Raw genomic sequence first — 57671 nt, 5'->3', positions numbered from 1 at the left:
AGGCGCTATTGAGAACTTTGTCGCAACCTTCATTTCCCCCAGGACAAGTGAGAGATCCAATCCATCCCCAGCGATTCAGAGTGATTGAACCTGTATCGATCAACCCAACGGTGGCAAGCACCGCCATCGCAATCCGAGGCCACTTCAACCCCTGATCCTGACGGCGGCGGCTAGTGAGGCGAGACGAACCCATTTCGGCTACACAGATCTAAGAATTGTGGCAGCCCTGGAAGAAGCCAGCCTCTCTTTAGGGTGGCGCCTAGCAGGAACTGCCTAGGCAGCTCAGAAATCAACCCTTTCCATGACCAAGCCTGCGTTGCGATCCGACATACCAATGAAGCCCACAGCCCACAAACAAGAAAAACCATCGGTGGCCTTTGCCCATTTGGGCTGTGAGAAAAATCGCGTTGACACCGAGCACATGCTGGGACTGCTTACAGAAGCGGGCTATAGCGTCAGCAGCGATGAAAACGATGCCGCCGTCGTGGTGGTCAACACCTGCAGCTTCATCCAGGACGCGCGGGAGGAATCGGTGCGGACGTTGATTGGACTAGCAGAACAGGGCAAGGAACTGATCATCGCCGGATGCCTTGCACAGCATTTTCAGGAGGAACTGCTCGAGTCAATCCCGGAGGCAAAAGCAATCGTCGGAACTGGTGACTATCAGCACATCGTGGATGTGCTGAAGCGAGTAGAAGCGGGTGAACGGGTGAACCGTGTCAGCGCATTCCCCACGTTTGTTGGCGATGAGACTCTCCCCCGGCAGCGAACCACTGATCAGGCTGTGGCTTATCTGAAAGTTGCTGAGGGATGTGATTACCGCTGTGCCTTCTGCATCATCCCAAAGCTGCGTGGCGACCAGCGCAGCCGACCGGTGGAGTCGATTGTGGCAGAGGCGCACCAGCTGGCTGAGCAGGGGGTGCAGGAACTAATCCTGATCAGCCAAATCACAACCAACTATGGCCTTGACCTCTATGGCAAGCCCAAATTTGCAGAGCTGCTACAGGCGCTGGGGGAGGTAGACATCCCCTGGGTGAGGGTGCATTACGCCTACCCCACTGGCCTCACTCCAGAGGTGCTGGCGGCCTATCGGGAGGTACCAAATGTGCTTCGCTATCTCGACCTTCCACTGCAGCACAGCCATCCAGAGGTGCTACGGGCTATGAACCGTCCCTGGCAAACGGATGTGAACGAACGGCTATTGGATCGGATTCGTGAGCAGCTACCAGACGCAGTCCTGCGTACCACTCTCATCGTCGGCTTCCCCGGGGAAACTGAAGATCACTTCAATCACCTCGCCGCCTTCATCGAACGGCAGCGTTTTGATCACGTTGGCGTGTTCACCTTTTCTCCAGAAGATGGAACCGCCGCAGCCGATCTGCCAGACAGGGTAGACCCGTCAATCGCCGCAGCCCGCAAGGATCGATTGATGGCGCTTCAGCAACCCATCTCAGCGGAAAGGAACCAACGATGGGTTGGACGCACCATCGATGTACTGATCGAGCAGCACAACCCCGAAACCGGAGCGATGATTGGCCGCTGCGATCGTTTCGCTCCGGAGGTCGATGGCGAGGTGTTGGTACTGCCTAGTGAGAAAGGTCTGCAGGCCAGTCCAGGAACGATGGTTCCTGTCTTCATTACCGGCTCTGATGTCTATGACCTCACCGGCCAGCTGGTAGACACCAACGCCATGGCGGTCACAGCCCAGACGTCTAAGTGAGTCCATTCCCCTGTTTGCGAGCCCATCAACGCAACATCTTTCTGACAGCCTCTGGCATCAGTACAGCAGGCTCGTTCGCTGGAATGACTGCAAAAGGCTGGATCCTCATGGACGGCACCAACAATCCAATGTTGCTTGCCGCCCACTTCGCCGCCCTTTCCCTGCCAACCCTGCTGGTCAGTGGAGCAGCCGGTACCTGCACAGACCGATTCGGCTGTGAACGGGTTCTTGTGCAAGCCCAGTGGGCCCTTTTAGCAGCTGCGTTACTGGGAGCACTGGCCATTCCTCTGATGACAGGAACCGCGCTAGTGACAATGCTATTAACCAGCACGTTGCTTGTCGGGATAGCGAGTGCTTACGAACTCACTGCCCGCAATAAATACTGCGCCCTATTGATCGACGAGCCCAATCAACTGGCCCCCTATCTCTCTAGTTTTGCGGTTGTGTTCAACGTCGGCAAACTCCTTGGGCCGCCCATAGGAGGATGGTTGCTGGTTATCACAGGACCTGCTGCTGCTCTCAGCATTGATGCCGCAAGTTACTTACTACCGATCGCCAGTCTCCTCTGGTTACTAGATCCAAACCGCAGCCAAGAACAACGCAGCGTTCCTGGTAAGCAATCAACAATGCTCTATGCATGGCACAACAGCGGCTCTTCGCTTCGACATGTGCTGGGCTTCACCGCAACACTCTGCTTGGTAGGTTTTTTCCACCCTGGTCTAGCCCCTCTAATTGCCGACCAGGTATTAGGTTCAGATCCAAGAGATCTTGGAGTGTTCACCAGCGTGCTTGCAGCAGGGAGCATTGCTGGAGGGGTGGTACTACAACGCAATAGCCACCGATTCTGTAGACGCCCATTTCTGACTCTGAGTGGGTTCGCTCTCATCACTGCCATCGCCCAATTGGGAATGGCTCAAACTGAAAACACGCCACTAGCATTCAGCCTCACAATGACCCTGCTGATTGGAGCTGGGACTGCAGGCCTATTGAGCAGCTGCAACATGATCACCCAAGTGGGGTCCCCTCAGGTCTTGCGTGGGCGCATGGCAGGGCTAAGTCAAATCGCCTTCCTTGGGGGAGGAGGGCTAAGTGGCCTTCTTGCCGCTCAGATGGTGATTTCAACGGGCTTATCCACGACCTTCGCCACCGCAGGTGGAATCGGACTTGGCCTAGCCCTCTGGGGGTTCTGGCAAAAAGGCAGAACCGTCCTAGAGGAGGTCAGATCAGCTTGATGCCTTTAAGAACCTTGGTTAGTGCGAATGCCGCCACCAAACCAACTGCGACGAACACCAAATAAAAAACGACGCCCATGTGCAACAAATCAGGTGAACACCATTAGATCAGAAATCGGGCCGGCACTTCCTCAAAGCGCCTAAGGTTTCAGCAATTCCCTATCCAACACTCGGAGAGGTTTCAGCCCCGAGTCGACCTTCCCCATCTCTTCTCTGTCGCATAGATCTGCATGCGCACTCTCTTTATCTACCCAAAGTTCCCCAAAACATTCTGGAGCTACGAGAAGATCCTCGAGCTGGTGAACCGCAAGGTGCTACTTCCACCTCTCGGACTAGTCACCGTGGCAGCCCTGCTGCCTCAAGAATGGGAGATGAAGCTCGTTGATCTCAACGTCCGAGAACTCAGCGAAGCCGAGTGGCAATGGGCCGAGCTTGTTGTGATCTCCGGGATGATCGTTCAAAAAGACGACATGCAGCGGCAAATCGCTGAGGCCAAACGACGTGGTCTTTCGGTTGCTGTGGGAGGTCCATTCGCCAGCTCTACGCCAGAAGCTCCTGAAATCGGTCTAGCAGATTTCAAGGTGCTGGATGAAGGAGAGATCACCCTGCCAATGTTTGTAGAGGCCATTCAACGCGGTGATACCAGCGGCCGCTTCAGTGCTGAAGGGGACAAGCCGGATGTGACCTCAACTCCCATCCCCCGCTTCGACCTTCTAGAGCTGGATGCCTACGACTCCATGTCCGTTCAGTTCTCAAGGGGTTGTCCATTCAATTGCGAGTTCTGCGACATCATCGTGCTGTATGGGCGCAAACCACGTACGAAAACACCAGAGCAATTAATTGCCGAGCTTCAGTCGATTTACGACTTGGGCTGGCGACGCTCGATCTTTCTTGTGGATGACAACTTCATCGGCAATAAACGCAATGCCAAGTTGTTACTACCAGCCATTCGACAATGGCAGGAAGAAAAAGGCTATCCCTTTAGTTTCGCTACTGAAGCTTCTGTAGATCTCGCCGATGACGATGAGATGATGCGAATGATGCACGAAGCGCGTTTCGAAAGTGTTTTCTTGGGGATTGAAACACCTGATGAGGCCAGTCTAGAAACAGCTAGAAAAATTCAAAACACACGTCATCCTCTCGATGAAGCTGTCGACAAGATCACCGCAAATGGGATCCGAGTGATGGCAGGCTTCATCATCGGATTTGATGGTGAAAAAGATGGAGCAGGAGCTCGGATTGTTGATTTCGTAACCCGCACTGGCATCCCCGCCGCAATGATGGGAATGCTCCAGGCCTTGCCAAACACAGCCCTATGGCATCGACTAGAGAAAGAGGGTCGCCTGATTGAGGACAAGGATGCTGCCAAAGGAGTCAATCAAACCAATCTGCTGAACTTCCAGCCCACCAGACCCATCCGAGACATCGCCAACGAATACGTCGAGGCCTTCTGTGCTCTTTATGAGCCCAACGCCTATATGGATCGCGTCTACTCCTACTACCTAAAAATGGGAGCTCCTCGTTGGCAAGGGACAGCAACATTACCCAGCTGGATCGATCTTCGCGCTCTAGCCATTGTCATCTGGAGACAAGGCCTCAAACGCAACACCCGCAGCCGTTTCTGGCGCTACATGCTGGGCATGGCACGAAACAATCCAGCCATGCTTGAACAGTTCTTAGTTGTACTGGCCCACAACGAACATTTCATGGAATACCGATCAATTGTGCAGCGAGAGATTCGCGAACAACTTGAATCAATTCCACCAGAGGAGCCCAGCCCCCAAAAAACTTTGCAACCTGTCTGAATTGAACCTCAAAGCTCAATCTTGAACATAAGGCGTACCGCTGAGAAGACAGCTCTCAGCGCGTTGCAGTTCCCGCCCCAAATAAAGAGCATGATCAAGCTTGCTCAAGGGATATGGACCCTGCCCTTCTGTGAGCTGAATCCCTAGCTGCTTGGCAGTTCTTCCCCTGTATACAGTCGCCGGGGAGAGTGTGCCTCCACGACAAGCAAGGACCTCACCAGTCACAGGGTCGATGGCTCGGCCCAGTTCATCAACATCGTTCAGGTAATGCTCCACGACCAGCTCTGCAGCTGAAGCATCCACCCGTATCAAGAAATAGCCACTTGGATCAAGCGCAATAAAGCGCTGCGAAAGCTGATCATCTATGGCACTGATGGCATCAGACATCACTGTGAGGTCAATGGTTCTCTGGACTATTTCTTAAGCCTACAAATCAGAGCCTTGGATTACAAGCTAGAAGCATGGAATCTGCTCCTGACAATCCTTAAGAAGCCAAAGATAACAATCAATCCACGCTCCTCTTCACCATTGGCCTCCTCATGCGCAAATCGAAATGCAAGCCTTCCAAGATCAGTTAGAACATCACCGCATAGGATCATTCATCAACACCTCCGAAGTAGAGGCAAATTCATCAAAGCCTTAACGTTGGCGGCGAACCCAAGATCATGATACTGAATAATGCAGGAACAAAGGCATCATCATTCCTGCTACAAGGCAGTAATAACTACATTTTTGGTAAACATAAAGACCAGCCAATAATCACAGACTTGGCAGCCCAAATTTACATTGTGGATATCTCTTTGCAGTTCGCTCAATAACCCATGCATACATATCAGCCCCATGCTCTTTTTCGATTTCTTCTGTGATCACCGAAATACTTGTCTTGGTATTCTCAAGACTAAGATGACCCCATCCAAACCAGGAACAAGTTGCATCTATCCAACCAATATCTCGTCCTATATTAATCATCTCAGTGTCTCTCGTGATCTCAGTTGAGTTTTCTTTACTCTCCTCGACTCGAAGCTCAGGCCTAGCATCCACAGGCAGAGAAGTGAGAATCAGTTGCAACAAGAACAGCGAACGTATCATCGAACAGAAGACCATCGTAGGCGCTCTTAGTATTCTAGCTTAACAACATCTGTGATAATCGATTAACAAGAATTGGGCTCAAGCAATCGCAATGAGGGCTGGGCCAGATGCATGGAGCATGAGTGAAAGTTATTCCACAATTAACTGAGGGGCAGGCTCAACCCGAAACGGCAAATCAGCATTCACCGACTCAATCTCCTCGAGCATTAGAGGATTGACCTTCCTCAACCATCCACGGATCAAAGCATCCATACGCGGTTCATACCAACGATGCAAGCTGGCATGGGGCTTCGCCACAAAGCCCCTACGGCGCTTGTGTTGACCGCCTGCGCCAGGATCAAAATTCTCTAAACCATGTTCCAACGCCCAGGCAATCGGCGCGTAATAACAAACCTCGAAATGAAGGCAATCGATCTCCTCCTTGCTACCCCAATAACGCCCCCACAACATTTGTCCATCCTGTATACAAAGAGACATCGCTACAGGCTCTCTAGGACTCTCACGATGGGCACTAAACAACACCACCTGATCTCTAAGAGACGAATCTGCCAAAGCCTCAAAAAACGCTTCAGAGAGATACTTGCTTCCCCAAGGTCCCCAACGAGCGCAATGCTGCTCATAAAAGCCATGCATGCACCTCAATAGCTGCACATCAAGTTCTTCTCCTGTCAACGCTGAAACCGTGAGCCCCGCCTGCTGGACGGCCTTGCGTTCACGCTTGATATTGCGTCGCTGATTGGCATTGAAGCTATTGAGATAGGCAGAGAAATCAGACTGCCCATCTGCTGACCAAAGGCTCTGCTGGTTCAACCAAGTGGCACAGCCCGCAGCTTCCGCCAAAGGCCGCCAATGCGGATCAACATAAAGAAAGTTACAGCTGAGAATCTGGTTGCGACGCGCAAAAGCATCGATGGTTTCCAGCATCAAAACTGTCAACTCTGCCTCGTCCTCCCCTGGCGCCACATAGAAGCGATAGCCCTGCACAGGGCTCACAGGACTCATCCCCAGCAGTTTTGGGTAATACCCCAAACCAAGATCACCTGCCAGGCGAGCAAAGGCCTGATCAAAAACAAATTCGCCATAGCTATGCCCCTTGAGATAAAGAGGGGCAACCGCTACAGGCGTGTCGTCTCGCCACAGGGCTAAGTGCAGTGGCTGCCAACCATGTTTGGCAGAAATGCTGCTTGAGTCTTCAAGAGCAGCAAGCCACCGCCAGCGAAAGAAAGGAATCGCCTGCTCACCAACCAGGCTTTCCCAGTGATGCAATGGGATCTCGTGAATGGAGCGGTGCCAGCGGGCTGAGAGGTTGGCGATGTGAAGCGCGCCTTAAGCAAAGACTCAAACGACCATAACCAGCGGCCGCAAAAAGATGAAGCATGTGGCTTCGGCGTTGTTAACCATTAATGATCGACTCTGTGCATCAAAAGTTTTTATTCATAAGACTGAGAAACATAATTACTGATGTTGCACTGACATCCACGCTAAAGACATCCCATAGGGAGGATTAAAGCCATTGCAGGAACAAGAGGAGGTGCAAAAAGTTAGGGTATTACATCACCAGTCGAGGTAGAGAAACAACCATAAGCCTGCCAAATAGGCAAAGAGATAGGCCCTATAGCAGTACCAAAAGATACAGGCAAGGGTTGACATAAGAGGTGTCTAACCTATGTTTCATTACAAACAATCCTAAACTGACTTACCCTTGAATAAGCCTGTACAGAGAATGAAATACCTGACGGCATCATTCATCTAATCCTTCCAGCTAACCTTGCTGCATTTGATTAAAAAATGAAGACAATTTGACAAATTCTCATACAATTACTAATCCTATAAAGGGCAAAATAATTTCTCGGCCAGCCGAAGACTCGTAAGCATTGAAGCTACCCAGAACTAAAAGCAGGCATGAAAAAGCCCTGCCGAAGCAAGGCAAAGCATGGTTCACGCTAACTCAGAAAAGATGTGTTGTTGCCTGCTGAACTCCTACGAACATTGGCATTTGATGGGCTGAAACATCAATTTCTTCGATGTGATTGGTAGCCAGTGTCTCTGGAACTAGGTCATCAACATACGCATAAATTCGCCCCATTCCCTTCCCAGCTTCTGATTCATGAGTGATTCCATTTGTATCATCATCACCTCCAGTCAACCAATCCCATACTTTACCCCAGAAACCGCCGCCGCCATCATCATCATCACTGGAATTTGAACTTCCATAGCTAGGAGTATAATATTCTCCATTATCATCTGCTGCTTTTGCGGCCTTATATTCTTCCTCGGTAGTTTCTTCTCCATTATGAGTCCAATAAGTGTCGAAACCTTCTCCTTCCCACTGTGACCAACTATCGCCTGCCTGAGTCTCACCCGTAAAAGGGCCATCCCAAGTCGTGCCGTGATTGCCTTCCCAACCAGCTCCAGCCGTACTCATGGCCATATCTTTAATTTCATTCATCATATTGATCATATCTTTTGCATCAAAAAGCATGCTCTGATCAAACTCAGTCAACAAATCATGCTCACGGATTGGCGGCTGAAGGTTCTCTAATGGCGAGATATCAATCATATCAAGATTAACGTTGATATCATCAGCATTAAAGCCAATGTCAACAAACAAGTTATCTTGAAGCTGATCAAGCAATGGCTGGTTTTGTTCAAATGTGTTTACGAGTGGATCCTTGAGCTTGAGATCAGAAAAGGCTGCTTCAACTTTTGGAGAAACTTCCTGACTCTCAATACTTGGCGAGGTCAAAAAAGCATTGTCAGACTCAAGAAGAGTGGCGCGAGTACTTGCCTGGTTCGTAAGTTTCATTTGAATAATGGTGAAAATGGATAAGTAAAGAGGCTAGTTGTGATCTCCTTACCTCCAAATCATGACTTACAAAAGTCTTCTAACAGTAATCTCGGGCAAGCAAATCAGTGACTTTGATCACAGACCTTCAAGCAGAAGGGACAAATCATGAGGAGCCTTAACCTCTCAGCAACTTCATCGGAAATCACACCAAACTTAAAGCTATATGGTGTGATTCAAATCACAGGCTTTAGTGATCTTCGCTGACGTGATCAAAAAGTAGAGAAAGCCAAAAAAGCAGACTCACCATTCTTCATTAAGACGAAAAAATGCATCTCAAATCATCAATGCAATCAAGGCCAATGAATGCTTGAAACTGTATGCCCACATTAATTATGTTTGCGAAAATTTCACGGCTGTTGCACATGCACCTCTGTCTTAGTGACTTCATTAGGCTGCTCTCACCAGCAGACGCCACTGCGGATCAAGATAAAGAAAGTTACAGCTGAGAGTCTGGTTGCGACGCGCAAAAGCATCGATGATCTCCAGCATCAGAACTGTCAACTCTGTCTCATCCTCCCCTGGCCCAACCTAGAAGCGATAGCCCTGCATAGGGCTCATAGAACTCATCCCCAGCAGTTTTGGGTAATACCCCAAACCAAGATCACATACTAAACGAGCAAAGGCCTGATCAAAAACAAATGCGCCATAGCTATGCCCCTTGAGATATAGAGGGGCCATCGTGAGCCAGCTCCACTGAATTAAACAGGCCGGTCCGCACGGGAACCTTCAACGCGCTTGCGCTCGTAACGCAGCAGTAGTTCATTGTCAGTTAAGGGCTCAACGGTTTGCAAATGCCAAGCCTCAGCGTCGCCAAGATCATCTGGCAAACCACCGCCTTCAAAGGGAACCCATGCATGCATGCCACCAAGCAATTTTGGTGTAAGCGTGAGTTGCAACTCATCGACAACATCCGCTTGCAATAGCGATGCCGCCAGCTGAGCTCCACCCAACAAAACAAGTCGAAACAGCCCAAGCTCAGCCAAACGATTGAGCGCCTGAGGCCAATCTTGCTCAAACAACACCTGACGCTCGTAACCAACAGGAAGCAAAGGATCTTTCGATCCCTTTGCTTTAGCGAAATGGGGGCTCAACAACCAACGCTCAATCGGCTGTTGAAAGAAAGGCACCTCTGCTGCATACCACTGCTGACGACTAACAACCACCGCCGTGGGCTGCGCACTATGCCCGGCAGACTTGCGCTGGTTCAGCAAGTCCTGATCACGAATCAAACATGTGCTGCGATGGGTACGCAACGTTCCCGCTCCGAGCAAGGCCCCATCAGCCCAAGCCAAAGCCTCTTCTAAAACCCGTCGATCCCCAACTCCACCCAATTGGGCCGGCCCGCCGATCGCAGGTGCCAGCCGGCCATCCAAGCTGATTGCTAGGACAAGACGAAGCCAAAACTGCTTTTGCAAATGCTTGGCTAGTGAGCCGCCATAGCATGCAATACCTCAGGGATGGCTTCAAGCCTTGGGGTTTCCGCATAGACCTCAGCTGCATTATTCGGGCTTTCCTGCAACCGCACCTTGTGGAGATGGGCTCCGATCGCTCGGATCGGTTTCGCTAAACAATCAGAAATGTACAAGGCAATATTCTCTGCCGTTGGCACACAGTTAGCGAAATGGGGAATGTCTTTATTTAAGAAGGTGTGGTCAAAAGGTTCCACAACAATGCCATTCACAAGGCTTTGCAAAGCACCTAGATCACAGACCATGCCTGTTCGGGGATCAATTTCTCCGCGCACGGTGACATCCACAAAATAATTATGACCATGCCCATGAGGCCGCGCGCATTTGCCATAAATACGTTCGTTTTCCTCCTGACTCAGTTCGACCCTGGCAAGCCGATGGGCAGCCGCAAAATGGGTACGGATCGTTAGATAGGCGTCCATGGCATCTCCGTGATAATCAGCCCAGAGGTTTTCTTGTTCGTAAAGCCGAATGGCCACGATTGGAAGATGAGCAATTAAACGAGTCCAGATGATTCTTAGCAGAGCCTCCGTGGTCGGCAGGCAGCCCTCTGGCCTGGAAAGATCAAATTCCGGCCAAACATCGTTAAGGAAGCGAAAGTCAAGCTGATCGGTTACCTCAGAACTGATGGCGTGCTTCACCTCAGAGAGGTTCAACACCATGCCATCGACATTAAGCCCGCCAGCCATGGCGACGATCAGCTCATAATTATGACCATGCCCAGCAGGCAAAGCACAGAGTCCAAAACGAGCCGCATTGTCAACGCTTGACAGTTCCGGTAAGTAATAGCGATGGCTAGCACTGAACCTAGCTTTGCGAGTGATCACACAGCCGCGGCCATGACCATGGCGTTCCAAATCGGGGACGTCAGTCATCGCTCTCTCGGACTAGAAGTCATCCTAGAGATCTATAGACATTTACGAACCAATGAACGAAAGCCCAGCCCCTCATCCTCTCAAGCAAAGGCTTGGCGGTCGCAACCTCTATTTGGTGGGAATGATGGCCAGTGGCAAGAGCAGCACAGGCAGGCCTCTAGCCGAACAACTCAGCTATGGGTTTGTGGATACAGATGCCGTCATCGAACAACTTGCTGGCCAACCAATCCCGAAGATCTTTAACGAAGAAGGAGAAGAAGGATTTCGAGCAATGGAGTCTCAAGTACTCAATGCCATTGGCCAACGCCATTCCCTTGTTGTTGCTACTGGCGGGGGGATGGTGAGTAAGCCAGAAAACTGGGGGATCTTGCATCAGGGCATCGTGATCTGGCTAAACCCTGGCCGAGAAGAACTACTCAGACGTTTACGTGCTGATAGCGGCAATAGGCCATTACTACAAACAGAAGATCCAGAAGCAGCCTTCGACTGTTTATTTGCCGAACGCTTACCGCTTTATGCCGAAGCAGACTTGCATGTGGAAGTGGGAGTAGAGGAACCAGACGGGATTGCACTAAAGATTATTGAGTTCCTGCCCCAGCTGTTATCGCCCCCTTTACAAAGGAATGGTTAAAGCAACTATTTTGTCAATACTGAAAGAATAGACCATTTAAGTCCAGAGGGTTGGCCTGATAGCCAATACCAATCAAAACAGACGATCCATTAATGACTTGATAATAAACTAAAAGCCTAAGTGACTGATAGATAGTATATTTCAAGCATCTTATATGGATTCATTTTGCTAACACATCTAAATCAGTTGGCCAGGCAGACATTACTCTCTTTTCTAGTTGCCAAAAAACAACCGTAAAACAAGCAAAGAACTATAACTAGGTGCTCATCCCTATCGGAGATCTAGTCAATACAAATAGGCAAAATAATGAAATCTAATCAAAGCAGAATAGGCCAGATTGAAAGACTCAAGCATTGCAGCTAAAAAGAATCATCAAGAAGATAGACGACTATTTTCGAGGAAAGATAGAGATATCAAACTATAGATCGCGTATTCAGATTGAATGAGCCTCAGGCCTATCAGGGTGAGAATCAGCTTCCGTTCTCAAGCTAAATACACAAGGCCCAATAAATGCAACCAAACCAAAGGCCGTCAACAATACAACCAGCAGAAGGAATGAGGAAATCAACCTGTCAGATTCAATGAACAACTACTAGTGGTTCATTAGAGGTTATGGCTCATCAAGATGCGATAGATAACAAATAGCGTTTTCTAAATGACAAGAGGCAGCTAGAAGAAGTGCGATCTCTAAATAGAGGCGATTCTGCGACAAATTCAGCCTACTGAATTGAAACATAAACTCTATTGCAGCGAAGCTGATCTACTACAGGAACAAGCCAAGAAGGCCACCAGAAGCTTTATCGGATTTCAAAGAAAGTTTATTCAAGCAAGAAAATAGCAGCCCGAGAGGCAGTACATCAGCATCCAGGACAACCCAGCAAGGCTAGCGTCTAGGTATAATTACCTAGACGCTAGCCTTGCTGGGTTGGGTCTCCAAAAAACAACTGGCGCGAATTAGTGCCAAGCTAAGAAAAGACAAAAAGTACTCGAAAGGGAAGGCAACATACACAACATGAGAAATAGTCAAATAATAACTAGCAATATCTTATTAAGAAGAATACTACTGAACTGGAGATCCTCCTAAAGCAAGGCCTAAAATGAAAAGCCCAAACAGGAGTGGCATTTGATATGCATATATAACATTAGCGCTAGGCATACTAAATATAATTAAAAGCTAATTTCGAGCAAAGAAGGGATTTAGATAAATAAGATAAGATCTATAGCAAAATTCAACTAAATATACACAGCATCCTAAAGCATAAAGCAAATAGATTGAGCTTCTCTATATTGAAATTATCCCATAATGTCGATATAGAGTGATATATCAATCAAAAAATTCCATTGAGGACCTTGCCTGGAAACCATAAAGGAAGACTTCAATAAGTTGGCCCAAGGAAAGCAAATCTAGGCATTCTCAGATGTCTCTTCCAGCGAATAAACTCTGGAGGCGGACGAATGATGGCCTGGCGAAGTAGTTCAAAAATACTCCATTTGAACGACTCGTTCAAATGCGCTAGGGTCCGGATAGCGGAGTGTCTCAATGACTGATTCAGCGATCGACTTCAAAGTCATCTCGCCAGATAGGCACAGTGCCGGATCTGAGTCAATCGTCCTTCCCGAGACGCTTACGGAAGGGTTGAATGATGTCCAGATAGGTATCATGAGAGATACGGTTCATGCTGTCAATATCAATTCAAGGATTGCGGCAGAGCTAGTTCGAAGCACTGCGGCTGAGCTCCACCGGCTTAAATGTGTTCTTAAAAAACAACAGCAATGGACAAGGTTCAGGGAATCTGGTGTCATCCCAATGACTGCAGGCCAGATTAGAGACCTAACCTCGGCATGGGAGTCATGGCTCAAGAATACCGATGTTACCGACCAAGAACTGGTTGGAACTAGCATGAGAACGCTAGCAGCAATTGGAAAAGCTGATCCTGGAACTCGAAAAGATGCAGTAGGTAAAATGAAACGAGGCGAAAAGGTTACAGAGAAAGAAGTCAGCGATAAAGCCATTGAGGAATTGGTTAAAGGCAATAAGGAGTGGGAAATAACCACATCAATGAAAAGGACAGACCTAATGAAAGTATGTACAGCTCTAAGAGATGAGAATAAAAAGCTAAAAGTTAAGATCAAAGAAATGCAAACCGTTACAATTTAAGGAAAACATGATGCCAAATACTCCTACGATTCAAGCTGCTCTTCACGAACTAAACAAGCAGATGAACGATCATTGCTTAAAGGATATTATAATAAATGGGAACATTGGACTATTGAGAGATGGCAATCCAATGCAATATACAGAGAAGGAATGGAATGCAATCATGGACTATCTAAAGGAAAATATCAATATTGAGATTATCGCTCGGGTCAATTAGTTGGCAACAAATGCGAGATTCTATACTGATGCATAGCAAGAGATTGGATTGATGTTTACAAGAAACGTACGCCCAAACAAAATTAAAATAATTTCACCACTAAAATAACTAATCAAGGGGGAATCTGTAGATATAAATGATACATTATCTCCCAATACAACCAGTAATTTTTCCCTTTAAATTAAACTAGAAAGCTGACATTAGTCAAATAGTCCTTATTGGCTAAATATGTTATTTGATTCTATTTATAATCTTAGCAACTCGTTGCTTGATTCTCTAAAAGGTGTTCGGCTGACTAACAAATTAAGAATTATATGACTAAATCCATGAAAGGATCTGTTATAGTTATTTCAGAACACTCAATGAAGATTGAGTCAGCAAAAGCTCCTAAGACCAGACTATACTTATTGTTTTTCTACTATTCATTCAGATAAATATATTTGAAAAAGCAAGTATTTTACAGCTATCGAAAGCTATAATAGTCAATGGATAAGACAAAAAGGTTTGCATGCCTTGTCTGTTTTTTCCACAGGGCTGCCTAAATTACAGTCTTTTATTGATAACCTGAACAATACTATGCTCAGACTATAATAGATCATGTATATTTATTATGCTTTTTATTTCTACACCATCAAGATAGGCATGTGTCATTGCTTAATTATAGAAAAAGCTATAGAAATATAGTTGCAAAGATTGTAAAAAGATATCAGATCTATAAACATTTCACCTGTCTGATGGTGCTATCTTAAATATTCATAAGCCCTGATGAATAAGGCTATAATTCTTATAAAGGCTAGAGATCATGCTACCACTGCCCATCTTTTTTGATCTGCCTCCTATCTATCTTCAATATCTATTAGCAGCCTCAGTTATAGCTTTAGGGATGCTGATTTCCAGTATATTATATGTGAAGACTAAAGATCGACTATGAGCAGTAATCTATCAAGAAACCCTTCTATAAAACCAGTCTCTAATGTGAATATAGATAGAAAAACTATGTATCAATGTGTGAAAGAAGTTGACAAAAGGGAATTAGTGTGGATTGCTGAAGATATTTATACAAATATCAAAGATTTAGGCAATCCCATTATATCTCTTATGAGCCTTGGACAGTCATCGCCCAAAATCTGATGGTTAATCAATATATAATGCTCTCTGATTTTCATAAGACTTGAGAAGTATATATTCAACTTGTATAGAATAGCGCGCGAAAGATCAATCACTATTGATTTTGATATTATTGATCATTTAACATCACGAAATACATGAACATTCATTTCGATTAAAAGCGTGAGCTAGGCTTTACACACGAATCAATCGATATGATAAATTTATAAGTGATGATGTACGAGCCGATCTCTATAGGAATACATCAATCTCTTCTTAATCATCAACTCACATCTAACTGGAACAACTAATGGTCTTAACAAAGGATGGTACTCTTTCAAGTTGTGTGATCCCTACCAACTGTGTGCTTATCGAATGGAATTTTGATAACGTAAAGAAGTCATACGACAAGCTTATTGACATTGCAGAATCCCTACCAAGGGTAAAAGTAGTAGAAAGAACAGAAAGTTATTGGCATGGTATTGTACGTAGCCTAATCTTTAGGTTTCCAGATGATCTTGAGATTCTAAAAATACCAACGAAAGGAATTATTCAAGTGAGGTCTGCTTCTAGACTAGGACTTGGAGATCTAGGTGTTAATAGAAACAGAATTGAAAACCTTTACTCGCAATTATAAATGGTTAAAGGCTTAAATTACAACTCCAATTAACTCTTACATGAAAAGTCTAGATCCTGAAAGCCATATATAATCATCTCAACCTTCTAGTAGTTTATCCATAATAGCCGTCACATACTCATGCCATTATTAGGGACTAATAATGGCATTATAGCCTTCATGGGAAGCACTTAACATCTACTGTTTATCGAGAAGAACCTTGTGTATGTCAAGCAGGCCTTAGCACTTAAATTTAAAGATTCACTAGAATCTGGTTCTGATTTTACCAAATTCCTTCACCATTTCTTTTCTCCCACTCCTTCATCGATAATCCTGAGCCAGAGAGTTGTGCATCCTTAAGTGATTTACATCTTTCCTGGCATTCAGACAAAGTCCATTCTCGTGTAGCCTCATTTCGATCTTCACTTGAAAACTCCTTGCTCATTTCATCTGACGAATTGTCAATATCTGAGTTGGGTTCTTCTGGCTTAGGCATAGGTCTACTTAATCTTTTTATAATCTAACCAGACTATAAAAATTCAGGGTAACTACTACATCCTATCAGCTTGCCTATATATAATGTAGAAATTACTTATTTACAATCACATCGCTTCTATGCCAATTTTCTACTATGCATTAGCAAAACATACTTGGATATAAGGAGCACAGATATTGTCGGACATCGGCAAAATGTAATCAATATAAAAATCACGTGATACATGTATTTCTTCAATTATTCTTCAAAATATCCTGAGTGGCGGCTTATATAAAAGATTTTCTAATTTTACAATAAAATTAGTAATTAAAGCAATGAGTAAATTCAATATACAATCATTATTAAAGTTATTTTGAAAAGTAACGTAGAGATATATCTTTTTTATTTCAGCTTGCCAGTGAATCCCTCACCCACTCAGTGTATGCTATGCGCAGATCATCAGTCGTAATCGAAAAACCAGCTGCCTTAGCGATATGCACTAGGTCAGCATTTTCTATCTTAACTTGATCTTGCAGAGTTTTGTCTTGTTTGACTTTAGCCACAAATGCTTTCAGTTGCTCATAAGACATTGAATCTGGGCAAGTTTCAATAAACTAGCAGCTCAGCAAGTATAAAGATACATTCTTAATTAATCAAGATGATCAGTGAATATGTATTCAAAAAAGCTAGACTTAGCGAGCATATTCTTGTTTCACAGGTTTAGTACCTTTGTTCCAGTCGAAAGGCTGTTCATGCTATTGCCTTGCTCTTTTTTTAAATCCTTCAACCTCATGCCCTGAGCTACAGCTTATTGTTTTGAAGAAAATACTTACTGGTCAGAACTTGCAGTTTTAGATCGATTCTGACCAGTTTTCTAAAAGTAAGCTCGTAAAAGTTCAATCATCAAATGCTATTTGCTAGCCATCTTATTCTCTTGAACCGGGATCTCAAGACTTAGTTATTCTGAAGTTAGCTTATGCATAGTTTTGCTAATGATAATCTAGCCATATTACCAATAAAATTCCAAGTAATGATAGAAATCCTTCGAACCATGGTACCATAAGTAGATTTTTCTATTGAATGGCATGCAACCCTTGACTGAGGCATAGAATAGATAAGAACAAGCCTACCTACGATGTTCTCAGATTTTTTTAGTCAGGCGAATCTTATGACGATGGCTTGCAATGCACTTCTAACGCTCATCATAGGATTTATGATCATCACAGGTCAACAAAAGGCACACTAGCTATTCAAAGTCAAATTTGAAATCAGAGTAATGAGCAGAGTATTCGACTAAACTGATCAAATAAATGCACACATGGCTAGATGACTTAATTATTAACTAGAAGGTTGATCGATAATGTCAGTCACAAGCGTAATGAAGACAAGTTGTTATGAAGACATGCTGAAAAATAGAGTTGGTCATTTGAACCAGATGTAGCTATCCCAAGATAAGTTTTGATTCTTGAATAACCACCCGTCTCAAGATTTCGAATAGTAAAACTAAAAAGCTCAACTTGTAGGCATACGGTTGCAATAGATCATTATTAGCGCATTATATCTCTCCATCACTAGCAAGATTTACACTTTTATCCTAAAAACCAAACCCTAAATCAGTTTTTGAAGGAGTATTGTTAGAAATAAGTGGTGGCTTTACTGATTCAGGAAAGCATAAAACTGCTTGTGAACCTGCCAAGCAACCGATCAAAAAGATGCCGAAAACCTGTAAAAGCTTCATAGCTTAAGGATTGAGCTTCCCAATAATAAACACTATCCAATGCATTGCCAATATCATCAAGCAAAAATGTCTAAATCCAATTATTACTAGGATTAGATACCCTAATCTATCCATTGAAATTGCCCTAGACTACATATCTTTCATCTCTAAAGTGATTATGAATCAGCTTAACGTCCCATATTTCTAATCATCTCAGCTCTCACTGTGACTCTTTCTCTTAAATACGGTATTTTTTTAGCAGTTAAGATTGCCTAGGCTAATTATTTACCACCTTTAATAAAGTTCTTGCCCTGAGAGTTAAAATATTTAACACTTTAAGCCTTCAGTAGATGTCCTAGAACACTGATGAGTGATTGATTTGACAAAAAATCATAATCTAAACAATCAATTCGCTAGCCCATACAACAGCCCTAGCGCAAACAATAGGTATAAATACTTGCCAGTAGAGCTATCTTGCCGCCATGCCCTAGGCGTCGGCACCCCTCTTCTAGGGTTTTGCGCAAGTCCTTGCGTGGCTGAGGCTATAGCGATAAAAGCAACTTACTGAGAGGCAGGATCCCATCAGCAGTCAATTAAGCATCGTCAAATTAAAAATCAGGCCCGGCAAGGATACATAGCGCTTCGCCAACGTTGAAAATGATCACAACAATTAGCGAATGAGTTGGCAGCTAAAAGATAAGTCTCAGATTAATTCCTGCAGCGGAAATCAATCCGCCAGATGTGTTGACCAGAAAATTCTCAATAAAAGTAAAATTACTGGGCTATAGTTTTTGCAAGAGTCAAATCTAAATACCCAGTCATGCAAAATATATAGCACCAAGCGAGAAGCGATCAGACCTTAAAGCAGATCGCTATTGCCTTTTTAAAGGTTGGCAATAGGAATGGCTTTAACGCAAAAATCGTTGACCATCTATTCATGCTTGCCTATAAAAGAAAAACCTTATAAAGGCGAATATTCTAGAATTCTAATGTTTTTTCATTGCATCATGGCCAATTGCATTCTCTATGCAGATTCACATAAGAGTCAAGCAAGTGATAATTTGATTATTTCACCCTTCTAAGCTGGCAACTCAGCTTTCCCTTTACTTTTTAGAGATTTTTCGAGACCTTCGAGATCCTCATCCGTAATTTTGGTCTGCATTGGACAATGCTTTGGACCACACATTGAACAAAACTCAGCTTGCTTGTAAATGTCAGCTGGCAAAGTTTCATCGTGATACTGCTTGGCTCGCTCTGGATCAAGTGAAAGCTCAAACTGTTTGTTCCAATCAAAGTTGTACCTTGCTCGGCTTAATTCATCATCGCGATCTCGAGCACCCGGACGGTGACGAGCGATGTCAGCGGCATGTGCTGCAATTTTGTAGGCAATCAAGCCCTCACGAACATCCTCAGGGTTTGGCAGACCCAAATGCTCCTTCGGGGTCACATAACAAAGCATGGCTGTTCCATACCAGCCTGCCATCGCCGCACCGATGGCACTCGTGATGTGGTCATAACCCGGTGCGATGTCTGTCACCAAAGGGCCAAGCACATAAAAGGGTGCCTCATTGCACTCTTCCATCTGCTTGCGCACATTGAATTCGATCTGATCCATTGGTACATGACCAGGACCCTCGACCATCACCTGCACGTCATGTGCCCAAGCTCTCTTAGTCAATTCTCCAAGGGTCTTCAACTCGGCAAGTTGAGCTGCATCAGAAGCATCGTGCTGACAACCAGGGCGGAGAGAATCACCAAGTGAAAAACTGCAGTCGTAGCGCTTGAAGATCTCGCAGATGTCGTCAAAGCGGGTGAAAAGAGGGTTCTGTCTGTGGTGATAAAGCATCCACTGAGCAAGAATTCCACCCCCGCGACTGACGATGCCTGTCAGGCGTCCCTTCACCAGCGGAAGGTGCTCAATCAACAAACCGGCGTGAATGGTTTGATAGTCGACACCCTGCTGGCAATGCTTCTCAATGATGTGTAGGAAGTCATCTTCGTCGAGCTTCTCAATCGAGCCATGCACGCTTTCCAACGCCTGATAGACAGGCACAGTGCCGATCGGCACGGGTGAAGCATTAATGATCGCCGTGCGCACCTCATCAAGATTGACCCCTCCAGTGGACAGATCCATCACAGTGTCTGCGCCATATTTAACTGCCAGCTCGAGCTTCTTGAGCTCTTCAGCTACATCACTGGCGTTAGGTGAGGCGCCAATGTTTGCATTCACCTTGCAGCTGGAGGCGATACCAATCGCCATCGGCTCTAAATTTGCATGATTGATGTTGGCAGGAATAATCATCCTGCCCCGGGCCACCTCCTCCATGACAAGCGATTCAGGCAAGTTTTCACGCTTGGCCACGTAGTCCATTTCTTGAGTGACAACGCCCTGTCGAGCGAAATGCAATTGCGAGACATTGGCCTGACCCTTACGGGCAGCCACCCAAGAGGCGCGCATGATCAAAAGGCGAAATGGATACCAGGGTTTGGCGAAAAACCAATGATCACGTCATTTCACTTCCCTGCGCCGGCACAACCCGTATCAGGTTCGGAGGGTGTGATCTCAGCCACTCAGAGATTGCTGAGTGGCACCCCTAGTGTTTTGCAAAACCTAGCAGTGGTTTTTGATCCGAGCCGCAATCCATTCCACTAAACGTGCAAAACCGCATGGATCTTGTCCTGCAGCGCTTAAAGGTGCAACTGTGATAAAGGCATGGCTGTGTTCAACATGAAGTCAGTGCTCCTGCTCCTCCGTTTGGGTGCTGTGAAGTGCTGCAAGCAACTTGCTGCGGCGACGGCGGCGGCCCACAGCCCCGCTGATAATTAGACCAGCACCCACCAAAACTGCTGGTATTGACTGCAATCGATCGCTGCCCTGCCGATGCATCAAACAGAGCATGGCCAAGACGATCAGCAAAGGAGCTGCAAGAGATAGCAAGGGATAGCCAAGACGCTTCATGTGCTCTCCAAAGCCAGCCTTGAACGCTCATCCATCCAGGCCAATAGGGTCGCGGTCAGCACCCGAATACCAACTCCAAGACTGCTCTCCTCTAAGCAGAACTGACCATTGTGTAAAGGCGCGCACCCATTAGGACCGCTAACCCCTAATCGGAACATTGTTCCACGGACCTTTTGCAGTAGTTCTGCAAAGTCTTCAGCACCAAGCGAGGGTTGTTCAAGCCGCAACACACGCTCTTTTCCTATCTGAGAGATAGCACAACTTTCCAATAGGTCTGTGAGTTCAGGATCGTTGTAAACAGGCGGCGTAATGCTGCGATAGCGCACGATCGCCTCTGCCCCAAAACTTCCACAGATGGCCTGAACAATCTGCTCGATCCAAGCTGGGAGCTTGTCAAAAACAGCCCCGTCCAAACAGCGGACCGTACCCAGCAGCCGAACTCGATCTGCAATCACATTGAAAGCCTGACCACCTTCGATCTTCCCGAAACTCACCACCACAGGATGCAAGGCATCCAAGCGACGACTGATCGCCTCCTGCAGTCCACAAACAACTCGCGCGGCAAGCCAAATGGCATCCATAGCCTGATGAGGCCTTGCACCGTGGCCTCCTTCACCGATCACTTCGATATCCAGCTCTCCCGCCGCAGCCGTCAAGCACCCACTGCGTACACCAATACTTCCAGTCGGCAATTCCGGACAAACATGAACCCCAAACAGGGCTTCGAGGCCATCGGTCGCCCCGTCCATACGCATCCAACGAGCCCCTTCGCACAATTCTTCTGCCGGTTGAAACAACAGCCTTACGCCTATTGGCATCGACTCCTCTTTGGCCAAAACCCTTGCAACCCCAAGTCCAATGCAGGTATGCAGATCATGGCCACAGGCATGCATCACCCCCTCTCGCCGTGAGGCATAAACAAGCCCTGTGCGCTCTTCCACTGGCAGAGCATCCATATCCACCCGCAGGCCCACAAACGGACCACCGATTGGCCCCAACTCCGCCAACACACCTGTGCGCCCCACCCCCTCAGAAACCCGCCAACCATCCCCCCGCAACTGACCTGCTACAAGGACTGCCGTCTGATGCTCCTCACCACTCAGTTCTGGATGAGCATGCAGATGGCGCCGCAACTCAATCAGCTCGGGCAAAGCTTGATCAAGACGCTCGCTCCAATGAAGAAGAGTCATGGAGCCTCCAATAAAGCAAGAAAATCCATCAGATCAGCTGTGGGCTGTGGTGGCCATCGGCGGATCTGCAACAACCAATCCCGTTGGCGATAGCGGTTATCCAGCCCGACTGCGGCAGCCCAGTGGCTTTCAGCTTCACCAAATGAACCGTAATGCCATAAAAGACCGCTAAGGGCCGCACGGGGATCGGCAAACATGGGATACCGGCGAATCAATGCACGCAGTTCCTTCTCCGCCAGATCAAATTCCCCCAGCTGATAAACCGCTAACGCCTTGCTGGAGCTAGCCATAGCAAAGCCTGGGCTGGCGTCAGAGGCCTTTCTGTAAAGAGCTTCTGCCTGCAACCAGTCGCCCTGAGAGCCCAAAACATTGCCCAGGTTGTAAAGAGCCGATGCATTGACAGCATCGCGCTCAAGAATCCAGTTGTAATCGCTAGCGGCTTGCTGCCAATGATGCAATACCTCCTCAGCAATACCACGGTTGAGATGAGGGTCAATCTCTGCTGGGGCCAATTCCATGGCCCTAGTCTGATCAACGATCGCACCCTCGGGATCACCCAAAATCAACCTCACATTGCCGCGATTGCTCCACGCCGCAGGCTGCTCGGGCGCAAGCTCAAGAAACTCATCCCAAAGAGGTAGGGCTGCTTGAAAATCACCCTGTCGAGAAGCCTCGAGTGCCTGCTCAAAAAGAGGCTGAAGTGCTGGGGTAGCTGCTCCAGTGACGGGATCCATGACCAGCAACAGCGCAACTAAAAGCAACCCTGACCATCTAGGCACCCAGTTTTTCAACCCCTGGAGAACACTCATGGCAACTCCGGCCAACCAAGATGGCGCCGCCCCGCGCCAGTCACCACGCGCCCACGCGGAGTTCGCTGCAAAAAACCCAGCTGCAGCAGAAATGGTTCTACCACTGCTTCAAGAGTGGCTGGATCCTCTCCCAAAGCGGCAGCCAAAGTCTCCAAACCGACCGGGCCACCGCCATGAGACTCCAGCAACAAATCCAACAAGCGCCGATCACTGGCATCAAGACCCCGAGCATCGACTCGATGCAAAGTGAGAGCCTCATCCACCAATGCAGCATCGATCAAGCTCTCCTCGCCACAGACACTCGCTACATCACGAACCCGTCGCAGCAATCTGTTGGCAATCCTCGGTGTACCCCTACAGCGACGAGCAATCTCCTGGCAGGCTTGCGCAGTTAACTGCAACCTCAGCAGCCCCGCCGCCCGCTCAACAATCGCTTGCAGATCCTCCAGGCCATAAAACTCCAATCGTTGAATAAGACCGAAACGATCACGCAGCGGCGAGCTAAGGGCACCAGCGCGAGTCGTAGCACCCACCAGAGTGAATGGAGGCAGCTCCAATGCCCTGGTGCGAGCGGTACTGCCCTTGCCCACGGTGAGATCAAGACGCCTATCCTCCATTGCTGGATAAAGCAATTCCTCAGCCACCCTTGTGAGCCGGTGAATCTCATCAATGAATAAAACCTCGCGAGGTTGCAGATTCACCAACAGACCAACGATGTCACGAGGGCGCTCGAGAGCCGGCGCACTGGTAACCCGACACTTAACCCCCAATTCTTCAGCCAAAACCATGGCCATGGTGGTTTTGCCCAAGCCCGGAGGGCCGTAGAGCAAAACATGATCCAAAGCATCGCCTCTGCCCATGGCCGCCTTGACGGCAATCCCCAACACCTGCTTCAACTCACGCTGACCGATGTAGTCCTCCAAACGCTTAGGTCTAAGCCCATCTTCTCGAGCTGGACTGGCCTCTTCAGGCAAAGGTGAAGCATCTACCACCCGAGACTTTGCTGCTGGCGGCTGGGAATCAGCTCGGCCAGCACTGGAAGACACAATCGCCATGTTGGAAGAGTACCGATCCCTGGATAGGGTCGAAAGCATCGGTAAACGCAGATGGCCAAGGGAGGAAACAAAAAAGCGACTGCTGCAGCTCGAGCCGCGGCCAACCGTCTACTCGCGGACAACCGTCTGGCAAGGCATCAATACGAGATCCTCGACACCCTCGAAACTGGCATTGAGTTGGTGGGAACCGAAGTCAAGTCAATCCGGGCCGGCCAAGCCAATCTCCGCGATGGCTTCTGCCTGATTCGCAAGGGCGAACTACAGCTCCACAACGTTCATATCTCCCCTCATAGCCATGCAGGCAGCTACTTCAATCACGATCCACTACGAACACGCAAACTGCTCGCGCACCGCCGTGAGATCGATAAACTTCGCGGCCAACTCGACAGAAAAGGGCTCACACTGATTCCCCTCAACCTTCATCTGAAGGGTTCATGGATCAAACTCACAATTGGGCTGGGCAAAGGTCGCAAGCTGCACGACAAACGCCAAGAAGAGAAACGCAAACAAGCCGATCGAGAAGTGAAGTCCGCTCTGGCGCGCTACTGATCAGCCAAGGGGGTTAATGAGACTGAACACAGTTTTCTTTCGCCGAAGCACGAGGCGAGGCAATGTCGGCGTTCTAGAAGGGTGTTCTGACCGACCAAGGAAGCCATGAGCTGAATCCGGCAACGGATTCGGATTCAAAGCTGATCAAGGCATAGAAGCTTGCTGATCGGCACGACAAGAGAGGGTAAATAAAGCTGTTGCCAAACCCTCGTTGGTCACCAGCACTTGCACAGGCGAGCCTGCTTCTGGCTCAAGGGTCACCACGCGCAACGATCCGCGCTCGGCAATGACATCACCCTGCGAGCCATAGACGGTCATCTGCATCAACGGAGTGCCCTTGATTTCTAGTACCAGTCGATGCCCAGCAGGCACCTGAATAGACATCAAGCGCGCAGCCCCAGGAGAAACCCTTGAAGAAAACACAGTGGGAGTTGAAGGTCTGGCCTTGAGGGTTTCGATCTGCACATCAGCCAGGCTGCGCAGAGCTGCCGCATACCAAAACTGCAAATAGGGCTCTGGAGGCTTCTGATCATTGAACGAACCCAAAAGCAGTTTCTGTGCTCCTGCTGTAACCAACTGCTCAATCACACGGCCATGCACCCCCAATTCGCTCAGACGTTCACGCTGCTCCTGCCAGTCAGTGTTCTTCAACTCACCCAAACGCCTACGCAGCTGAGGTGATAGCTGTTCGATTCTGACCAACCATTCCTCAGCCAAGTCATTCCAGGCCTGGCGCAAGGGAACATCATCCAGAGCCTCGGAGGGGAAGCGACCACCTCTATGAGGGAAACGAGCTAGCACACTGGCATCCACCAACTGCAGAAACCAACTTTGTTTGACCTGCAAAGCCCGCAGCCGACTCAATAACTGCTGCCGATGATCCATCTCTACTGCTGATGGGCTCTCCACTGGGACATTGCCCGCGAGATCTCTATCCCTGACAGGATCCATCCCTAGCGGGGAACTACGACTGAGAAAGAACCAGCCAATAGCCGTGCCTACCAATGCAGACGCCAACAAGGCACCTACAACAGACCAAAGTCTGCCTTCAGCAGCCTGCTCCCGTTCTTCAGCCCGCCGCCGCCGCCGCGGCTGATTGGCAGAGCGATGTTCCGTCAAGAGTGATTGAGACGTACGCGAGGGGTGATCGGATAAAGGCACTGCTTGAGGCGCAAGTGCCAGAGTGCCATCTGCTATGGGCTTAGGAGCGATCCTTTCGGGCATGATCACAGCTTGAAGGGCACAGATCACATCCGATGCCTTTTCAAAACGCTGGTCAGGAGCCTCACTCAACATTCGCTCCAACACGTGGCGAAAAGACCCATCCACCTCAAAAGACTCTGGCCAGACCCAAGACCGAACATCACTATTCCAAAGTGCCTCGGGGCAACGACCAGTCAGCAAAGTCAGTGCTGTAACGCCCAAGCCATGCAAATCCATCCAAGCTTCAGCTGGTTCGGTGCCGCTCTGTGCAATTGAGGCATAAGCTGAAGTAACACCACCCCAAGGGGTAGTCCCTTGGGGCAGCAGTAAGCCAAAGTCCAACAAAACCGGCAAGCCGTCCTGATCACGCCTCAACAGGGCGCTGGGATTGATATCACCATGCACCAACCCCTTGGCATGCAACGCAATCAAAGGAGGTAGCAGCTGCAAAAGTAACTGCAACACTTCTCCAGCACCGAAGAGCAACTGACGCTCGGCCCGTTGCTGCTGAATCTTTCGGTAAGTAACACCCTCCTGCCAGTAACGCACCGCCCAGAGGCTGACCTCCGCCTCGAACAATTCACCACAACGCGGCAACTGGGGATGGGAAAGGGATTGAAGCTCAGGCCAAAACTTCTGAAAGTGCTGCCTTGTAGAGGCATCGCTGATTTGGTGGAGCACCACCGATTTGTCACCTTCGAGGATGTCGACCCCACGCCAAAGCACACCCTGGATCGGCTTCGACTTCTGGATGGTCGCATCCAACCGATAGCGCTGTGCCAGCACAGTGCCGGCAACCACGGCGCTGGGTTCGCTCACGTGACGCCGAAGCATTGATGGGCTGATCGTACTGATGGCCAACCCATTGCAACCGCTTCCGCAAAGCCAAACAGCAGAATCGACTCGTTTCAAGCAGAAAGATTGCCTTAAAAATAATCTTTATCGCTGAAGATTAAATCGACATAAACCTGCAGAAAAGGACCACGACTGTCAACAATAATATGGACCAAACTACATCTGAAGCCCCATGCATGAAAACAGCTGCGATTGACCCAAGAGCAGTAACCGGTCCCCAGCAAAAATTTATCAGCAACTTGGCTTCATAACTCACCTGACAACGCATTAGGAAACCATCGTCAACGAGTACCAAGCATGGGCCCGCCACCGCCAATATGAATGCAGCTGCAATCGCGACTAGAATGAGGGAAGTCAACTTCAAGGAATCAATCACGATAAGAGTCAAAGCAAATACAGCCGTGAGAGGCGCAAGAAGCGATGGCCTATGCCTACATGTCCTATCACTCATCCAACAAAATAGGGTGCTGCAAATACACTTGAAATTGCAAACTAGATGATTGCAAGAGCAACTAAGACAAAATCAGCACCTACTTCATAAGCCTATAAGTACTCGACACGGCAAGAACTCCAATCGTAAATCCTGGGAGTGAAGCAACTCAAAACTCTATTGCAACCTTGCTCTATCTAAGTAATGCCTTGACATTCGCCGAGATTGTGCCGCCTAAGAAAAGCCCTTGAAAATATCAAAAACAAGACAACCATCAAAAGCTAACCAAAGCCAAACATTGAAAAAGCAAGATTATTCCAAGCTCAAGAGCTAGAACAGCAATAATCGGACCAAATGCTATACCCGCAGCCGCACGGATATAGATGATTGCAATCGCAAAACCGCGCTTACCAGAACCACAAAAAATTCTGCTCTACTGAACTAACCTGAACAAACAACTGCACTAGAAACAAGCCAAAAAACGAGACCACCTTAGCCAAGAGAAATCATCACAAAAAGAGAAAATAGAACGCCCTGTCATTAAATAACTTATGGCAATTAAAGACTACTCATACGCACATCTAAGAGCAACAAGCTTGCATCCAGAATCAACACCCAACCAGGAGCCAAGTGTGCCCAATAGCGGATTATTCAGCACAAATTAATATTCAAGGACAGCAAATTGCAATACCACAGCTATACGAAAGATCGCCTCGTATCAAGCACTAAGAGCACAAATAGCAGCACGAAGCCTAGAGACTGAATTACAATGAACGCGGAAAACAATGGATTCGACTGCCCCCAAACTTTACATTTTCATTTTCATTTTCAAGTCGAAACAGAAACTTAAACCGCCCTGACTGATGACCAATTCAACCCAAGCAGAACACGTGAACCCAACATATTTTGCGACCAGATCGATCGATGCCACTCAGTAGATTGCCTGGATCGTTTGTCCAAGGGAACTTTCCCTATCAGGGCCCTTCGGTGACCAAGAGCTTTTCTATGACCAGATCCATTCGGCCGTGGTGCTTGGGCGCACAAGTGGGGATCAGTAAAACCGTTTCCTCATGCTGAAGCTGCTCTTGGCAGTGCGTCAGCGCAGTGAATCGCTGGTTGCACCCCTCGAACCGGAAGATCTCTGCCTTCAGGGCATGGCAGATGCAAGTCCGCCGAAATGGCACCTTGCTCACACCACCTGGTTCTTCGATACCTTTTTGCTTCAGCCCTATCTCAAAGGCTACGAAGGCTGTGATCCACGCTGGAATTATCAATTCAACTCCTATTACGAAGCGGCCGGGGCACGCCATCCAAGACCCTCACGGGGTGTCCTGACCCGGCCGACAATCAGGGAGATCTTGGCGTGGCGGCAACGGGTGGACGCTGCATTAACGCAACTCCTGACCTCTCCGGACGCTGACCAAAAAGACATCCAGCAACTGGCAGAACTGGGTCTACATCACGAACAGCAGCATCAGGAATTGCTGTTAATGGATCTCTTGGATGGCTTCAGCCGACAACCGTTAGAGCCTGCTTATAAAACTGGCGCCGATCATCATCTGGGACCTTTAGAGCCAGCCCAAGCCCGCTGGATCTCCTGCGATGGAGGTCTCTATGAAATCGGCCATGCTGGCGCGGGATTCCATTTTGACAACGAGGGGCCGTCGCATCGCATCTGGCTGGAGGCCTTTGCCCTGATGGATCACTTGGTGTGCAACGACGACTTCAGGTGCTTTATCGCAGATGGGGGGTATCAGCGCCCAGAACTTTGGATGAGTGAGGGCTGGGTCGTACAACAACAACTGGGATGGCAGGCTCCCCGGTACTGGCGCGGCGACGGGCCTGCAGATCAATGGCAGGAAGAATTCACCCTGGGAGGAAGACGGCGCTTGAATCCACAAGCACCGGTGCGCCATTTGAGCTGGTTCGAAGCCGATGCCTACGCAAGGTGGTCTGGTGCTCGATTGCCCAGCGAAGCGGAATGGGAAGTTGCCCTACAACAGCATCAACCTCTGATCCACGATGCTCACGGCAAGCTGTGGCAATGGACGGCAAGTCCTTATAGGCCCTATCCGGGATTCCTTCCCGCCCCAGGCGCTGTGGGTGAATACAACGGAAAATTCATGAGCTCCCAGTTTGTTCTTCGCGGCAGCAGCTGGCTCACACCGGAAGGCCATGGGCGCGACACCTACCGGAACTTCTTTGCACCAGCAAGCCGTTGGATGGCCGCAGGACTGCGCCTGGCCCGATGAGCATCGAGCTGATTGACCTACATCCCGCCCCTGCGGATCTGAAACAGCTGGTGCAGTCAGGCTTCAAATGCCAGCCGCGGCAACTGCCAGCTTGGGTGTTGTACGACGCGAAAGGATCACGCCTATTTGCCCAGATCTGCGAACAACCTGAATACGGCCTAACCCGCATAGAGATCAAGCTGCTGGAGGAGAATGCACCAGCCATTGCCAAAGCCATAGGAGATGGCGTCATCGTGGAATTCGGCATCGGCAATGCCCGCAAGGTTTCCCCCCTACTAAACGCAATCCGACCGTCAACCTTTGTGGCCCTGGACATCAGCCAAGCAGCTCTAAGGGATTCGCTAACCAGACTCGCCAACACCTATCCCATGGTGTCAATGCTAGGTATCTGCTGCGACCACAGCAGCATGCAAGCGCTACCGCCCCACCCCCAGCTCGAGGGTGTGCGCTGCATCGGCTTTTTCCCCGGCAGCTCCCTAGGCAACTTCACACCAAAAGAAGCAGTGGCAGTGCTTCGTCGGTTCCGAAAGCTGCTTGGAGGTGGTCCCCTGCTGCTCGGTCTCGACCAACCCCGTGATCCAACCCAGCTCGAGGCTGCCTACAATGATGCGGCAGGCATCTCAGCAGCTTTCGCGCGCAACCTGTTGCATCGTCTCAATCGTGAGCTGGAAGCAGATTTCAGACCGGACCACTTCTCTTATCGAGCCCGTTGGCAAGAGGAGTTTCATCGCATCGAAATGGCTCTAGTGAGCCACTGCAGTCAAACAATCGTGATTGACAACAGCACCTGGTCATTCAGCGCCGGAGAACCACTCATCACCGAATACAGCGTCAAATACAACCCACAAGAGGCAGCCAGACTGGCTGAAAAGGCGGGCTGGAGAATCAACCAAAGATGGCACGACTCTGCCGATTCACTCTCGCTGCATCTGCTGGAACCGTCAGACTGAGCTGAGCAGAAAGAAGAAGTGCTAAATGAGCCGAGAGCAGCAACGCCAGAACGTGCGACAAGAACGTGAAAGCCTGATCCTGGAGCTAGAAGCAATCTACCGAAGGGCTTTTGAACGACTGACAGTGCTTGACCTAGGGGAAGGAAGCTTGGCAAGACTCACCCAACTGTTACTGCACTCGCGTGAGGGCGCTATCAAACCCCTGCAAGAAGAGATCGAAGCCCCACTGATCACTCGTGCCCCAGATCAGTCATGAGCGCAACCTGGCTCGATGAACTGGAACGAGTCTTAGAGGAGAGGTTGACCGACTTCCTCCGAGAGAATCCATATCAGGAGTTACTCCTCCACCAACAACACCAAAAAGACCATTACCAAAACCTGAAAAGGCAGCGACAGCAACTTCAAAAAGAAGCAGAGGAACTTCGCCGGCAACTCCTCACCCTTGCCGGCACAGTTCGGGAGTGGAGGACTCGATCGAATCGAGCCAGAAAGGCAGGAGCCTCGTCCCTGGCCGATCGGGCCGATCAACACATAGCCGATTTAATGGAGCAGGGTCGGCAACTATGGTCCGATTTGGATCAACTGGGCAATCGCTTCAAAGACGTCGAGCAGAAATTTTGCGCACTTTCTGAACAGTCAGCAAGAAATAGCTCCACTCTTGAAGAGGACTGGAAACGATTCGCAGCCCAACAAGAACTGCAAGAGCTCATGCGAAAACGCGACAAGACTAATTAAGTCAGGCTTTTGGGGCCGGCGGCTCAAGACTCACGTTCTCCGGAGGAGGAGTTGGATCTGGATCAGCAATCAGCATGTGCTGAAGCACAATTTCTGGACGCTCGCTATCACGCCAGCGAATGCGATAGGCGGGCATCTTGGTGCCGCGACTGGTGGTCTGCTCAACGGGTTCCATCACCCACCCTCGCCTGGATCGACCCTGGGGATTGCGCTTGACCACCGCATCGGCGTGTTTGAAGCGGAAACCTACGCGCTCGCCACTCATAGAAATAGGACCATGCCATTGAGTTAATTATCCACTGCGGCGGTTCCCGACGTTGAAGATTAAGTTTTGAGCTCCGGTCGAAGCAGAGGGAAAGCAATCACATCACGTATTGAAGGGCTATCGGTGAACAACATCACTAAGCGATCGATGCCAATACCCAAGCCGCCGGTAGGGGGCATGCCCACCTCAAGAGCCTGAAGAAAATCCTCATCAACCCCATGAGCCTCCAGGTCCCCAGCCTGACGACGTGCTTGCTGAGCCTCAAGCCGCTGACGCTGATCAAGGGGATCGATTAACTCACTAAAAGCATTGGCTGTTTCCCGACCCACAATGAACAATTCAAAGCGCTCGACCAATCCTGGTTTGCTGCGATGTTGTCGGGCAAGAGGCGAGATCTCAATCGGATAATCGAGCACAAATGTTGGCTGGATCAGACTTACCTCCACTGCTTGTTCAAAGGCCTCATTAAGCAAGCGGCCAACACTATCGGCCTTAGACGGAACCTCTAGACCTGCCCGCGCCATAGCCGAAGCCGCTACCGCACGGTCAGCAAAACCAATGAAATCAAGCCCCGTCGCCTCTTGCACCAGTTCGTGCATGCTGGCTCTCCGCCAAGGGGGCGTTAGGTCGATTTCTATACCTTGATAAGTGATCCTCGTAGACCCACAGATCTGAGTACAAACTGAGGAAATCAGCTGCTCAGTAAGGACCATCATGTCGATGTAATCCGCATAGGCCTGATAGACCTCTACAGAAGTGAATTCAGGGTTATGGCGAGTACTCATCCCCTCGTTACGAAAGATGCGCCCAAGCTCATAGACCCGCTCAAAACCACCAACCACAAGCCTCTTGAGATGCAGCTCTGTGGCAATACGCAGATAAAGGGGAAGATCGAGTGTGTTGTGGTGAGTAATGAATGGCCTAGCTTCAGCGCCACCAGCCTCAGCCTGAAGCACCGGTGTTTCGATTTCCAAGAAGGCGCGATCATCGAGCCATCGACGGATTGCACTCACCATCAATGCCCGGCGGCGAAAAGTCTCACGCGACTGAGGCGACACGATCAGATCCAGATAGCGTTGCCGATAGCGCTTCTCCACATCAGCTAAACCGTGCCACTTATCCGGCAAGGGTTGCAATGATTTGCTCAAGATCTGCCACTGCTGAACCTTCACCGAAAGCTCACCACGGTCAGTGCGACGAAGCACGCCTGTGACCCCAATCCAGTCGCCCGCGTCAACAAGAGTGGTGAGCTGAACAAAAGTTCCTGAAGCCAGCTCATTTGATGCAGCCGCATCAATAGTGGCCTTCTCCAAATACAACTGAATCGTGCCGCTCTCATCCGCCAAGGTATAGAAAGCCAACTTGCCCATGACACGACGGGTCATCACCCGACCAGCCACAGACACAGTGAGAAGCCTCTCCTCCCCCTTGGCTAAATCAGCATGATCCGCCTGCAAGTTAGCGGTGCGATGGCTTGACTCAAAGCGCAGGGCATAAGGCCCATTCCCCAGCTCTTTGAGGGCTTGTGCCTTTTCCAGGCGAGTCTCACGCAGCTCAGACAAGGCACTCAGGACTGACCTCGCCATCTTGCCGGTCGATGGAGTCGTTGCTCTACTCACCCCATCGACTTAATCAACTTGCAACGGCAACCGAAGCAGGAGCAGGAGCAGGAGCAGAAGCAGAAGCAGGAATATCCCCAACGCGCTGGGAGGAGTAACCAATTCCACGAACCGTAAGGATTAGCTCTGGATTGCGCGGGTCTGGCTCAAGCTTGCCACGCAAACGAGCTACATAAACATCGACCACACGCAAGTCGGCCGCCCGGCGAGGGGGATAACCCCAGAGCTGCTCCAAGATTTCGGCCCTGGGTACCACCCGTCCAGGTTCACGGAACAACAGTTCCAAAAGACTGAATTCGGTGTAGGTGAGGCCAATACGCTCTCCTGCACGACTCACCTGGCGGCGATTGGTGTCAACCACCAAATCACCAACTCGCAGAACACCCTGCCCAACTGGCAGATCTCTGATTTCAGACGTAGCGGACCCTGGACCAACCCGACGCAGAATCGTGGCAATACGAGCCTCAAGTTCCTTGGGACTAAAGGGCTTAGGAATGTAATCATCTGCCCCAAGATCAAGTCCAGCCACACGTTCAGAAATCGCCTCTAATGCTGAGAGGAAAATAATCGGCACACAAGACTCAGCCCTAAGCCTTCTACAAACAGCAAAACCATCGAGCCTGGGCAGCATCACATCGAGCACAAGCAAGTCAGGCTGTTCTCGATGAAAAATCTCAAGAGCCTCTTCCCCGTCCTCGGCACAAATCACCCGATAGCCAGCCAGTTGAAGTCGCATGACCAAAATCCGGAGGACTGCTGGCTCATCGTCAACGACAAGGATGGTTGCCTTCGGATTCCCGGGAGCCTGCGTCTCAGACCCATCATTGCCTTGGAACTGAGATAAACCCCCCGGATGTGACATATGAGCGTTTCCTCATGAAGAAACACAACCTTAACCTTCCGCCTTAAGCAAAAATCGCTAACACCCTTGAGAAATCGCAGTTTTTCTATTTATTTAAGAATTAAAAGGTACTTATACTTAAGCATCAATTACTAATTGATAGCGCTTTAGGGCCATCTAGCTTCTGCGTAGCGGTTCCACTGACGAGCAGCCTCTTCCACAGCCTCATCGCTGCTGATTTGATCGAGCATCGCCAGCTGTAACTGGGTATAAATAATGCTCTGCAGACGCTTGATCCCAGGTAAAGCCGGAACCAAAACTTTCGCCCGCTTCAAAGTCTTGGCAGACAATGCTCTGGCAGAGCGGATCTGAGCAGCCTCACGCGACTCCGGACGCTCAGCCTTAAGAGCAATCTGAATCTGTCGCAAGGCGTTTCTAGACGATGGCAACACCTTGGCTTGCTGCGCAAAAGTTGCCTGATTAACCCCATTGGTTAGAAACAAGGCAAAATCAACGGCTTCCTGCTGGCGCCTGCTCTGACGAGGCACAACCAACGTCATCACAGCGACATTCGCATTGCCATCACCACCGACAAGCGGTGGATAGGAGTTAGTAACCCTGGCCACAGCCGGAGCGTTTGTCTGGATCGTGCGTAGGAATTCAGCACCGCTCGCCAACATGGCCAACTCACCGCTCTGATAAAGCTCTATCGCTCGCTTCTGACCCTGGCTTATCACCTCTCGAGGCAGGAGACCTTGCCGATAAAGATCGGTCCAGAAGGCAAAAGCACGTTGACCCTGTGGAGTAGCAAAACCAGCCCGCCTCCGAGAATCCAGCAAAGTGACTCCCATCTGAACCATCGACTCAAGCAGTTCAGTCGAATCGTCAGGGACCACAGTGACAAATAGGCCATAGCGACCTGTGCGCTCACGAATGCGGCGCGCATAGGAAGGTACATCCTGCCAACGTCGCGGTGGAGCATCAAGTTCGGCTTGTCGCAACAACTGCTGGTTAACCAAACTCAGCCGTACCGTGAGATACCAAGGAATGGCGATCTGTCGCCCCTCAGCATCCAGGCCAGACTCCCAAACCGATGGAAGGTAGCGGTCGGCTATATCGTCTGGAAGCAAAGGCGTCAGATCACTAATCCCCCCTTTGCTGGCAAGATTTGCAGCAAAGGGGGGATTGAGATTGACCACGTCTGGTGCGGTGCGCGCGAACACCGCAGCCAATAACTTGCGCTCCACTGATCCCCAGGGGAGATCTGTCCAACGCACCAACGCGCCGGGGTGATTCTGCTGCCAGTTTTTGATGACCCCCTCCATATAGGGGTTGAACTTCGGCGCCAGTTGCAACGTCCAGAGCTGCAAATCAGGTGAAGATGCCTGCTTCGGTCGACAACCCCAACCAATCAAGGCTGCACCAAGCACCACGAGGCCTGCAACAAAAAACTTTCTTTGTGACCGCAGCATTCTCATGACCTGTTCAAGCTCGAGCCAACCTCCGCCAAATCAACAGCATCCATGACACCAGCAGAGGAGCAACCAAACCAGTAATCAACGACTGTGCCAAAAAGGTATGCAACCCCCAGGACTGAAGCCAAGACACCGAGCTATCAAACTGAATCAAAAGCGTTTGCAGCCAAAGACTCAAGCCAACCAGAGCTGTACCTATCCATGCCAATAATCCGAGATTGAAACTGCCCTGAATCGGTGGAGCACGCCTACCTAGCCGCCCCCACCACCATCCAAGCGCCATCAACGCCGGCAGTTGACTCGCACCACCAAGGCTGATGCCATCCAACACCAAGCCAAGACAAAGTCCAGCAGTGAGTCCAGAGACAGGTCCATCAACAAGGGCCCAAGGCAACAACCACAACACCGCCCAGCTCGGACCCACCCCAGAAAGGCTCAACCAGTTCGGTGCAGCGAGGGTCAGCCAAGGCACGAAGAGGCTTGAAGCCAAGCAAATCGGTTGCTGATGAAGGCGCGCCATCAGCGAATCTGTACCTGCACCCAATCGATGGCTTCTGGTGCAGCGATTAACTGCACAGCTGCACGAGGAGCCGGAACTGCTCGGTCATCCACTTTCTGAATCACCCCTACAGGCAGGCTGGCGGGCAACAATGTGCTGGCAGGCGAGATGCTGACAAGATCACCTGGCACTGCATAGGGATTCTTATCGAGAAACTCCAACTGAGGCCTACTCGTACCCAAACCAACCAAGAGTCCATGACGCTTGGTTCGCGGTATCCAAACTCCAACCCGACTACCTGGCGCAGTGAGCAGTTGAACGCGTGCAGTGGCAGGGGTGACACTTTGAATTCTCCCCAGTAATCCTCCTGGCCCCATCACAGCATCACCCTGAGCAATGCCATGCAATCGCCCCTTGCCCAGTTCCAGTTGCTGCCACCACCCCTTCGGGGTACGGGAAATCACAGCCGCGGAAATGCGACCAGATCCTGAAGCCTGACCAAGAGCAAGCAACCCGCGAAGTCTTTGATTGTCCTGCTCAAGCAACCGAAGTTTGCTCTGTTGCTCGAGCTGAATACCAGACTGGATCCACTCTCGCTGGGCTGATCCAGGCCAAAACGGCCTACTCAGGAAGGCATAAGCATCGGCAAAACCGGCGCCTTTACTCCAACGCACCAAACCAAGCGCTGCCACTAACAACAGCCAAGGCAAAACTCCACGCCAACGCCACCAACGGAAAGATGCCTGCCAAGGGGAAACCCCCATCGATTCAGGCCGTCATTGAAGAGCGAGTGAATTCCGGAGTATCAAGCACCCTGCGAAGTCGCTTGTAATCCTCGAGTACCTGACCACAACCATTGACCACACACAACAATGGATCCTCTGCAACATGAGTAAAGATGCCTGTCTCATGGCTAATTAAATCGCTTATCCCGCGCACCAATGCTCCTCCACCAGCAAGCATGATGCCACGGTCAACAATGTCAGCAGCTAATTCTGGTGGTGTGCGCTCAAGGGTGCGCTTCACGGCCTCCACAATCACGTTGAGGGGTTCTGCTATCGCCTCGCGCAAGTCTCCAGCCTGCAAATTGATCGAACGTGGCAGACCGGAGAGCAGATGCAGACCCCGCACATCCATGGCCTGCTGATCAAACTCGTGATTGGGGAAAGCGGAGCCAATGCGGATCTTGATCTCCTCGGCCGTGCGCTCACCAACGACAAGGTTGTGAACCTTCTTCAAATAAACCCCAATGGCATCACTAATTTCATCACCGGCCACACGAACCGACTCACTCAACACAGTTCCTCCCAAGCTGAGCACCGCCACCTCGGTTGTGCCTCCTCCTATATCAACGATCATCGTTCCAATTGGCTCAGTAACAGGAAGACCAGCTCCAATGGCAGCTGCAACAGGCTCATCAATCAGATGAACTTCCCGAGCTCCTGCCATGCCTGCCTCCCGCACGGCACGCCGTTCGACACCGGTCACTCCGCTCGGGATACCTACCACCAAGCGAGGAGCCACAATGCCTCGACCTTCATTGCCCTTCTGAATGAAGGTCTTCAGCATCTGCTCAGCTGCATCGAAATCGGCGATCACGCCATCGCGCAGTGGACGCACCGCACGAATATTGCCAGGGGTGCGGCCAAGCATCAACTTGGCATCGTCACCCACCGCCAGAGGCACACCGTTCTCCAAGTCCAGGGCTACGACAGAAGGCTCCTGAAGCACAATCCCTTTGCCTGACACGTAAATCAGGGTATTGGCCGTACCAAGATCAATGCCGATGTCGCGTGACAGTTGAAAGCGACGAAAAAACACAAGCTCTGGACTCAAGTCGGCGAATCATAGGAGTCGTAGCCAATGCAGCTTGTTACACCCAGCGATGAGGGTGGAACTCCTTATAAGCAGCCACTTAAACCGTGGCGCATCATTGACCAAACTCAAACAGATAGGTTTCATTCATGAGCGTAAATTCCGTCACACTCGTCGGCCGAGCAGGCCGTGATCCAGAAGTTCGCTACTTCGAATCGGGAACGGTTGTCGCCAACCTCACCATGGCCGTGAACCGTCGCAGTCGCGACGACGAACCAGACTGGTTCAACCTAGAGATCTGGGGCAAACAGGCTCAAGTCGCGGCGGATTATGTCAAAAAAGGATCTCTTCTGGGTATCATCGGTAGCTTCAAACTGGACCGCTGGACCGATCGCAACACCGGAGAAGAGCGAACCAAGCCTGTTGTGAGGGTGGACCGTCTAGAACTTCTAGGTTCAAAACGTGATGCAGAAGCGAGCACCTTTGGCGGAGGGGGATTTGGGGACGGCCCAAGTGAAGAGGAAGTCCCCTTTTAAGACTCATTGATCAATGAGTGTGATGACGCCTGCGCCAAATGCGCAGGCCCAGCCACACCACTGCAGCCAACACCGCAATAACCAGGCCCCCCTTTACAACCTTGGAGACAGGATCTATCCACAGCTCAATATTGCTGTAACTCTCACCAAGAGCCAAACCAGCACCAGTAAGTAAGAGAGTCCAGATCAAGCTGCCAGCTGTTGTCCAAATCAGGAAAGGCAGCATTGGCATCAGCTCGATGCCCGCCGGCACAGAAATCAGTGTGCGGATGCCTGGAACCAATCGCCCCCAAAACACCAATGCTGTCCCATAACGACTAAACCAACGGCGACTGCGCGCCAATTCCTCAGGGCTGATGCCAATCCAGCGACCATGTCGACTCAGCCAAACTTCGAGCCGTTCTTCATTGATCAATCGGCCAATCCCATACCAAGGCAAGGCTCCGATCACTGTGCCCAACAAACCGGCAAAAACAACAGGCAAAAACTGAAGTTGCCCCTGCTGTACGTAGAACCCGCCAAGAGGCATGATCAACTCGGATGGAATCGGTGGAAAGAGATTTTCCAAAAACATGGCCGCGAATATCGCGCAATAACCCATCCACTGGTTGGCCTCCACGGCCTGGCCGATCCAGTCGGGCAGCTGGGTGATCAGTTCCGACAATTCCATGGAGAATTTTGAAGGCGAAGTAAGTGTTTCACAACTCAATTAAGTGCTTGGTCGTATGGGTGCGGGATCAGGCGCTAGATCTAGGTACAACGTATCGGGAGCAACTTTATGCAAAGAAAACTCACTAGTACAAATTGAATCACTCAAAAACTGACAAGAGGGTGAAAAGTAATTCTCTGCATCATCTAAATTGCGTTTTTTTAAGTGCAGGCCATGCAACTGAAGCTGACTAAATGAGAAGGTCTGATTGCCATCTAACAAAGGAGGAATCAGTCGATCAATAAGCGGAAATTTACGCACAGTATTTTGCAAAACAGGCGAACGAGGCATGGTGCCTTGCACCATCAGAAAACGCAAAGTCTGATCCGAATGCTTGGCTTGGAGGAAAGATGCAGCCCCCACAATGCGTGAAATGCGACCCTGCTCAAAACGTGCCTGAGCGGCAAACGAATGGCCATAGGCATAAGACATAACCACTATCAACCAAATTAAAGGCAGCACTGCAAGTCGCCAAATTGGACGTTTCAAACGATCTGAAAGCGTCAGCAACTGAAGCATTAGACTTGTGACAAATGGACCGAAATAGAGCATCACCCGAGGGTGCCTCACAAATGACTCTCGCAGCAGCAACATACCGCCAGGAGCCAACACCAAAACCATCAATAATCCCGCCAATGTGCTTACAGCTACAGGCAAGGATCTCCACTGAATGAGCAAGGCCGCATAGCTGACGAAGAACAGCACAAATGGCAACAAAACAGGCAAAGAGCTGAAATCTTTGGCCAGCATCTGGAGCGGCTCACAGGCTGACATGAAGAGCTTCAATGCCAGGGCACTATCGAACTGTTTGAGCTCAGCAGCACCGACAGCGTATCCATTTAATCTTTGTTCGAAGAACAGTGCTACCACCAAACGATAGAGGCCATAACCTCCTGCATAAATCACCGCACTGATTAACAGACGCCATCGCAGAGAAAGCACCTGCCAATCTCGATCAAGAACTTCGATAGATGAGCCAACACAGAGACAGCCTGTCAACACCAAGAAGCCATTGGCTGCTGGTTGATAGAGGTTGAAAGAGAGCAACAACAACGCCAGGGCAACTGCAATTATTCGCCAGCTTTTGCTCCGATGTACAAGAATTGCAGCCGTAATGGCAGAAGCCAAAGCCACTGCCATGAAGAGTGCATCGAAGCCGTAGGACATGACCTGAAGCGCATAAGGCTGTGCCATCAGAGGCAGGCTGGCAATAGCTGTCCAAAAAGGCGATCGGATGCCATAAGCCCTTGCACAGGCCACACCGACTAAAGACAAAATTGCAATAGCTACCAGGGTGTACAGAGGTGAAACCGCCGTAGCCGGGCGACCAAAATTGAGCCATCCAACCAGTACATCAGCCAAAGGTCGGCCAACCTTGACCCAGCCACGATTGCCATTCATGGCTCTCTCGATGTCATCGATGTAGAGATCGACTGCGAGAAGCAATGGCAAAAGCGTGAAAAATCCTGCTGCAAAAACAGACTTCCAATGACGCTGGAGTTGTAAATCCTGCACAAGATAAGAGCACGGCTGCCGAATCATGTATGTAACCAATTTCGTCAAACTAAACATAAAAAAGCCAGGCCTGAAAAGGACCTGGCAACACTTCTGAAGTAAGTGGATTAATAGCGATAATGGTCGGGCTTATACGGACCTTCAATAGGCACACTGATGTAATCGGACTGCTGTTTGGTGAGCTCAGTAAGCCTCGCACCGATCTTCTCCAAGTGAAGGCGAGCCACCATCTCATCTAGGTGCTTCGGCAACACATACACCTGATCGGCATACTGATCACCTTTCGAGAACAACTCAATTTGAGCTAATACCTGATTGGTAAAAGAATTACTCATCACAAAGCTCGGGTGACCGGTAGCACAACCAAGGTTCACCAAACGCCCTTCAGCCAGAAGAATGATCTTATTTCCGCTGGGAAGAGTGATGTGATCAACTTGAGGCTTGATGTTCTCCCAGGGATAATCCTTCAAAGATGCAACATCAATCTCATTATCAAAGTGACCGATATTGCAAACAATAGCTTCATCTTTCATCCGGATCAGATGTTCATGGCGAATCACCTGAAAGTTGCCTGTGGAGGTCACAAAGATATCGACATCGTGAACCACCTCATCCAGACGCACCACCCGATAGCCCTCCATCGCTGCCTGAAGAGCACAGATGGGGTCAATTTCAGCAATCATCACTGTGGCACCAAGGCCCCGTAGCGATTGAGCTGAACCCTTACCCACATCGCCATAGCCCATCACCAAAGCCACCTTTCCAGCAACCATCACATCAGTGGCCCGCTTGATGCCATCCACCAAGGATTCACGGCAACCATAAAGATTGTCGAACTTGCTCTTGGTTACCGAGTCATTGACATTGATCGCAGGGAAAGGCAATTCACCGCTCTTTTGCATCTGATACAGACGCGCGACACCCGTTGTTGTCTCTTCTGTTACCCCCTGAATATTGCTCTTTATGCGGGAATAAAAATTGGAGTCCTGGGTCAACTTGGTACGAATCGAGGCAAACAATGCCGTCTCTTCCTCGTTTCCAGGGTTATCCAGTACAGAACGATCGCTCTCGGCCTTGCTGCCAAGCATCACCAAGCCAGTTGCATCACCACCGTCATCCAAGATCATGTTGGGAGTGCCACCATCACCCCACTCGAGAATGCGATGGGTATAGGCCCAATACTCATCAAGAGTCTCGCCTTTGGTTGCAAACACAGGCACGCCGCTAGCGGCAATAGCAGCAGCAGCGTGATCTTGAGTAGAAAAAATGTTGCATGAAGCCCAGCGCACTTCAGCACCGAGGGCCACCAGCGTCTCAATCAACACACCCGTCTGAATGGTCATGTGCAGACTGCCAGCAATGCGAGCCCCCTTGAGAGGTTTTTCGCTGCCATGCTTGACCCTGAGGGCCATCAAACCTGGCATCTCAGTTTCAGCAATGCTCAATTCCTTACGGCCAAAATCCGCTAGGTCGATGTCTGCTACGACGTATTGAGGGGGGGCCTGCAACGAGGCCGTTGATGTGGGCACTGCCACCATGGTTCAAAGCTCCCTTGGGGGAATCGTGGACGGAAATCTCAGCGAAGTCGCCGAGACTTCGGGATCGCTTATGGGGCAATCTACAGATGACTCATGGATTCTTGAAAATCTTGATGCCACTCGATGCCTAGGAATAGTCGTTGTCCAGCGGCTACCTGCTTTATCAGTGCTGTTGCTAGAAGGGCCCCTGGGAGCGGGCAAAACCTCTCTCGTGCAAGGCATCGCAACCGCTCTCGGCATCCGTGAGCCGATCACATCACCTACATACGCTCTTGCTCAGCACTACCCGGACGGGAATCCTCCTCTGATCCATCTGGACCTCTACCGCTTGGAGCAACCCAGCACTGCCAATGAGCTATTTCTGCAAGAGGAAGAAGAAGCCCAAGCACTAGGTGCCCTCATGGCCGTGGAATGGCCTGATCGATTAAGCCTGAACTTGCCTGAAGCCTGGAGATTGCAATTGCAGCATCGAGCTCAAGGAGGTCGTCTGGCTCAGTTCACCTCACCTGCGAACGACCCCAACAACTCCTCCACTTGCATCTGAGACGGCTGCGGATCGATACCACCAGCCCCTCCACAAACAAGCGCGCCACAGGCTGCAGCAAAACGAACCATCTCCCGGGCCTTGATCAGATCTCGTTGAGATGAGGCATCCATCAAAAATTGATGCAGCAATCCTGCAGTGAAAGCATCGCCAGCACCGGTGGTGTCGATAACTGAAGGGGGAGAAAGCGCTGCAAGCTCACCAACACAACCCCCTATCCACCAACGCACCGGACGCGCCCCATCGGTCACAACCACATCCGGCTGCTGCTGAAGGGATCGCGCAATCACTGCAGGGTCGTCAGTGTCAAAGAACCAAACGGCCTCTTCCCTAGCCAGTTTGAGCAAAGAAGCACGCTCAAGAAGTGGCGCAATCGCCTGCAAGGCCTTCTCCTCAGGGCCACTATCGGGAGAACGGCCAGGATCCCAGAAGGTTGGACGCCAGTTGACATCCAGGGCTATCTCAAGGCCTGCTGTTTGTGCCTGCTCAACGCACCAAAGCAAGGCTTGGGCGGAAGCTGATGTGGCCAAAGGAATGGAGCCGATCAACAGCCAGCTCGCCTTACCTACCAGCAAAGGCCAGCTGGCCGCCAACTCATCTAAAGACAGAGCCTGATCAGCAAAACCGTCTCCGCGGTCGCCTGCAAAACCCTGGAACACCCGCTCCCCATCGAGATCACGACGCACCAACACAATGCGACTGGGTCGGCGCTGATCGGTCTGCAGTCCAGCAAGGTTCACGCCTCGAGTATCAAACAATTCTCGAAACCTGGCCCCGATGGCATCGTCTCCAAGACGTCCTAAAAAAGCCACTTTGTTGCCAAGCCGAGCTAACCCACAAGCAACGTTGGCAGGGGCTCCACCTAGGCAATCCTCCACAGGCTGATCCACAGCTGGATCTCCCCCCAGCGGTCCAAGACGATCCACCAACGCCTCGCCCAAGCAAATCACCTCAGGCTCATGGCTGTGAACAGGATTGGTCCCCGTCATCAGTTAGCAGCTACTGAGATGAAGCTAGGAACACTGGCTAAGCGTGTCTGCGCGAAGATGATCTATCAACGCTGCAATCATCCGCGCATTGGCTGCCGGGAAGGGATAGTCAGAAAGATCTTCAGGCTTCACCCAGCACACCTGCTGACTTGCCAAAGGCTTGGGTTCTCCTGAACTCCAGCGGCAGAGATGAACAACAAAGCGAAGCTTCTTATGGCTGTAGGCATGGTCAAGAGCAATCAGCTGCTCACCCACCTGCACTTCAATCGCCAATTCCTCCCTGAGCTCGCGAGCAATGGTGGCTTCGATGGCTTCGCCTAGCTCCTGCTTACCACCAGGGAATTCCCACATGCCGCCCAGTAAACCCTCATTAAGCCTCTGATCAATTAAGACCTCACCCGCTTCGTTCAGTACGACCCCCACACCAATCACCTGGAAGGGAATGGGCTTGCTCGCATCCTTCACGGGGAAGTGGGTGGGCTCTCCAGCAGCGTAGGCAGCACAACTGCTTTGCCAAGGACATAACTGGCAACTTGGGCTCCTAGGAGTACACACCAAAGCACCCAGATCCATCAAGGCCTGATTGAAATCTCTTGGCCGCAAAGGATCGAGAAGAGTTTCACTCCACTGCCAAAAACTTGCCTGAGCTCTTTGGGGTGAATCCAAGCAAGCATGAAGTCTGGCCAGCACACGACGCACATTGCCATCAAGGATTGGCACTGGCCTATTCAATGCACTGGAAAGGATGCTCCCTGCTGTGGTGCGACCAATACCCGGGACAGCCTGCCAAGCCTCAAGAGAGGAGGGCAGAGGGGAAGCTGCCAATTGACGCGCCGCCTGATGCAACCTGCGGGCACGAGAGTAATAGCCAAGGCCTTGCCACAGCAACAACACTTGGCGCTCTTCAGCAGCAGCCAAATGCTGCACCGTTGGCAACACCAACATCCACTGCTCCCAGTAGGGACGCATCACCCTCAACTGGGTTTGTTGGAGCATCACCTCAGCGATCCAGCACTCCAGGACATTGAGATGTTCATGGGGCTCTGGCCACCTGCCGTCCTTGGTGAACATCCACGGCTTCAGCGCAGGATCCTTGCGGCCATGGACTTCCCACCAAGCCAAAAGCTGCTGACGCATCTCAGGCCAACGTTTATCGAGCAACTCTCTGCACTTTTAACTCGAACCTTCTAACCTCCTGAGCCATGAAGTCGCCAAAATGAATAAAAAACTGACCACCAACCTCTCAAGAGTGATCTGGGCTGCAACGAGTTTTTAAGGCACCATTTCAGCGTTCGTTCAACCAGGCCATTGCTTGAACCAAACGATTCTTGATGTTGACCTACTGGCTTTTGAACAGGGCACGAAACGTCAACAAGCAGCTGTTGTTGACGGATTGATGCGCAGCCTCGGCACAGGCTTTGTGGTGACCACAAGTGATCTGCCTTCGGCGCTTCTCGATGAGGCCTACGGGATGTTGAGCCATTTCTTTGCTCTGGAAACGACAACAAAGCGACAATTCAACATGCCCGAAGCTTTTGGCCAGACGGGCTATACAGACACACTCGTCGAAACAGCCGCAGGCGAAAAGCTGCCCGACTGGAAGGAAATGCTCAACTGGGCATTACCGCTCCCAGACAACCACCCCTTACGCCAACATTTCCCCACGCTCTATCCAGAACAACTCCTACCAGAAGTAGCCGTGCCAGGAATCACTGGAGTGCTGCAAGCCTTCCACCAAACCATCGCCGAGTTGCAGCGTCGCGTGCTGCGAATCATCGCTACTGGCCTTGGTTGCCATCATGATTTTTTCACTGATCTGGTACAAAACGCACCAACGCTCACCAGAGCAATCCGCTACCCACCCATGAAAGAAGCCCCTGCTGCAGGGCACATGTGGGCCGCCGCCCATGGCGACATCAACCTGATTACAGCCTTGCCGCGAGCCACGGCCCCAGGCCTGCAGGTCTACATCGATGGCTCTTGGGTTGATGCCATCGCGCCTGAAGGGCAAGTGATCGTCAACAGTGGTTTGATGCTTGAACGGATCAGCAATGGGCTCATCCCAACAGGCTGGCACCGAGTCTTAGCGCCGAGCGAATGGGATCGTGAACGCCTAAGCGTTGTGCAGTTCTGTCACCCCAAACCATCCACCCTGCTCACTCCACTAAGCAGCTGTATCGATGCGGAACACCCCCAACGATTCGCCGGCATGATGGCAGCCGATGCCTTAGAAGAAGTGCTTTACCAAATCAAACTGATGGCTTAATGGCTCCAATCAGTAGATGAGCACCAGATGTCAACGTGCCTCGCGATGCATCCAACTGATCCAGTCAGCTGAAATTTGCTTCGGGCACACCGCCTCACACTCCAAATTACTACTGACAAAAAGACGGTCAATCAGGGAAAACAAAAGTCTTACCTGTCACATCAAAATTACTCAAGCCAGCCAAACAACCTTCTGGGAAGTTTAAAATAAGATATCTTAGCATTGAGTTCTCTGAGAAACTAGCTTTTACTTTGACAGTCGATTCCGATTCACTTGATATTTTCGAATAAGTGAGTTTACCTTCTTCTTTTGCACTCTCGCTGCATAACCCCCATACCTCCCAACCATCCAAAGAAAAGTCTCCGGCTATAAATTCAAGCTGTAAAGTACAAGACATTAAATTCAGGCAGGCTGCAAAATCTAGAACAATTGACTTTTTAGCCTGAGACAAAATCCTCAGTCTTTCTTCGGCGGAAGGAATCTGACCCAGAAGACAAAAGTAAGGAATGCTTGATACAAAAATATCCAACAAACACAAGACATCACTTTTAATAAGCGAACTTTCTCTTAAAGTAGGGGGAGCCAATCGACCACAAGCCTCTTCACATTGATTAAGGGACTCGAGCATACGGGAAAGAATCATAGACTTAATTTCTAGGGGAATTTCATCCGGGTGCCCATAAAAATGCATGCCACTATCATCAAAAAAGTCAGATCTTGTTGTCTTAGCAATATGGTCACTAAAAACGCTAGACAAAGAGAAGTAAGGGACATCATTTTCAGCAGACTTTTGAGACAAGAGTAATTCAAGGCAACGTGACGAGTAATACCTCTCTTGCATTGACCCTTGATTGTCCTGGTCACATCCAGAGCCCCAAGGGCCATAAATAATCACCCGAAAACCCATAAGCAATATTTCATCTACGAAAGAAAAGTAACGTGACACTAAATCAAAACAAACCTCCTCAATATTTCGATCAAATCTTATACAGTATTTCAGTATATTTGCGCGAATATCTACTTCCCCAAAAGAAAGCAAAACTGCATCACTTTCTGGGCGAGCGACATTCAATCTTGCTAATATTTTATTTCGACCTCCAGTAGAAGTTCGCGATTCAGTTAGATTGTAAGCTGTAGCTGCGCCAACATGAATAACCTCGAAACCTTCTATATCATTGAATGCCATCACATGGCAATCACCAAAGCAAATACATTTTTCTAAAGCAAGTACTTTAAGAATTTGTCGAGAGAGGAGAGAAAGGTAATCCTTAGACGTTGTGTCAGTAAATTGAGAGTGGTCATAGTTTTGGAACAAATAGAAGAATGCCAAAGTGGAGTCTGGCATTAATTTAAGTGATTCAAGAAGAGCAGAGCGAGCGGCGTCGAACTCACCTCGTTCTTGCAAGACAATGCCAAGATTTAAATAGGCATCTGAGAAATCTGGTTTTAAATCAATGGCCTTACGATAATTTTCAATCGCCTCATCAACAAAGTTCTGCTCTTTTAATGCATTGCCAAGATTTAAGTAAATATTAGCATCATCTGGGTTCATATTGATAGCCTGTTGATAATTTATAATTGCTTCCCTTAGCTGGCCGCATTCCTTAAGAGCATTGCCAAGGTTCAACAACACTTCTGGATTATGAGGAGCAAGAGATAGAGAAGTCTCGTAGCAATTGATAGCTTCCTTCCAGAAGCTTGCATCCTTATATGCATTCCCCAAGTTGTAGCAGGAATCCGGATTACTTGGTTGTAGCTGAGTCGCCCTTTTCAGGAAAAAAATGGCTTGTTCATATTCCTTCTTTATTCTTTTCAGGCAACCCAAGCAATTAAGCGCATAAAAATTATTATCATCTGCCGCAAGTACTAAATTATAAATCTCTTCTGCCTTGTCCAGATTGCCCTGCTTATGCAGTACTATTGCTGTTTCCAACTTTTCTATAACCTCCTGCTCGTTCATTGCACTCTCCAAAGACAGGGAATGAATCTAGGTCAACTTTCGCTTTGAAAGCCACTTCAATGCATGAAACAAAGTAAAGGGAGTTGCAATAGAGATGGATACGTAAAAAAAAGACTCACTAACTATACCCAATAACATTTGGAGTCAAAACTTAGGCAATTTATCAAACGTCCATTGAAGCCTGATCACAATATCGTAAGGCACCATTTCAGCGTTCGTTCAACCAGGCCATTGCTTGAACCAAACGATTCTTGATGTTGACCTACTGGCTTTTGAACAGGGCACGAAACGTCAACAAGCAGCTGTTGTTGACGGATTGATGCGCAGCCTCGGCACAGGCTTTGTGGTGACCACAAGTGATCTGCCTTCGGCGCTTCTCGATGAGGCCTACGGGATGTTGAGCCATTTCTTTGCTCTGGAAACGACAACAAAGCGACAATTCAACATGCCCGAAGCTTTTGGCCAGACGGGCTATACAGACACACTCGTCGAAACAGCCGCAGGCGAAAAGCTGCCCGACTGGAAGGAAATGCTCAACTGGGCATTACCGCTCCCAGACAACCACCCCTTACGCCAACATTTCCCCACGCTCTATCCAGAACAACTCCTACCAGAAGTAGCCGTGCCAGGAATCACTGGAGTGCTGCAAGCCTTCCACCAAACCATCGCCGAGTTGCAGCGTCGCGTGCTGCGAATCATCGCTACTGGCCTTGGTTGCCATCATGATTTTTTCACTGATCTGGTACAAAACGCACCAACGCTCACCAGAGCAATCCGCTACCCACCCATGAAAGAAGCCCCTGCTGCAGGGCACATGTGGGCCGCCGCCCATGGCGACATCAACCTGATTACAGCCTTGCCGCGAGCCACGGCCCCAGGCCTGCAGGTCTACATCGATGGCTCTTGGGTTGATGCCATCGCGCCTGAAGGGCAAGTGATCGTCAACAGTGGTTTGATGCTTGAACGGATCAGCAATGGGCTCATCCCAACAGGCTGGCACCGAGTCTTAGCGCCGAGCGAATGGGATCGTGAACGCCTAAGCGTTGTGCAGTTCTGTCACCCCAAACCATCCACCCTGCTCACTCCACTAAGCAGCTGTATCGATGCGGAACACCCCCAACGATTCGCCGGCATGATGGCAGCCGATGCCTTAGAAGAAGTGCTTTACCAAATCAAACTGATGGCTTAATGGCTCCAATCAGTAGATGAGCACCAGATGTCAACGTGCCTCGCGATGCATCCAACTGATCCAGTCAGCTGAAATTTGCTTCGGGCACACCGCCTCACACTCCAAATTACTACTGCAACTACCAAAACCCTCCGCGCTCATGCGCTCTTGCAACGTCTTCGCCCGGTTTTGCCGATCCGGTTGCCCCTGAGGCAACTGACCTAAATGGGCCAGTTTGGCCGCAACAAACAAGCTTGCCGAGGCATTACGACAACTGGCCACGCATGCGCCACAACCTATGCAAGTGGCAGTTTCAAAGGCAGAAGCAGCTTGATCCTTACCTATCAGCAAGGCATTACCATCTGGAGCCTGGCCCGTATTCACCGAGCAAAAACCACCAGCCGCAATCAAGCGATCAAACGAGGCACGATCCACCACCAGATCTTGAATAAGCGGAAAAGCATTGGCCCGCCAGGGCTCCAAGGTCAGCGTGTCGCCATCAGAAAACTGGCGTAGATAAAGCTGGCACAAGGTGGTAGCAGCTTGCGGTCCGTGAGCCTGTCCATTGACCAGGAAACCACAGCTGCCGCATATGCCCTCACGACAATCATGGTCAAAATGCACCGGTCGTTCTGATTGCGTAATCAGCTGCTCATTGAGCTGGTCGAGAACCTCCAAAAGCGACAAATCAGCCGACAACCCCTCAAGTTGGTAGCGATGAAACGCACCAGATTGATCCGAGGACTCCTGGCGCCAAATGAGCAAGGTCAGCGAGAGCAGTCGGCTCATCGATAGCTACGGGCTGTGGGCTTCATCGCCGTGAACGACAGCGGCTCGATATGTCGCAACGGCTCAGCATGCTCGCGATGCTCCCAAATCGCGATATGGGCAAATTGTTCATCGTTGCGCAGGGCCTCTCCATCGGCTGTCTGGTGCTCTTGGCGGAAATGAGCGCCACAGGATTCCTCTCTAGCCAGAGCATCACGCAACATCAACTTGGCCAACCCAAAGAAATCGGCGACCCTGAGCGCCTTCTCCAATTCAGGATTGGGCTCATCTGCACCACCAGGTACACATAATTCCTGTTGGAAACGTTGCTCAAGCTCTGCTACTTCCTTCAAGCCAGCACGCAAACCCGCAGCATCGCGGCTAATGCCGCAGCGCTCGATCATGGCAACACCAAGCTCACGATGAAAAGCATCGACAGGAGTGGAACCATCAACCTGAAGCAAAGCCTGGATGCGTCCACGTGCCCGATGCCGTGCATCACGACAGGCTGAATGATCCTGCGCAATGGCATCGGTGTCATTGCCAGATAACCAAGCCGTGACGGTTGCGGGCGCAATGAAGTAGCCATCGGCCAAGCACTGCATCAGGGCACTCGCTCCAAGCCGATTCGCACCATGTTCAGAAAAATTGGCCTCACCCAACACAAACAAACCAGGAATTGAACTCATCAACTGATAGTCAACCCAGAGTCCTCCCATCGTGTAATGAGGGGCCGGATAAATACGCATCGGCGTTTGATATGGATCGTCTCCACTAATCCGCTCATACATCTCCAGGAGGTTGCCGTAACGCGTCTCAATCGCATCCCTGCCTTCACTGGCAATCGCATCACGCAGATCGAGATAGATCGAGCGGCCACCGGGCCCCACCCCATGTCCAGCATTGCAACGTTCACGCCCCCTACGAGAGGCAACATCGCGAGGGACCATGTTGCCGTAAGTGGGATACTGTCGCTCGAGGAAATAATCACGCTCTGGCTCAGGGATTTCATTGGCAGAGCGCCCGTCTCCCGGCCGCAATGGCAACCAAACGCGGCCATCATTACGAAGGCTCTCGCTCATCAGCGTCAATTTGCTCTGATACGTTCCGCCGCTAGGAATGCATGTGGGATGGATCTGTGTAAAACAGGGGTTAGCGAACCCAGCGCCCTGGAGGTGGGCGCGCCAGATCGCACTGGCATTTGATTTAAGAGAGTTCGTCGAAAGAAAGTAGACGTTGCTATAGCCACCACTCGCCACTACCACAGCCTGAGCGGTATGCACTTCCAACTCACCGTTGAGCAAGTGACGACAAACGACACCGCGAGCCACACCATCTACGGTGATCAACTCCAAGACATCGCGTCGGGTCAGCAGCTCAACTCTACCGGCAGCCACTTGACGCATCAGCGCCTGATAGGCGCCATAAAGCAACTGTTGGCCAGTCTGACCGCGAGCGTAGAACGTGCGACTAACCAATGCACCACCAAAACGACGGGTGGTCAATTGACCGCCATACTCTCGAGCGAAGGGAACCCCTTGAGCAACGCACTGATCGATGATCGCGCTGCTGATCTCAGCCAAGCGCTGACAACCAACCTCGCGCGCACGGAAGTCACCACCACGGACGGTATCAATAAAAAGACTGTTAATGCCAGCAGCATCAACGCCTAATGCGCGAGCCGCGTTAATACCACCTTGAGCAGCAACAGAATGAGCCCGGCGAGGGCTGTCATGAAAGCTGAGCACCCTGATCTGATAACCCTGTTCGGCCAGAGTGGCTGCTGCGGAGGCACCTGCCAGGCCAGTACCAACAACCAAAATCTTCAATTCGCTCTTGCGCTCTGCACTGACTCCTGCAAAGGATTCACGGGTTCGCTCCCAGGAGTCAGCAATCGGGCCTGCAGGCAACTTTGGATCGAGCAACATTGGCTAGCGCCCTAAGCCTGAACAATAAGGATTCATACAGTCCACGAGTGTCTAGCGAAATGTGCCCATAGAAAGCTGTTCTGAAGCCAATCAGCACCAATGAGCTGCTCATCTCGCCTCCTGAACAGGCGCAGGCTCCTTCCGCTCAGAAGAGATATCGAGTGTTCATAACTCCCAAGCCGCGCGCGAGCCTGGAGAAGCCACAAGCTCAGACTGCTGAGGCAACCAAGAGAAAACATCAGGCACTGGCCTAGACCTTCTTAATAATGAGCTGCTAATAGCAAGGTCACCAGGCTGAAGCCTCCTAACACCAACCAGGCCATCCCACGTGCAGCCTTGCGAATGCGAACTGCATTCACGGGATCTAACAGACCCAGGCTGCGGTGGACGGCCTCGCCTCCATGAACAAGGTGTAGACCCACCGCCAAAGCCGCAGCTAGATAAATAGCCAGGTTGAAAGGCTGCGACAAAACGACTCGCAAAGCAACCAACTCCTCACCAGCCTCAGGGCGAGGCCAGCGCAACTGACTGAGATGCAATCCCAGAAACAGCAAAAGCAACAAACCACCGATGGCCTGATTCGCTGCAGCGAAAGCAGCCAAGGGGTCTTGACGACGGCTGACGAGGTTCGCGTGATTACCAGCTAATCGATTGCTAATGGCCTTCTTCAGGCTGAAGCCCACATGGCTCAATGCTGCAACCAACAAGCCAATCTCTAAAAACGGCAAGAGAGCAACTCGATGCAAAGACGCTGCATAGCTTTCAAAACTAGCCGGAGCCAAAGCTGCCAAAAGCACTCCAGCCAGATGCACCAGCACAAAAACCACCAACATCGAGCCTGACAGCGCAACCCAAAAACGAACCACAGAGACCCCCATCAGTTCGGCGTCACAAACATTGTCAAATCCAAAGGATCTTGATGACAAGAGCGTGACTGCTCTAGCCCCTAGATAGCGTTATGTTGCTACAAAAACTAATTGTCGAATGGCACCTCGCCCAACCTCCATTGTGTTGCTGGCAGTCATGGTGATGATGGCAGGCTGCAGCCATGGACAGAAGAAGGGTCAGAACTTACTCACCATCCAAACAAGCCAAATCAAGCTTGCCGATTTTGCACCGTCGATCAACGCCATCAGCATGCTCGAGTCGAGCACAAACGTTTCGTTGACTCCCGAGACGTCCGGCTCAGTCGTCAAGATACTCGCCAAAGAAGGCCAGTCGGTTAAGGCTGGTCAAGCCATTCTAGTTCTCGACAATGTGCAGCAATCTGCAGCTCTTGATTCTTCTAAAGCCGACGCACTAAAAGACAAACTAAATGCTGAGCGCTTTGAATACCTTTTCCAACGAGGGGCAACATCCGCGAAGACTCGCGATCAATATGTAACCAAGGCCATCCAATCTCGCGACAAGGCAAGAGCCGATCGCGCCACACTCAACTACAAATTTGTACGCTCGCCAATCAATGGCATTATCGGAAATCTAGACAGCGTAAAACTCGGCGACTACATCAAAGAAGGCCAAAGTATTACAGGGATCGTTGACAACTCAAGTATGTGGACACTGATGGAGATTCCAGCGACTCAGGCCAGCAAAATCAAACTTGGGCAACCCGTCGAGGTCATTTCACAATCCACTCCGCCTATCAAAAAAAAGGGTTCTGTCGTTTTCATATCCCCTTATTATGCGATCAATGATGAGAAGCAATCACCCAACACCCTATTAATCAAGGCAGTATTTTCAAATCTTACAGGCGAACTTAAAACGGGACAATTCGTACAAAGCCGAATCATCACAAGTCAAAAGAAAATTCTTGCCGTACCTGTTCAGGCTGTATTAATGCAGGCCGAACAACCCTTCGTCTACAAAGTTTTACCTCTTAAAACAATCCTGCCAAAAATCAAAGCATCAACAACTATTCCAAAGAAAAACAAGACATCGCTAGAAAGGTTGCCATCGAACACGCCAGTCGTTGTGCAAACGCAAGTGAAGCTTGGTCCTCTGCAGAACAACTACTACCCAGTCACCTCAGGCTTAAAGCAAGGCGAAACAGTCGCCATCAGTAATACAAGCCGGCTCCGCAGTGGGATGCCTGTTCATGTGCACTCCCCAAATGTCTCAAACACAACAAAACAAGGAGGCAGGCAATAACACGCGATGTCTTTTTCCGACAAGTTCATCAAACGCCCGGTTCTCACAACCGTTTGCAGCATCCTGATCGTGCTGGTGGGAATCATCGCTATTCCCAGCCTGCCGATTGCCAACCTTCCCAACATTGCCAACCCCCTCATCCAAGTCTCAGCGGTTTATGGGGGGGCAAACGCGAAAGTCACCGAACAAGCAGTCACCAATCCACTAGAGCAGCAGATCAATGGTGTGCCTGGCATCAGCTACATCTCCTCGAATAGCGATATGGAGGGTAACAGCACGATCAGTGTCTATTTCGATGAGACGACAGACATCAATATCGACCAGGTAAATGTGCAAAACAGGGTGTCCCTGGCGATGCCCCAGCTGCCTGAGCAAGTCTCTGAATCAGGAGTTGCTGTCACACAAAGCACCCCTTCGATCCTGCTTGCTTATCAAGTCGGATCCACGGAAGGGCAATTTGATGCTGCGTACCTGAATGGCCTGATTTACGAACAACTTTATTACCCGCTCTCACGAGTTGAAGGCGTTGCCCAAGTCACGGTCTATGGCGGAGCCAATCCCGCCTTCTGGTTATTTGTTAATCCTGAGAGACTTGCCGCCTACCAACTCACATCTGAAGATGTGATCCAAGCGGTGCAATTACAAAACAGCGTTGCTGTTGGTGGCCTCGTTGGCGGTCCGCCAGCATCTGGTGACCAGAAATACACCTATCCAATACTGGTTGAAGGCAATGGCTTTCTTACTTCAATTGAAGACTTCAACAACCTGATTATCAGTCGAACACCAAGCGGCAATCTGCTGAAACTCAGAGATGTTGGTGAAGTTCGCTATGGCACCGACACCTACGCGGTCGACGCGATCGATAAAAACAGTTTGCCGGCCATGGTCGTGGGTGTTTATCAGACACCATCCAGCAATGCACTGGATGTTTCCCAGGCCGTTGTTGAAGAGATCAATAATTTTGCCGAAGTGCTGCCCCCAGGCGTCACCGTCTCAGAGATTTATAACATCGGTCAATTCATTGAATCCTCCGTCGAGGGAGTCATTGACGCACTTGGCCTTGCGATCGTGTTGGTGTTGGTGATTCTGTTTGTGTTCTTGCAGAACTGGCGGGCCACAGTGGTGCCCAGCCTGGCGATTCCAATTTCTCTCATTGGCACCTTTGCCTTTCTGAAAGTCTTCGGTTTCTCGATCAACCAACTCACATTGCTGGGCCTGGTTTTAGCCACAGGCCTTGTCGTTGATGACGCGATCGTGGTAATTGAAGCGGTTTCGAGCAACATCGAGAAGGGCATGAAGCCCCGCGCTGCCGCACTGGAATGCATGGGCGAGCTGTTCGGAGCGCTAGTCGCCACAGCCTTGGTGTTGATGGCGGTGTTCGTGCCGGTGGCCTTCTATCCAGGTGGTATCGGCATCATTTACAAGCAATTTGCTCTCACCATTGCCTTCTCCATAGCCATCTCCGCATTCAATGCCCTGACCTTCTCTCCGATGTTGTCTGGGCTGATTCTTCGCCAAGAGAAAGCTCGCGAGCCACAGGGTTGGAGCTGGATCGTCGCTGGAGTTCTAACAGGATTGGCCTTCGGTCGCTTTAGTGCCGCATCATTTGGCAACTGGACTTACATCCTTGGCATGGCGGTTGGTGCCTACGCAGGCGCCAATTTGACCACAATTTTCAGAATCTTCAATAACAACTTCGACCGCTTGCAAAGCGACTACGCACGTCTACTGACCCGCCTAATCAACATCCGCCGCTTGATCATGGCTGCCCTGATCGGCGGCATTGTGCTCACCAGCCTGGCTTTCACAGCCATGCCGACAGCCTTCATTCCCGAGGAAGACCAGGGCTATGGGATTGGCTTCTTCCAACTTCAAAATGGTGCCTCACTCGTCGAAACGCAAAAACTTGGCGCAGAAATTGCCAAAGTCTTGAGTGAAGAGCGCGACGTGGCCAATGCCGGAGTGATCAGTGGTGCCGGCTTCAATGGATCCAGTCCAGACCAGGGGCTCTTCTTTTATGGATTCAAACCCCTGGCAGACCGCAAAGGCAATGACAACAGTGCAGATGCCATCATCGCCCGCCTAAACGAAAAGTTGATCCAACTCAGTAGTGGCCTGGCTGTCGCGGCGGTGCCACCAGCCGTGCCGGGCTTCTCCTCTCAAGGTGGCTTCTATTTTCAGTTCAATGATCTCAGCAACGGCAGCTACAGCCTCAATGAACTCTCCAACATGGCTGGAGAGCTGATCAAAACCGCCAATGCGAGCGGGGATTTCTCCAGCGTCTACACGCAATTCAATCCCAGCTCACCAGCCATCGGCTTGCAAGTGGATCGCGATGTCATGGGTGCTCTCAACGTTGACTATCAAGAGGCCATGGATACCATTGCCGCTTTAGCTGGCGGCAACTACAGCGGCCTTACCTATGAAAGCGGGCAGGTGCGCAATATCTACCTTCAGGGTTCCGCCGAACAGCGTTCAACTATTGACGACATCCTCAGCTACTACGTCAAAAGCAAAGATGGCCAGATGGTGCAAGTTTCGCAGTTCGCAGCAGCAGAACTAAGTAGTGCCCCAACTGTAATCAGCCACTACAACCTTTATCGGACTGTGCTGATTCAAGGAGCAGAAGCAATCGGCAAGAGTAGTGGCCAAGCTCTGCAGACAATCCAACAACTCTTCAACCGTCAAAATTTCACCAACATCGGCTCCGCCTTCACCGGCATGGCCGCACTGCAAATTTCGGCAGGTAACGCTGGTGTTCTGGTGTTTGGCCTCGGGATTTTGGTGGTTTATCTAGTCCTTTCAGCGCAGTACGAAAGCTATGTCACGCCAGTGATCATTCTGGCGACAGTACCCCTAGCAATGCTTGGAGCCCTGGCCTTCCTGGCCTTCCGCTCCATTGATCTGAACATCTATGCACAAGTGGGTTTGGTCACCTTGATAGGTCTGGCAGCCAAAAACGGCATCTTGATCGTGGAAGTCGCCGAACAAAAGCTAGCGCAAGGTAAAAGTGCAAAGGATGCAGTTATCGAATCTGCTGAATCACGACTGCGTCCGATCCTGATGACCGCCATTGCTGCCCTAGCTGGCTTTCTGCCATTAGTGGTCGCCAACGGTGCTGGAGCCCATAGCCAACAATCTCTGGGCACCGTGATCTTTGGGGGGCTCGTGGTTGCCACCGTGCTGTCCCTAGGCGTGGTGCCACCGTTTTATGTCGTAGTCAAAAATCTGGAAGAGCGCTGGTTTGGCAGCGAAGCAAAAACTTGAACTCATCACCTCAGCAACATATTTGGCGATGGCATGGGTTGGATGTGGCCTGGAGTTCGCATGGCCCCGTCAATGCATCACCATCGACTACAACCACGTCTATAGCAACCGTTCTCATCCACGGTTTTGGGGCCAACAAAGACCATTGGCGACACAACCAACCGGCTCTGGCCGAGGTCTCCACTTGCTACGCCATTGACCTAATCGGCTTCGGGGGGAGCAGTCAACCACGCGCACGACTAACTGACGAGTCACACCATCCAGATCATTTCAGCTACAGCTTCGATAGCTGGGGCAGCCAGGTCGCCGACTTCTGCCGCGAGGTTGTGAAGACACCTGTGGTCCTAGTAGGCAATTCCATTGGCGGCGTCATTGCTCTGCGCACCGCACAGATCATCGAAGAGTGTTGTTCCGGTGTTGTCCTGATCAATTGCGCCCAACGCACAATGGACGACAAGCGGTTGCATGAGCAACCCGTCATGATGCGCTGGCTGCGACCCTCACTGAAGACCTTAGTTCGACAGCGCTGGCTAAGTCGAAGTCTGTTCCGCAATGCCGCCAATCCCAGAGTGATCCAACAAGTTTTGAAGCAGGCCTACCCCAGCGGCTGCAATGTGGATGAATCGCTGATGAGCTTGCTACAAAAACCAGCCCAGCGACAAAATGCTTCTGAGGCATTCCGCGGCTTCATCAACCTCTTCGATGACTACCTGGCGCCAGAACTGATGGCTGATCTAAACATGCCAGTGGATCTGATCTGGGGGGCAGCTGATCCATGGGAACCTTTGCAGGAAGCCCGTCGCTGGGCTGCGTTGCTGCCTTGCATACGCTCCCTATCAGTGGTCGATGGTGCAGGGCATTGCCCACACGACGAA

The 57671-nt window shown here is 50.2% G+C and carries 48 protein-coding genes, 3 pseudogenes and 1 riboswitch (2 of these 52 running past the window's edge); of the genes and pseudogenes, 18 read left to right on the top strand and 33 right to left on the bottom strand.

Annotated features, from left to right (window positions below):
* On the bottom strand, nt 1–193 hold the start of the coding sequence (locus tag SIB74_RS12420; protein WP_063395096.1) for a vitamin K epoxide reductase family protein. The gene continues 749 nt to the left of window position 1, outside the view; the window shows 193 of its 942 coding nt (coding positions 1–193); it begins with the start codon at nt 191–193; its stop codon lies off the left edge, out of view.
* A 108-nt stretch (nt 194–301) separates the two neighbouring features.
* Between SIB74_RS12420 and rimO the strand changes: the two genes are divergently transcribed.
* A complete protein-coding gene (gene rimO, locus SIB74_RS12415) occupies nt 302–1720 on the top strand; it encodes a 30S ribosomal protein S12 methylthiotransferase RimO (protein ID WP_063395097.1) in 1419 nt (472 codons plus the stop codon).
* Nucleotides 1717–2952 (top strand): MFS transporter, encoded by a 1236-nt coding sequence (locus SIB74_RS12410; RefSeq protein WP_063395098.1) that lies wholly within the window; start codon nt 1717–1719, stop codon nt 2950–2952. The genes rimO and SIB74_RS12410 overlap by 4 nt, the downstream gene beginning before the upstream one ends.
* Here the strand turns inward: SIB74_RS12410 and SIB74_RS12405 are convergent.
* A complete protein-coding gene (locus SIB74_RS12405) occupies nt 2939–3031 on the bottom strand; it encodes a cytochrome b6 (RefSeq protein WP_041384239.1) in 93 nt (30 codons plus the stop codon). The two genes, SIB74_RS12410 and SIB74_RS12405, sit on opposite strands and share 14 nt — an antisense overlap.
* Before the next feature lie 151 nt (nt 3032–3182).
* Between SIB74_RS12405 and SIB74_RS12400 the strand changes: the two genes are divergently transcribed.
* Nucleotides 3183–4757: a B12-binding domain-containing radical SAM protein gene (locus SIB74_RS12400; RefSeq protein WP_063395099.1), complete on the top strand. Its 1575-nt coding sequence runs from the start codon at nt 3183–3185 to the stop codon at nt 4755–4757.
* 15 nt (nt 4758–4772) lie between these two features.
* On the opposite strand, the gene SIB74_RS12395 is transcribed toward SIB74_RS12400, so the two are convergent.
* The 7 genes and pseudogenes from SIB74_RS12395 to SIB74_RS12365 all read right to left on the bottom strand — a co-directional run bounded on the left by SIB74_RS12395 (nt 4773) and on the right by SIB74_RS12365 (nt 11038).
* Nucleotides 4773–5144 carry a DUF4346 domain-containing protein gene (locus SIB74_RS12395; RefSeq protein ID WP_063395100.1) on the bottom strand — a complete coding sequence of 124 codons (372 nt, stop codon included), beginning with the start codon at nt 5142–5144 and terminating at the stop codon, nt 4773–4775.
* A 372-nt stretch (nt 5145–5516) separates the two neighbouring features.
* A complete protein-coding gene (locus SIB74_RS12390) occupies nt 5517–5828 on the bottom strand; it encodes a penicillin amidase (RefSeq protein ID WP_413681756.1) in 312 nt (103 codons plus the stop codon).
* Between the two features lie 147 nt (nt 5829–5975).
* Nucleotides 5976–7112 carry a GNAT family N-acetyltransferase gene (locus SIB74_RS12385; protein WP_063395102.1) on the bottom strand — a complete coding sequence of 379 codons (1137 nt, stop codon included), beginning with the start codon at nt 7110–7112 and terminating at the stop codon, nt 5976–5978.
* A 682-nt stretch (nt 7113–7794) separates the two neighbouring features.
* A complete protein-coding gene (locus tag SIB74_RS12380; protein ID WP_063395103.1) occupies nt 7795–8652 on the bottom strand; it encodes a hypothetical protein in 858 nt (285 codons plus the stop codon).
* Between the two features lie 432 nt (nt 8653–9084).
* Nucleotides 9085–9378: pseudogene (locus SIB74_RS12375) on the bottom strand (peptidogalycan biosysnthesis protein); the annotation flags it as partial.
* A 14-nt stretch (nt 9379–9392) separates the two neighbouring features.
* Nucleotides 9393–10109 carry a RibD family protein gene (locus tag SIB74_RS12370; RefSeq protein WP_063395104.1) on the bottom strand — a complete coding sequence of 239 codons (717 nt, stop codon included), beginning with the start codon at nt 10107–10109 and terminating at the stop codon, nt 9393–9395.
* Nucleotides 10110–10117: 8 nt separating this feature from the next.
* Nucleotides 10118–11038: a 6-carboxytetrahydropterin synthase gene (locus SIB74_RS12365; protein ID WP_063395105.1), complete on the bottom strand. Its 921-nt coding sequence runs from the start codon at nt 11036–11038 to the stop codon at nt 10118–10120.
* A 52-nt stretch (nt 11039–11090) separates the two neighbouring features.
* Here SIB74_RS12365 and SIB74_RS12360 point away from each other — a divergent pair, with 52 nt between their 5' ends.
* The 3 genes from SIB74_RS12360 (at nt 11091) to SIB74_RS12350 (ending at nt 15788) form a co-directional block, all read left to right on the top strand.
* Nucleotides 11091–11669, top strand: a complete 579-nt coding sequence (locus SIB74_RS12360) for a shikimate kinase (protein ID WP_063395106.1) — start codon at nt 11091–11093, stop codon at nt 11667–11669.
* Between the two features lie 1540 nt (nt 11670–13209).
* Nucleotides 13210–13827 carry a hypothetical protein gene (locus SIB74_RS12355; protein WP_063395107.1) on the top strand — a complete coding sequence of 206 codons (618 nt, stop codon included), beginning with the start codon at nt 13210–13212 and terminating at the stop codon, nt 13825–13827.
* A 1634-nt stretch (nt 13828–15461) separates the two neighbouring features.
* Nucleotides 15462–15788, top strand: a complete 327-nt coding sequence (locus tag SIB74_RS12350; protein WP_063395109.1) for a DUF1499 domain-containing protein — start codon at nt 15462–15464, stop codon at nt 15786–15788.
* A 906-nt stretch (nt 15789–16694) separates the two neighbouring features.
* On the opposite strand, the pseudogene SIB74_RS12345 reads toward SIB74_RS12350, so the two are convergent.
* From SIB74_RS12345 to ruvB, 6 genes and pseudogenes are all read right to left on the bottom strand, one after another.
* Nucleotides 16695–16832, bottom strand: a pseudogene (locus tag SIB74_RS12345) (Nif11-like leader peptide family RiPP precursor); the annotation flags it as partial.
* A gap of 2205 nt (nt 16833–19037) precedes the next feature.
* The gene (gene thiC / locus SIB74_RS12340) at nt 19038–20417 is read right to left on the bottom strand and encodes a phosphomethylpyrimidine synthase ThiC (RefSeq protein ID WP_063395111.1); all 1380 of its coding nucleotides are present in this window, start codon (nt 20415–20417) and stop codon (nt 19038–19040) included.
* Between the two features lie 44 nt (nt 20418–20461).
* Nucleotides 20462–20565: riboswitch (TPP riboswitch) on the bottom strand.
* Nucleotides 20566–20693: 128 nt separating this feature from the next.
* On the bottom strand, nt 20694–20918 hold the full coding sequence (locus tag SIB74_RS12335; RefSeq protein WP_011129537.1) for a DUF3188 domain-containing protein: 225 nt from the start codon (nt 20916–20918) through the stop codon (nt 20694–20696).
* A complete protein-coding gene (locus tag SIB74_RS12330; RefSeq protein ID WP_063395112.1) occupies nt 20915–22108 on the bottom strand; it encodes an amidohydrolase in 1194 nt (397 codons plus the stop codon). Before SIB74_RS12330 ends, SIB74_RS12335 begins: the two co-directional genes overlap by 4 nt.
* Nucleotides 22105–22917 carry a tetratricopeptide repeat protein gene (locus SIB74_RS12325; RefSeq protein ID WP_063395113.1) on the bottom strand — a complete coding sequence of 271 codons (813 nt, stop codon included), beginning with the start codon at nt 22915–22917 and terminating at the stop codon, nt 22105–22107. Before SIB74_RS12325 ends, SIB74_RS12330 begins: the two co-directional genes overlap by 4 nt.
* The gene (gene ruvB / locus SIB74_RS12320) at nt 22914–23972 is read right to left on the bottom strand and encodes a Holliday junction branch migration DNA helicase RuvB (protein ID WP_063395114.1); all 1059 of its coding nucleotides are present in this window, start codon (nt 23970–23972) and stop codon (nt 22914–22916) included. Before ruvB ends, SIB74_RS12325 begins: the two co-directional genes overlap by 4 nt.
* Nucleotides 23973–24023: 51 nt before the next feature.
* On the opposite strand from ruvB, the gene smpB reads away from it, so the two are divergent.
* Complete coding sequence (gene smpB, locus SIB74_RS12315; protein ID WP_011824876.1) at nt 24024–24521, top strand: SsrA-binding protein SmpB; 498 nt, start codon at nt 24024–24026, stop codon at nt 24519–24521.
* A gap of 144 nt (nt 24522–24665) precedes the next feature.
* Here the strand turns inward: smpB and SIB74_RS12310 are convergent, their stop codons facing one another.
* Nucleotides 24666–26636: a protein kinase domain-containing protein gene (locus SIB74_RS12310; protein ID WP_231905983.1), complete on the bottom strand. Its 1971-nt coding sequence runs from the start codon at nt 26634–26636 to the stop codon at nt 24666–24668.
* 1443 nt (nt 26637–28079) lie between these two features.
* Here SIB74_RS12310 and egtB point away from each other — a divergent pair.
* Genes egtB through SIB74_RS12290 form a run of 4 tightly spaced genes read left to right on the top strand, consistent with a single transcriptional unit; the run spans nt 28080 to nt 30946 of the window.
* Nucleotides 28080–29261 (top strand): ergothioneine biosynthesis protein EgtB, encoded by a 1182-nt coding sequence (egtB, locus tag SIB74_RS12305; RefSeq protein ID WP_063395116.1) that lies wholly within the window; start codon nt 28080–28082, stop codon nt 29259–29261.
* The gene (gene egtD / locus SIB74_RS12300) at nt 29258–30211 is read left to right on the top strand and encodes an L-histidine N(alpha)-methyltransferase (RefSeq protein WP_063395117.1); all 954 of its coding nucleotides are present in this window, start codon (nt 29258–29260) and stop codon (nt 30209–30211) included. Before egtB ends, egtD begins: the two co-directional genes overlap by 4 nt.
* Nucleotides 30212–30236: 25 nt before the next feature.
* Nucleotides 30237–30467 (top strand): hercynine metabolism small protein, encoded by a 231-nt coding sequence (locus tag SIB74_RS12295; protein WP_063395118.1) that lies wholly within the window; start codon nt 30237–30239, stop codon nt 30465–30467.
* Entirely contained in the window at nt 30464–30946 is a 483-nt protein-coding gene (locus SIB74_RS12290) for a hercynine metabolism protein (protein WP_063395119.1), read from the top strand. Before SIB74_RS12295 ends, SIB74_RS12290 begins: the two co-directional genes overlap by 4 nt.
* Nucleotide 30947: 1 nt before the next feature.
* Here SIB74_RS12290 and SIB74_RS12285 read toward each other — a convergent pair whose 3' ends face one another.
* The 7 genes from SIB74_RS12285 to SIB74_RS12255 form a co-directional block, all read right to left on the bottom strand.
* Complete coding sequence (locus SIB74_RS12285) at nt 30948–31211, bottom strand: hypothetical protein (RefSeq protein WP_006042532.1); 264 nt, start codon at nt 31209–31211, stop codon at nt 30948–30950.
* A gap of 59 nt (nt 31212–31270) precedes the next feature.
* Complete coding sequence (lysS, locus tag SIB74_RS12280) at nt 31271–32797, bottom strand: lysine--tRNA ligase (RefSeq protein ID WP_082818431.1); 1527 nt, start codon at nt 32795–32797, stop codon at nt 31271–31273.
* Between the two features lie 46 nt (nt 32798–32843).
* Nucleotides 32844–33692: a response regulator transcription factor RpaB gene (gene rpaB / locus SIB74_RS12275; protein WP_063395120.1), complete on the bottom strand. Its 849-nt coding sequence runs from the start codon at nt 33690–33692 to the stop codon at nt 32844–32846.
* A gap of 146 nt (nt 33693–33838) precedes the next feature.
* Entirely contained in the window at nt 33839–35143 is a 1305-nt protein-coding gene (locus SIB74_RS12270) for an ABC transporter substrate-binding protein (protein WP_063395121.1), read from the bottom strand.
* A 13-nt stretch (nt 35144–35156) separates the two neighbouring features.
* Nucleotides 35157–35666, bottom strand: a complete 510-nt coding sequence (locus tag SIB74_RS12265) for a hypothetical protein (RefSeq protein ID WP_063395122.1) — start codon at nt 35664–35666, stop codon at nt 35157–35159.
* A complete protein-coding gene (gene mreC / locus SIB74_RS12260) occupies nt 35666–36409 on the bottom strand; it encodes a rod shape-determining protein MreC (RefSeq protein ID WP_063395123.1) in 744 nt (247 codons plus the stop codon). Before mreC ends, SIB74_RS12265 begins: the two co-directional genes overlap by 1 nt.
* 4 nt (nt 36410–36413) lie before the next feature.
* Complete coding sequence (locus tag SIB74_RS12255) at nt 36414–37466, bottom strand: rod shape-determining protein (protein ID WP_011129521.1); 1053 nt, start codon at nt 37464–37466, stop codon at nt 36414–36416.
* A 143-nt stretch (nt 37467–37609) separates the two neighbouring features.
* Between SIB74_RS12255 and SIB74_RS12250 the strand changes: the two genes are divergently transcribed.
* Entirely contained in the window at nt 37610–37996 is a 387-nt protein-coding gene (locus tag SIB74_RS12250; protein WP_063395124.1) for a single-stranded DNA-binding protein, read from the top strand.
* A 10-nt stretch (nt 37997–38006) separates the two neighbouring features.
* Here SIB74_RS12250 and SIB74_RS12245 read toward each other — a convergent pair whose 3' ends face one another.
* The 3 genes from SIB74_RS12245 to ahcY all read right to left on the bottom strand — a co-directional run bounded on the left by SIB74_RS12245 (nt 38007) and on the right by ahcY (nt 41758).
* Nucleotides 38007–38666 carry a DedA family protein gene (locus SIB74_RS12245; RefSeq protein ID WP_063395125.1) on the bottom strand — a complete coding sequence of 220 codons (660 nt, stop codon included), beginning with the start codon at nt 38664–38666 and terminating at the stop codon, nt 38007–38009.
* A 39-nt stretch (nt 38667–38705) separates the two neighbouring features.
* Nucleotides 38706–40247, bottom strand: a complete 1542-nt coding sequence (locus tag SIB74_RS12240; protein ID WP_231905984.1) for a glucosyltransferase domain-containing protein — start codon at nt 40245–40247, stop codon at nt 38706–38708.
* 80 nt (nt 40248–40327) lie between these two features.
* Nucleotides 40328–41758: an adenosylhomocysteinase gene (gene ahcY, locus SIB74_RS12235; RefSeq protein WP_063395127.1), complete on the bottom strand. Its 1431-nt coding sequence runs from the start codon at nt 41756–41758 to the stop codon at nt 40328–40330.
* Between the two features lie 70 nt (nt 41759–41828).
* Between ahcY and tsaE the strand changes: the two genes are divergently transcribed.
* On the top strand, nt 41829–42302 hold the full coding sequence (gene tsaE, locus SIB74_RS12230) for a tRNA (adenosine(37)-N6)-threonylcarbamoyltransferase complex ATPase subunit type 1 TsaE (protein ID WP_063395140.1): 474 nt from the start codon (nt 41829–41831) through the stop codon (nt 42300–42302).
* Here the strand turns inward: tsaE and SIB74_RS12225 are convergent.
* Together SIB74_RS12225 and mutT are read right to left on the bottom strand one after the other, a co-directional pair.
* The gene (locus SIB74_RS12225; protein ID WP_063395128.1) at nt 42251–43291 is read right to left on the bottom strand and encodes a carbohydrate kinase family protein; all 1041 of its coding nucleotides are present in this window, start codon (nt 43289–43291) and stop codon (nt 42251–42253) included. The two genes, tsaE and SIB74_RS12225, sit on opposite strands and share 52 nt — an antisense overlap.
* Nucleotides 43292–43315: 24 nt before the next feature.
* Entirely contained in the window at nt 43316–44428 is a 1113-nt protein-coding gene (gene mutT, locus SIB74_RS12220) for an 8-oxo-dGTP diphosphatase MutT (RefSeq protein WP_063395141.1), read from the bottom strand.
* Nucleotides 44429–44603: 175 nt separating this feature from the next.
* On the opposite strand from mutT, the gene SIB74_RS12215 reads away from it, so the two are divergent.
* Complete coding sequence (locus SIB74_RS12215) at nt 44604–45557, top strand: isopenicillin N synthase family dioxygenase (RefSeq protein WP_063395129.1); 954 nt, start codon at nt 44604–44606, stop codon at nt 45555–45557.
* 30 nt (nt 45558–45587) lie between these two features.
* Here the strand turns inward: SIB74_RS12215 and SIB74_RS12210 are convergent.
* Both SIB74_RS12210 and SIB74_RS12205 read right to left on the bottom strand, forming a co-directional pair.
* Nucleotides 45588–45671, bottom strand: a pseudogene (locus tag SIB74_RS12210) (succinate dehydrogenase/fumarate reductase iron-sulfur subunit); the annotation flags it as partial.
* 13 nt (nt 45672–45684) lie between these two features.
* A complete protein-coding gene (locus SIB74_RS12205; protein ID WP_156486030.1) occupies nt 45685–47517 on the bottom strand; it encodes a tetratricopeptide repeat protein in 1833 nt (610 codons plus the stop codon).
* A gap of 235 nt (nt 47518–47752) precedes the next feature.
* On the opposite strand from SIB74_RS12205, the gene SIB74_RS12200 reads away from it, so the two are divergent.
* Nucleotides 47753–48706 carry an isopenicillin N synthase family dioxygenase gene (locus SIB74_RS12200; protein WP_063395129.1) on the top strand — a complete coding sequence of 318 codons (954 nt, stop codon included), beginning with the start codon at nt 47753–47755 and terminating at the stop codon, nt 48704–48706.
* Between the two features lie 30 nt (nt 48707–48736).
* Here the strand turns inward: SIB74_RS12200 and SIB74_RS12195 are convergent, their stop codons facing one another.
* The 3 genes from SIB74_RS12195 to SIB74_RS12185 form a co-directional block, all read right to left on the bottom strand.
* The gene (locus tag SIB74_RS12195; protein WP_063395131.1) at nt 48737–49474 is read right to left on the bottom strand and encodes a succinate dehydrogenase/fumarate reductase iron-sulfur subunit; all 738 of its coding nucleotides are present in this window, start codon (nt 49472–49474) and stop codon (nt 48737–48739) included.
* Nucleotides 49471–51381, bottom strand: a complete 1911-nt coding sequence (locus SIB74_RS12190; RefSeq protein WP_063395132.1) for a fumarate reductase/succinate dehydrogenase flavoprotein subunit — start codon at nt 51379–51381, stop codon at nt 49471–49473. Before SIB74_RS12190 ends, SIB74_RS12195 begins: the two co-directional genes overlap by 4 nt.
* Before the next feature lie 260 nt (nt 51382–51641).
* Nucleotides 51642–52259: a hypothetical protein gene (locus SIB74_RS12185; protein WP_063395142.1), complete on the bottom strand. Its 618-nt coding sequence runs from the start codon at nt 52257–52259 to the stop codon at nt 51642–51644.
* A 151-nt stretch (nt 52260–52410) separates the two neighbouring features.
* Between SIB74_RS12185 and SIB74_RS12180 the strand changes: the two genes are divergently transcribed.
* The 3 genes in view from SIB74_RS12180 to SIB74_RS12170 are tightly spaced (at most 6 nt apart) and all read left to right on the top strand, a layout consistent with a single transcriptional unit that may run on beyond the window.
* Nucleotides 52411–53529 (top strand): efflux RND transporter periplasmic adaptor subunit, encoded by a 1119-nt coding sequence (locus tag SIB74_RS12180; RefSeq protein WP_082818432.1) that lies wholly within the window; start codon nt 52411–52413, stop codon nt 53527–53529.
* A gap of 6 nt (nt 53530–53535) precedes the next feature.
* On the top strand, nt 53536–56796 hold the full coding sequence (locus SIB74_RS12175; RefSeq protein ID WP_063395134.1) for an efflux RND transporter permease subunit: 3261 nt from the start codon (nt 53536–53538) through the stop codon (nt 56794–56796).
* Nucleotides 56793–57671: the 5' portion of an alpha/beta fold hydrolase gene (locus SIB74_RS12170; protein ID WP_369818003.1), read on the top strand. The gene runs 54 nt beyond the window's last position; only the first 879 of its 933 coding nucleotides appear in the window; it begins with the start codon at nt 56793–56795; its stop codon lies off the right edge, out of view. The genes SIB74_RS12175 and SIB74_RS12170 overlap by 4 nt, the downstream gene beginning before the upstream one ends.

It is taken from the genome of Prochlorococcus sp. MIT 1306 (assembly GCF_047304515.1).
GTDB lineage: Bacteria > Cyanobacteriota > Cyanobacteriia > PCC-6307 > Cyanobiaceae > Prochlorococcus > Prochlorococcus marinus_D.
The sequence above is the reverse complement of the archived record's forward strand: the minus strand, read 5'-3'. Positions and strand labels throughout refer to the sequence as shown.

Excerpts from the sequence above, each read along its gene's own strand:
- SIB74_RS12355 (WP_063395107.1), top strand. The coding sequence starts at position 13,210 with ATGACTGATTCAGCGATCGACTTCAAAGTCATCTCGCCAGATAGGCAC.
- SIB74_RS12175 (WP_063395134.1), top strand. The coding sequence starts at position 53,536 with ATGTCTTTTTCCGACAAGTTCATCAAACGCCCGGTTCTCACAACCGTT.
- SIB74_RS12335 (WP_011129537.1), bottom strand. The coding sequence starts at position 20,918 with ATGAAGCGTCTTGGCTATCCCTTGCTATCTCTTGCAGCTCCTTTGCTG.
- SIB74_RS12380 (WP_063395103.1), bottom strand. The coding sequence starts at position 8,652 with ATGAAACTTACGAACCAGGCAAGTACTCGCGCCACTCTTCTTGAGTCT.
- mreC (WP_063395123.1), bottom strand. The coding sequence starts at position 36,409 with ATGGGGGTTTCCCCTTGGCAGGCATCTTTCCGTTGGTGGCGTTGGCGT.
- SIB74_RS12225 (WP_063395128.1), bottom strand. The coding sequence starts at position 43,291 with ATGACGGGGACCAATCCTGTTCACAGCCATGAGCCTGAGGTGATTTGC.
- SIB74_RS12240 (WP_231905984.1), bottom strand. The coding sequence starts at position 40,247 with ATGATTCGGCAGCCGTGCTCTTATCTTGTGCAGGATTTACAACTCCAG.
- SIB74_RS12350 (WP_063395109.1), top strand. The coding sequence starts at position 15,462 with ATGGTCTTAACAAAGGATGGTACTCTTTCAAGTTGTGTGATCCCTACC.
- SIB74_RS12180 (WP_082818432.1), top strand. The coding sequence starts at position 52,411 with ATGATGGCAGGCTGCAGCCATGGACAGAAGAAGGGTCAGAACTTACTC.
- mutT (WP_063395141.1), bottom strand. The coding sequence starts at position 44,428 with ATGCGTCAGCAGCTTTTGGCTTGGTGGGAAGTCCATGGCCGCAAGGAT.
- SIB74_RS12360 (WP_063395106.1), top strand. The coding sequence starts at position 11,091 with ATGAACGAAAGCCCAGCCCCTCATCCTCTCAAGCAAAGGCTTGGCGGT.
- SIB74_RS12285 (WP_006042532.1), bottom strand. The coding sequence starts at position 31,211 with ATGAGTGGCGAGCGCGTAGGTTTCCGCTTCAAACACGCCGATGCGGTG.
- thiC (WP_063395111.1), bottom strand. The coding sequence starts at position 20,417 with ATGCGCGCCTCTTGGGTGGCTGCCCGTAAGGGTCAGGCCAATGTCTCG.
- lysS (WP_082818431.1), bottom strand. The coding sequence starts at position 32,797 with ATGGCGAGGTCAGTCCTGAGTGCCTTGTCTGAGCTGCGTGAGACTCGC.
- SIB74_RS12270 (WP_063395121.1), bottom strand. The coding sequence starts at position 35,143 with ATGCTGCGGTCACAAAGAAAGTTTTTTGTTGCAGGCCTCGTGGTGCTT.
- ruvB (WP_063395114.1), bottom strand. The coding sequence starts at position 23,972 with ATGGCGATTGTGTCTTCCAGTGCTGGCCGAGCTGATTCCCAGCCGCCA.
- SIB74_RS12245 (WP_063395125.1), bottom strand. The coding sequence starts at position 38,666 with ATGGAATTGTCGGAACTGATCACCCAGCTGCCCGACTGGATCGGCCAG.
- SIB74_RS12190 (WP_063395132.1), bottom strand. The coding sequence starts at position 51,381 with ATGTTGCTCGATCCAAAGTTGCCTGCAGGCCCGATTGCTGACTCCTGG.
- SIB74_RS12325 (WP_063395113.1), bottom strand. The coding sequence starts at position 22,917 with ATGAGTGTTCTCCAGGGGTTGAAAAACTGGGTGCCTAGATGGTCAGGG.
- smpB (WP_011824876.1), top strand. The coding sequence starts at position 24,024 with ATGGCCAAGGGAGGAAACAAAAAAGCGACTGCTGCAGCTCGAGCCGCG.
- ahcY (WP_063395127.1), bottom strand. The coding sequence starts at position 41,758 with ATGGTGGCAGTGCCCACATCAACGGCCTCGTTGCAGGCCCCCCCTCAA.
- SIB74_RS12365 (WP_063395105.1), bottom strand. The coding sequence starts at position 11,038 with ATGACTGACGTCCCCGATTTGGAACGCCATGGTCATGGCCGCGGCTGT.
- SIB74_RS12400 (WP_063395099.1), top strand. The coding sequence starts at position 3,183 with ATGCGCACTCTCTTTATCTACCCAAAGTTCCCCAAAACATTCTGGAGC.
- rimO (WP_063395097.1), top strand. The coding sequence starts at position 302 with ATGACCAAGCCTGCGTTGCGATCCGACATACCAATGAAGCCCACAGCC.
- tsaE (WP_063395140.1), top strand. The coding sequence starts at position 41,829 with ATGGGGCAATCTACAGATGACTCATGGATTCTTGAAAATCTTGATGCC.
- egtD (WP_063395117.1), top strand. The coding sequence starts at position 29,258 with ATGAGCATCGAGCTGATTGACCTACATCCCGCCCCTGCGGATCTGAAA.
- egtB (WP_063395116.1), top strand. The coding sequence starts at position 28,080 with ATGCTGAAGCTGCTCTTGGCAGTGCGTCAGCGCAGTGAATCGCTGGTT.
- SIB74_RS12185 (WP_063395142.1), bottom strand. The coding sequence starts at position 52,259 with ATGGGGGTCTCTGTGGTTCGTTTTTGGGTTGCGCTGTCAGGCTCGATG.
- SIB74_RS12330 (WP_063395112.1), bottom strand. The coding sequence starts at position 22,108 with ATGACTCTTCTTCATTGGAGCGAGCGTCTTGATCAAGCTTTGCCCGAG.
- rpaB (WP_063395120.1), bottom strand. The coding sequence starts at position 33,692 with ATGTCACATCCGGGGGGTTTATCTCAGTTCCAAGGCAATGATGGGTCT.
- SIB74_RS12295 (WP_063395118.1), top strand. The coding sequence starts at position 30,237 with ATGAGCCGAGAGCAGCAACGCCAGAACGTGCGACAAGAACGTGAAAGC.
- SIB74_RS12205 (WP_156486030.1), bottom strand. The coding sequence starts at position 47,517 with ATGAACGAGCAGGAGGTTATAGAAAAGTTGGAAACAGCAATAGTACTG.
- SIB74_RS12290 (WP_063395119.1), top strand. The coding sequence starts at position 30,464 with ATGAGCGCAACCTGGCTCGATGAACTGGAACGAGTCTTAGAGGAGAGG.
- SIB74_RS12395 (WP_063395100.1), bottom strand. The coding sequence starts at position 5,144 with ATGTCTGATGCCATCAGTGCCATAGATGATCAGCTTTCGCAGCGCTTT.
- SIB74_RS12195 (WP_063395131.1), bottom strand. The coding sequence starts at position 49,474 with ATGAGCCGACTGCTCTCGCTGACCTTGCTCATTTGGCGCCAGGAGTCC.
- SIB74_RS12265 (WP_063395122.1), bottom strand. The coding sequence starts at position 35,666 with ATGGCGCGCCTTCATCAGCAACCGATTTGCTTGGCTTCAAGCCTCTTC.
- SIB74_RS12250 (WP_063395124.1), top strand. The coding sequence starts at position 37,610 with ATGAGCGTAAATTCCGTCACACTCGTCGGCCGAGCAGGCCGTGATCCA.
- SIB74_RS12405 (WP_041384239.1), bottom strand. The coding sequence starts at position 3,031 with ATGGGCGTCGTTTTTTATTTGGTGTTCGTCGCAGTTGGTTTGGTGGCG.